General features: G+C 65.5%; 39 protein-coding genes and 2 pseudogenes. 19 read left to right on the top strand and 22 right to left on the bottom strand.

What is annotated here, in order from left to right; all coding sequences use genetic code 11:
• Positions 1–785: LytR/AlgR family response regulator transcription factor (locus tag P3W85_RS38705; protein ID WP_276268683.1), on the top strand; the 785-nt coding region annotated here is incomplete at its 5' end.
• Between the two features lie 43 nt (positions 786–828).
• On the opposite strand, the gene P3W85_RS38700 is transcribed toward P3W85_RS38705, so the two are convergent.
• Entirely contained in the window at positions 829–2,538 is a 1,710-nt protein-coding gene (locus tag P3W85_RS38700) for a SulP family inorganic anion transporter (protein ID WP_035818423.1), read from the bottom strand.
• Between the two features lie 218 nt (positions 2,539–2,756).
• On the opposite strand from P3W85_RS38700, the gene P3W85_RS38695 reads away from it, so the two are divergent.
• Positions 2,757–4,841 (top strand): putative bifunctional diguanylate cyclase/phosphodiesterase, encoded by a 2,085-nt coding sequence (locus tag P3W85_RS38695; RefSeq protein WP_017230982.1) that lies wholly within the window; start codon positions 2,757–2,759, stop codon positions 4,839–4,841.
• Between the two features lie 49 nt (positions 4,842–4,890).
• On the opposite strand, the gene P3W85_RS38690 is transcribed toward P3W85_RS38695, so the two are convergent.
• Positions 4,891–6,816, bottom strand: coding sequence for an FAD-dependent oxidoreductase (locus P3W85_RS38690; RefSeq protein WP_276268682.1), 1,926 nt, complete (start codon positions 6,814–6,816; stop codon positions 4,891–4,893).
• A gap of 1 nt (position 6,817) precedes the next feature.
• Complete coding sequence (locus tag P3W85_RS38685; protein WP_276268681.1) at positions 6,818–7,612, bottom strand: shikimate dehydrogenase family protein; 795 nt, start codon at positions 7,610–7,612, stop codon at positions 6,818–6,820.
• Between the two features lie 239 nt (positions 7,613–7,851).
• Here P3W85_RS38685 and P3W85_RS38680 point away from each other — a divergent pair, with 239 nt between their 5' ends.
• The 4 genes from P3W85_RS38680 (at position 7,852) to P3W85_RS38665 (ending at position 12,070) form a co-directional block, all read left to right on the top strand.
• Positions 7,852–8,679, top strand: coding sequence for an IclR family transcriptional regulator (locus tag P3W85_RS38680; RefSeq protein WP_276268680.1), 828 nt, complete (start codon positions 7,852–7,854; stop codon positions 8,677–8,679).
• Positions 8,680–8,701: 22 nt separating this feature from the next.
• The gene (locus P3W85_RS38675) at positions 8,702–10,429 is read left to right on the top strand and encodes an FAD-dependent oxidoreductase (RefSeq protein ID WP_276268679.1); all 1,728 of its coding nucleotides are present in this window, start codon (positions 8,702–8,704) and stop codon (positions 10,427–10,429) included.
• A gap of 52 nt (positions 10,430–10,481) precedes the next feature.
• Positions 10,482–11,108, top strand: coding sequence for an NIPSNAP family protein (locus tag P3W85_RS38670; RefSeq protein WP_276268678.1), 627 nt, complete (start codon positions 10,482–10,484; stop codon positions 11,106–11,108).
• A gap of 137 nt (positions 11,109–11,245) precedes the next feature.
• Positions 11,246–12,070 (top strand): IclR family transcriptional regulator, encoded by an 825-nt coding sequence (locus P3W85_RS38665; RefSeq protein WP_017225484.1) that lies wholly within the window; start codon positions 11,246–11,248, stop codon positions 12,068–12,070.
• 71 nt (positions 12,071–12,141) lie between these two features.
• On the opposite strand, the gene P3W85_RS38660 is transcribed toward P3W85_RS38665, so the two are convergent.
• From P3W85_RS38660 to P3W85_RS38625, 8 genes are all read right to left on the bottom strand, one after another.
• The gene (locus P3W85_RS38660; protein WP_276268677.1) at positions 12,142–12,966 is read right to left on the bottom strand and encodes an SDR family NAD(P)-dependent oxidoreductase; all 825 of its coding nucleotides are present in this window, start codon (positions 12,964–12,966) and stop codon (positions 12,142–12,144) included.
• A gap of 23 nt (positions 12,967–12,989) precedes the next feature.
• Entirely contained in the window at positions 12,990–13,907 is a 918-nt protein-coding gene (locus P3W85_RS38655; protein ID WP_276268676.1) for an NAD-dependent epimerase/dehydratase family protein, read from the bottom strand.
• 29 nt (positions 13,908–13,936) lie between these two features.
• The gene (locus tag P3W85_RS38650; RefSeq protein ID WP_276268675.1) at positions 13,937–15,136 is read right to left on the bottom strand and encodes an ABC transporter substrate-binding protein; all 1,200 of its coding nucleotides are present in this window, start codon (positions 15,134–15,136) and stop codon (positions 13,937–13,939) included.
• 92 nt (positions 15,137–15,228) lie between these two features.
• Complete coding sequence (locus tag P3W85_RS38645) at positions 15,229–15,933, bottom strand: ABC transporter ATP-binding protein (protein ID WP_276268674.1); 705 nt, start codon at positions 15,931–15,933, stop codon at positions 15,229–15,231.
• Entirely contained in the window at positions 15,930–16,649 is a 720-nt protein-coding gene (locus P3W85_RS38640) for an ABC transporter ATP-binding protein (protein ID WP_017225752.1), read from the bottom strand. Before P3W85_RS38640 ends, P3W85_RS38645 begins: the two co-directional genes overlap by 4 nt.
• A 12-nt stretch (positions 16,650–16,661) precedes the next feature.
• Positions 16,662–17,651, bottom strand: coding sequence for a branched-chain amino acid ABC transporter permease (locus P3W85_RS38635; RefSeq protein WP_276268673.1), 990 nt, complete (start codon positions 17,649–17,651; stop codon positions 16,662–16,664).
• 12 nt (positions 17,652–17,663) lie between these two features.
• A complete protein-coding gene (locus P3W85_RS38630; RefSeq protein ID WP_276268672.1) occupies positions 17,664–18,515 on the bottom strand; it encodes a branched-chain amino acid ABC transporter permease in 852 nt (283 codons plus the stop codon).
• Positions 18,516–18,534: 19 nt separating this feature from the next.
• On the bottom strand, positions 18,535–19,365 hold the full coding sequence (locus P3W85_RS38625) for an SDR family NAD(P)-dependent oxidoreductase (RefSeq protein ID WP_276268671.1): 831 nt from the start codon (positions 19,363–19,365) through the stop codon (positions 18,535–18,537).
• 426 nt (positions 19,366–19,791) lie between these two features.
• Here P3W85_RS38625 and P3W85_RS38620 point away from each other — a divergent pair, with 426 nt between their 5' ends.
• From P3W85_RS38620 to P3W85_RS38605, 4 genes are all read left to right on the top strand, one after another.
• A complete protein-coding gene (locus P3W85_RS38620) occupies positions 19,792–20,841 on the top strand; it encodes a Gfo/Idh/MocA family protein (protein WP_276268670.1) in 1,050 nt (349 codons plus the stop codon).
• A gap of 94 nt (positions 20,842–20,935) precedes the next feature.
• Positions 20,936–21,763 (top strand): sugar phosphate isomerase/epimerase family protein, encoded by an 828-nt coding sequence (locus P3W85_RS38615; RefSeq protein ID WP_276268669.1) that lies wholly within the window; start codon positions 20,936–20,938, stop codon positions 21,761–21,763.
• Between the two features lie 76 nt (positions 21,764–21,839).
• A complete protein-coding gene (locus tag P3W85_RS38610; protein WP_017231147.1) occupies positions 21,840–23,003 on the top strand; it encodes an acyl-CoA dehydrogenase family protein in 1,164 nt (387 codons plus the stop codon).
• A 10-nt stretch (positions 23,004–23,013) separates the two neighbouring features.
• On the top strand, positions 23,014–24,603 hold the full coding sequence (locus P3W85_RS38605; protein WP_276268668.1) for an acyl CoA:acetate/3-ketoacid CoA transferase: 1,590 nt from the start codon (positions 23,014–23,016) through the stop codon (positions 24,601–24,603).
• A gap of 10 nt (positions 24,604–24,613) precedes the next feature.
• Here the strand turns inward: P3W85_RS38605 and P3W85_RS38600 are convergent, their stop codons facing one another.
• Genes P3W85_RS38600 through P3W85_RS38590 form a run of 3 tightly spaced genes read right to left on the bottom strand, consistent with a single transcriptional unit; the run spans position 24,614 to position 27,558 of the window.
• The gene (locus tag P3W85_RS38600) at positions 24,614–24,988 is read right to left on the bottom strand and encodes an NIPSNAP family protein (protein WP_430869701.1); all 375 of its coding nucleotides are present in this window, start codon (positions 24,986–24,988) and stop codon (positions 24,614–24,616) included.
• 2 nt (positions 24,989–24,990) lie between these two features.
• Entirely contained in the window at positions 24,991–26,706 is a 1,716-nt protein-coding gene (locus P3W85_RS38595; RefSeq protein ID WP_276268667.1) for an FAD-dependent oxidoreductase, read from the bottom strand.
• Between the two features lie 21 nt (positions 26,707–26,727).
• Positions 26,728–27,558, bottom strand: a complete 831-nt coding sequence (locus tag P3W85_RS38590; protein WP_017231151.1) for an SDR family NAD(P)-dependent oxidoreductase — start codon at positions 27,556–27,558, stop codon at positions 26,728–26,730.
• A 111-nt stretch (positions 27,559–27,669) separates the two neighbouring features.
• Between P3W85_RS38590 and P3W85_RS38585 the strand changes: the two genes are divergently transcribed.
• Positions 27,670–28,605: a helix-turn-helix domain-containing protein gene (locus tag P3W85_RS38585; protein ID WP_276268666.1), complete on the top strand. Its 936-nt coding sequence runs from the start codon at positions 27,670–27,672 to the stop codon at positions 28,603–28,605.
• 496 nt (positions 28,606–29,101) lie between these two features.
• On the opposite strand, the gene P3W85_RS38580 is transcribed toward P3W85_RS38585, so the two are convergent.
• The 3 genes from P3W85_RS38580 to P3W85_RS38570 are packed head-to-tail and all read right to left on the bottom strand — an operon-like array spanning position 29,102 to position 31,437.
• Positions 29,102–29,848 carry an SDR family oxidoreductase gene (locus tag P3W85_RS38580; RefSeq protein ID WP_276268665.1) on the bottom strand — a complete coding sequence of 249 codons (747 nt, stop codon included), beginning with the start codon at positions 29,846–29,848 and terminating at the stop codon, positions 29,102–29,104.
• 29 nt (positions 29,849–29,877) lie between these two features.
• Entirely contained in the window at positions 29,878–30,276 is a 399-nt protein-coding gene (locus tag P3W85_RS38575; protein WP_276268664.1) for a nuclear transport factor 2 family protein, read from the bottom strand.
• Positions 30,277–30,315: 39 nt separating this feature from the next.
• On the bottom strand, positions 30,316–31,437 hold the full coding sequence (locus tag P3W85_RS38570; protein WP_276268663.1) for an alkene reductase: 1,122 nt from the start codon (positions 31,435–31,437) through the stop codon (positions 30,316–30,318).
• 157 nt (positions 31,438–31,594) lie between these two features.
• Here P3W85_RS38570 and P3W85_RS38565 point away from each other — a divergent pair, with 157 nt between their 5' ends.
• Positions 31,595–32,209: a TetR/AcrR family transcriptional regulator gene (locus P3W85_RS38565; protein WP_276268662.1), complete on the top strand. Its 615-nt coding sequence runs from the start codon at positions 31,595–31,597 to the stop codon at positions 32,207–32,209.
• Between the two features lie 169 nt (positions 32,210–32,378).
• Here the strand turns inward: P3W85_RS38565 and P3W85_RS38560 are convergent.
• Positions 32,379–32,845 (bottom strand): annotated as a pseudogene (locus tag P3W85_RS38560) (IclR family transcriptional regulator); the annotation flags it as partial.
• A gap of 117 nt (positions 32,846–32,962) precedes the next feature.
• Here P3W85_RS38560 and P3W85_RS38555 point away from each other — a divergent pair.
• From P3W85_RS38555 to P3W85_RS38525, 7 genes are all read left to right on the top strand, one after another.
• Complete coding sequence (locus P3W85_RS38555; protein WP_276268661.1) at positions 32,963–33,646, top strand: RraA family protein; 684 nt, start codon at positions 32,963–32,965, stop codon at positions 33,644–33,646.
• Between the two features lie 5 nt (positions 33,647–33,651).
• Positions 33,652–34,596: an NAD(P)-dependent oxidoreductase gene (locus tag P3W85_RS38550; protein ID WP_276268686.1), complete on the top strand. Its 945-nt coding sequence runs from the start codon at positions 33,652–33,654 to the stop codon at positions 34,594–34,596.
• Between the two features lie 165 nt (positions 34,597–34,761).
• Positions 34,762–35,745, top strand: a complete 984-nt coding sequence (locus P3W85_RS38545) for a Bug family tripartite tricarboxylate transporter substrate binding protein (RefSeq protein ID WP_430869700.1) — start codon at positions 34,762–34,764, stop codon at positions 35,743–35,745.
• A 181-nt stretch (positions 35,746–35,926) separates the two neighbouring features.
• Positions 35,927–36,856, top strand: a complete 930-nt coding sequence (locus P3W85_RS38540) for an SMP-30/gluconolactonase/LRE family protein (protein ID WP_035818858.1) — start codon at positions 35,927–35,929, stop codon at positions 36,854–36,856.
• Positions 36,857–37,028: 172 nt separating this feature from the next.
• Positions 37,029–37,868: an amidohydrolase family protein gene (locus P3W85_RS38535; RefSeq protein ID WP_346430326.1), complete on the top strand. Its 840-nt coding sequence runs from the start codon at positions 37,029–37,031 to the stop codon at positions 37,866–37,868.
• Between the two features lie 40 nt (positions 37,869–37,908).
• Positions 37,909–38,886 (top strand): Bug family tripartite tricarboxylate transporter substrate binding protein, encoded by a 978-nt coding sequence (locus P3W85_RS38530; protein ID WP_276268660.1) that lies wholly within the window; start codon positions 37,909–37,911, stop codon positions 38,884–38,886.
• A gap of 2 nt (positions 38,887–38,888) precedes the next feature.
• Positions 38,889–39,092 carry a hypothetical protein gene (locus tag P3W85_RS38525; protein WP_276268688.1) on the top strand — a complete coding sequence of 68 codons (204 nt, stop codon included), beginning with the start codon at positions 38,889–38,891 and terminating at the stop codon, positions 39,090–39,092.
• On the opposite strand, the pseudogene P3W85_RS38520 reads toward P3W85_RS38525, so the two are convergent.
• The 4 genes and pseudogenes from P3W85_RS38520 to P3W85_RS38505 form a co-directional block, all read right to left on the bottom strand.
• Positions 39,079–39,294 (bottom strand): annotated as a pseudogene (locus P3W85_RS38520) (ISKra4-like element ISBusp5 family transposase); the annotation flags it as partial. The gene P3W85_RS38525 and the pseudogene P3W85_RS38520 overlap by 14 nt on opposite strands.
• Positions 39,293–40,477: an adenylate/guanylate cyclase domain-containing protein gene (locus P3W85_RS38515; RefSeq protein WP_017231165.1), complete on the bottom strand. Its 1,185-nt coding sequence runs from the start codon at positions 40,475–40,477 to the stop codon at positions 39,293–39,295. The gene P3W85_RS38515 and the pseudogene P3W85_RS38520, both read right to left, overlap by 2 nt.
• Positions 40,478–40,495: 18 nt before the next feature.
• The gene (locus P3W85_RS38510; protein WP_035818871.1) at positions 40,496–42,091 is read right to left on the bottom strand and encodes a PAS domain-containing hybrid sensor histidine kinase/response regulator; all 1,596 of its coding nucleotides are present in this window, start codon (positions 42,089–42,091) and stop codon (positions 40,496–40,498) included.
• A 680-nt stretch (positions 42,092–42,771) separates the two neighbouring features.
• On the bottom strand, positions 42,772–43,765 hold a 994-nt coding region (locus P3W85_RS38505; RefSeq protein WP_276268659.1), incomplete at its 5' end, for an MBL fold metallo-hydrolase.

Raw genomic sequence — 43,765 nt, 5'->3', positions numbered from 1 at the left:
AACCCCTGCTTGCCGCGGATCTGCAGGCCGAACTGGCGCGGCTATGGCCGGCGCTTGGCATCGTCGCCAGCGTGGGAGACGGCGAAGCCGCGGTCAGGCAAAGCCTGGCGCTGCAACCGGACATCCTGTTCCTGGATATCCGCATGCCGGGCATGAGCGGACTCGAAGCCGCGCAGGCGCTGGCGGAAGACTGGCCCGACCCGGGCGCGCCGTTCCCGCTCATCGTATTCGTGACCGCGTACGACAAATACGCGCTGCACGCATTCGATCACGCGGCGGCCGACTACATCCTCAAGCCCGTGCAGCCCGGCCGGCTCGCGAAGACCTGCACGCGCCTGCAGGCGGCCTTGAAGCAGCGCGCCTCCCCGGACACGCCAGGCCCATCGTGGGAAACGGCACTGGACCAGCTGCGCATGCTCCTTGGCCCCGGCGTGCACGGCGCCGCCGGCAAACCCGCCATCCCGCTGCAGGTGATCCAGGCGAGCGCCGGCAACACCATCACCATGGTGCCGATCGCCGACGTCCTGTATTTCGAGGCCGCCGACAAGTATGTGCGCGTCGTCACCGCCGGACACGAGCACCTGATCCGCACATCGCTGCGCGAGCTTCGGCAACGGCTCGATCTGCAATGCTTCTGGCAGATCCATCGCGGCACGGTGGTGCGCAACACCGCCATCGCCAGCGCCGTGCGCGACGAATCGGGCAGGCTCACGCTCACCTTGCGGGAGCGCCCCGAGAAACTGAGCGTGAGCCGCCTCTACGCCGACCGGTTCAAGGGGATGTAGACACTGCCAGGCTGCCAAGCGGCGAGGCGGGCCGGCAACCGGCCTACACTGCGTTCGTCCCGGCCGTGGCAAGGCCGGCATCCACCGCCGCCAGTGCATCGTGCAGGGTCTCGAATATGCACTGCTCGCCGATGGCTTCCACGATCCCGTGGCGTTCCATATCGGCGCGCAGGTAGTGGTTGACCCGCGCAAAGATCACGTTGACGCCGCGCTGCGTCAGGCTGTCGCAAAGATCGCGCACTGACCGCGCCGCCGAATAGTCGAGATCCGTGATGGCCCCCGCGTCGACCACGAACCAGCGCACGGTCGTCGGCGCATGGTCGATCAGCGCCTTGACCTCGTCGACGAAGTAATGATCGTTAGCGAAGAACAGGTCCGCACCGAAACGATAGACGATCATCTCCGGCGTGGTCTCCATGCCCGGCCTGGCCGCGACGGGCAGCCACCGCCCTTCGGGCCCCGGCGCCAGCACCATGGTGTGCGGACGATAGCTGTGCCGCACATGCCGCATCAGCGACAGGGCGACCGCGAGCAGGATGCCATGTTCGACACCGATCGCCACCACGGCCGCGGCCGTCACCAGCGCCAGCGTGAATTCGCCGGGACTCTCCCGCCCGATGGCAAGCAGCCCCTTCACCTTGATCAGGCCGACTGCGATGGTAAAGACGATGCCGGCAAGCACGCAGTGGGGAAGATACTGCAGCGCCTGGCTCAGGAACAGCAGCACCACGACCACCACGCCAGCGAAGACCACCTGCGCGAACTGGCTGCGCGCCCCGGCCTGATCGGCCATGGCAGTCTGCGTCGGACTGCCGTTGACGACGAAGGTGCCGGTGAGCGCGGCGGCGGCATTGGCCGCCGCCAGCCCCAGGATGTCGGCGTCTTCGTCGACGCGCTCGCGATAGCGCTCCGCGAAGCTGCGGCTTGCGGCGGCGCTCTGCGCGATGATCATCACGAAGCAGGAGGCGGCCACCGGCACGAGCTCCAGCGTCTGCCGCCAGCTCACCGCCGGCAGGTACGGATGCGGCAGCCCCCCGGCGATCGGGCCGATCACGGCGATGCCATGGCCGGCAAAGTCATAGGCATGGCTGGCGGCGATGGCGCCCACCACGGCGAACAATGGCACCGGCAGCCGTGGCAGGTAGCGTTTGGCGCCCAGGATACAGACCACCACGAGCATCGAGATGCCCAGGGTGGGAAGATGGGCCTGCGGCAGTTGACCCACGATCAGCGCAACCTGCTCGGTGGTGCGGGAGGAATGCACGGGTATGCCCAGCATATCGCCAAGCATGGCGATACCCACCTGCACCCCGACGCCCGCGAGGAAGCCGACCAGTACCGTGCGGGAAAGGAAATCGGCGAGAAAACCGAGCCTGAACACCCGCGCCAGCAACAGCATCGCCGCGGTAAGCAGGGCCACCATGCCGGCCAGCGCCACGTACTCCGCGCTCGCGACCGGCGCCATGGTGGACAGGCGGCTGGCAAAGATCGTGGCGGTCGCCGAGTCGGCGGCGACCACCAGATGCCGGGACGCCCCGAACAACGCGAACGCCACCAGCGGCAGAAACACCGTGTAGAGACCGGTGACCGCGGGCATGCCGGCAATGCGCGCATAACCCAGAACCTGCGGGATATTCATCGACGCCAGCGTAAGCCCCGCCAGGGCGTCGCGCAACGCCGCCGCCCGGTTCAGGGGCAGGACGCCCTTCAGCAAGGTGAAGCGCATCGCCTGCTCCCCTTGAAGATCCCGCATGCACCGGTGCCGGCACAAGCCTGCCGGCGAGGCCGCATCTGCACAAGCCCGCGGCTCCCAGGACGCACACCTCGCTCCATATCGAAACATCCTCTAAAGTTGACTGCGCAATATGTCGTTATCGAAGCCGAACTGGCGCTGTCTCTGCAACGCGGCCGCGCGGGCGCAGAGCAGGAAATGCCCAGGCAGATCAGATCCTCACCGAGAAGGGAACACCCATGCTGGCTGGCAGCTACAACAGTTTGCTCGTGCTGTTTTCGCTGCTTGTAGCGATTCTGGCATCCTATACCGCGCTGGACATGGCGGCCCGTATCTCCACCGCGCGGGGCCGGGCCGCGCATTGGTGGCTGGCTGGCGGCGCGTGCGCCATGGGCACGGGTATCTGGTCGATGCACTTCCTCGGCATGCTGGCGTTCAACCTGCCGATCCCGATGGGTTACGACCCCGGCATTACCCTGCTCTCGCTGCTGATCGCCATCGCCTTTTCGGCGTTCGCCCTGTGGCTGGTGTGCCAAAAGACGCTGCCGTGGCCGCGCCTGGCGGGTGGCGCGCTGCTCACCGGCAGCGGCGTGGCCGGCATGCACTATACGGGCATGGCCGCGATGCGCATGGCGCCGGGGATCCGGTATATCGCGTCCCTGTTCGTCCTGTCCATCGCCATCGCCATCCTGGCCTCCGGCACGGCGCTGTGGATGGCCTTCACCCTGCGCCGCCAGTCCCTCTGGGTCCGGCCCTTGCGGGCGGGCGCCGCCGTGGTGATGGGCTTTGCCATCGTCGGGATGCACTACACCGGCATGGCCGCGGCGGAATTCCCGCTCGGCAGCGTTTGCGGTGCCGTGCGCGGCGGGATGGATGCCGGCTGGCTGGCGGTCGTGATCGTCGTGGCCACGCTGGCGGTGCTGGCCATCGCGCTGATCATCTCCGTGCTCGACTCGCGCCTGGAAGCCCGTACCGCGATCCTGGCGGAATCGCTGGCCGAAGCCAACCAGGAACTGACCTACCTGGCGCTGCACGACAACCTCACCAAGCTGCCCAACCGCGTGCTGCTGGAGGACCGGCTCGACCAGGCGATCCAGGCCGCCGCGCGCGAACATGGCCGCTTCGCCCTGATGTTCATGGACCTGGACGGTTTCAAGGCGGTCAACGATGCGTACGGCCACCCCATCGGCGACCGGCTGCTGGTCGAAGTCGCGCAGCGCATCGGGGCCAGCGTGCGTTCGCAGGACACCATCGCCCGGCTGGGCGGAGATGAATTCGTGCTGCTGGCAAGCGTTGCCGAACCGGCGGATGCGGCGACCCTGGCCGAGAAGGTTTTGTCCGCCGTGCGGGAGCCCTTCCTGGTCGCCGGCCGCGAACTGCGTGTGTCCACCAGCATCGGCATCGCCATCTATCCCGGCGACGGCGAACTCCAGCACGACCTGATGGCGAACGCCGACGCCGCGATGTACCACGCGAAAGCACTGGGGCGCAACACCATCTGCTTCTTCGAAGGCTCCATGAATGCCAACGTGCACGAACAGCTCCAGCTGCTGCAGGACCTGCGCCTGGCCATCGAGCGCCGCGAACTGGTCCTGCAGTACCAACCCAAGCTCACCGCGCCCAACGGGCCGGTGATCGGCGTGGAGGCACTGGTGCGCTGGGCGCATCCCGCGCACGGGCTGATCGCGCCGGATCAGTTCATTCCAATGGCGGAGAAAACCGGCCTGATCGTGCCGATCGGCGAGTGGGTGCTGGACGAAGCCTGCCGGCAGATGCGGGAGTGGCGCGATGCGGGCCACCCGGAGTGGAGCATCGCGGTCAACCTGTCGCCGCTGCAGTTCCGGCATGCCAGCCTGATCGAGACGGTGCGCGAAACCCTGGCACGCCACGTACTGGAACCGCGCTGCCTGACCCTCGAAGTCACGGAATCGACGGCCATGCGCGATGCCGATGCCAGCCTGCAAATCCTGCAGCAGCTCCACGGCATGGGCGTGCGGATCTCCATCGACGATTTCGGCACGGGGTACTCCAGCCTGCTCTACCTCAAGCGGCTGCCGGCCAGCGAACTTAAGATCGACCGCGGGTTTATCAGGGAGCTGGCGCGCGACAGCGAAGACGCGGCCATTGTCTCGGCCATCGTGGCGCTGGGCCGGACATTGAACCTGAGCATTGTCGCGGAAGGCGTGGAAACGGCGACGCAGCAGGAATTCCTGACCCGCCTCGGCTGCGATTCCCTGCAAGGCTTCCTGCTCGGACGCCCGATGTCGGCGGATCATCTGATCGCGTCGCTATCGCAGGGCAACGTCCCGCAGCCGCCGGCATGAGCGGTGGGGACCGGCGCATGGCCACGCATCCGGCGCACTGATCGGTGCACTATTCGGCGTTATGGCTGGCGAGATATTTGACCAGGCCATCGATGCCGCCACGCGCGATGATATCGGCGAACTGCCGCCGGTACACCTCGATCAGCCACGCGCCGCTCATATTGATGTCGTAGATGGCCCAGCCCCCGGGGCCGCGCCGCAGCCGGTAGTCGATATGTATCTCGTCTCCCTTGTTCACCATGCTGGTCTCGACCACCATGTCCTTGCCGCTGGCGCGCGCCGGCTTGTACCGGAATTTCAGTGTCTGATCACGCACTTGCGATAAAGACAAGGCGTAGCTGCGCACCAGCAGGGTCTGGAACTGCTCGAAGAGCTGGTTCTGCTGCTCGGGCGACGCGTTGCGCCAGGCGCTGCCGACCGCCAGCAGCGTGGTGTGGTGGAAATCCGTATAGGGCAGGAATTGCCGCCGCACCACCGCCGTGATCTTGTCGAGATCGCCGTTGCGCGTATCGGGGCTGGACTGGATGGTGACAAGCGTGCCCTCGACGGCGGCACGGATCATGCGGTCCGGCGAGGCGCGGTCCACGCCGGCTGCCGCGTCGTCGTTAAACGCCGCAACGGTCTGCTGTAGAACCTCCGGCTGCATCCCGAGCCGGGTGGCCAGTTCGGCAAGGGACGCCGCTTGCGTCAGGTAGCCGTCCTTGAGGAAACGGCCCAGGCCTTTGCCGCCCGGGCGGATCATGCCAAGCCCGTAGCGCTTGAGCGCGGGCGCGTCGCAGACCAGCCACGCGGGTACGCTCGGGCTGCTTGCGTTTGCCTCCTGCATGGCGATGCCGAACAGGTGATAGGACGTCGACTCGTTGAGAAAGCGTCGGCCTTGCTGGTTGACCGTGATCATGCCCGGCTTGCCGCGATCCATGATGAAGTGCGGAAACACCGCCGTGCTGCCGTCAGCGCGCCGGCGCACCGAAACGGGCGCCCAGAAGGCATGGCTGAGGTTACCCTCGCCATAGCGTGCCCCGGCGGCCAGGGCGAGGTCCTGCGCCGCGCCGGTATGGCCAGGTGCGCCGGGGCACCATTGCGCGTCGGCGCCGGGCAACAGGGCGGCCCGTTTTTCCGGGTGCCGGTTGAAGCCGCCGCTGGCGAGCACCACGCCGCCCATCGCATGAATGGTCCGCTGGACGCCGTCCTGCGTCAGCACCACGCCATGGACGCCCCGGGCGTCCTGCCGCAGGGCCGTCACGTCGGTATCGGTGACGATGGATACGCCGCGCTCGGCAAGGGAGTGGAGCAGACGGGCGACCAGGGCATTGCCCATCACCAGGCGAGTGCCGCGCGAGTGACCCAGACGGTCCGCCAGGTGGCGCAGGATGATGCGCGCGGAATATTTGAAGGATCGCCAGGAGCGACTCAGGTTTAGCAGATGCTGGATATCGTCCCGGTCCACCATCATGCCGCCCAGTACCGTGAACTCCGGAATCGGCGGCCGGACCAGCTTGAACAGCGGCCCGAGCTTGCGGCCGTCGAACGGGATGGGCTCGATCGCGCGGCCGCGGTGCACCGAGCCCTCCAGTTCGGACAGGTAGTCCGGGTGGAACTGGCGCACCTGGTATTGCACATGGGTGTGCCTTTCCAGCAGCGAGACCGCATGGTGGCCGTTTTCAAGAAAGGCCGTGCGCAATACCCGGGACGATCGCCCACCGACCGCGCGGTCGAGGAAGCCCGATGCTTTTTCAACGGTGTCGTCGGGCGCTACCGCCAGCCCTTTCTCCGTCATCGGTATCCACGTGGTGCCGGCCGAGTAGGCGGTCGTGCCGCCCAGGTACGCCGTGCGCTCGACCAGCAGCACGCGCGCGCCATCGATGGCCGCGAACAAGGCGGCGGACATGCCGGCGCCGCCGGCGCCGATGACCACCACGTCAAAGCTTTCGTTTTCCACCAGTGCGGACAGTCGGGTGTGGATTGGCGCGGTCATCTCAGGTACCCACGAGGAAGTCGACCATCAGGTCACGCACACGGCCGAACATGTCGGCGCCGGTCATCGTGGCGCAGCCTTTGGCGCGTGCCGCGGCGATCAGCGGGGTCACCGCCGGCACCGTGATCACGCAGCCAACGAATGTGCTTGCCTCGAGCCTGTCGAGCGCGACCGGGCTGGGGTCGCTGTCTTTCATGCCTGCCGGCGTGGCATTGAGCGCGATATCGAAGCCAGCCGGGTCGGTGCTGCCGTGCTCGATGGTCGCCAGGTCCATGCCTGCCAGCCGGTCGATCAGCGTTGACCGGCGCACCTCGTCTTCGTCGTGGATGGCGAGCTTGCTCACCCCAGCCGTCACCAGTGCGTGCGCGATGGCCGAGCCGGCGCCGCCGGCCCCAACCAGCAGCGCGGTCTTGCCGGCGGGTTCGCAACCGTTGTCGCGCATGGCCTGGACAAAGCCCTGCCCGTCGAACATGTCGCCGTGCCAGCTGCCGTCCGCATTGCGCCGCATCACGTTGACGGTGTGAAGAAACGTGGCGCGGTCCGATGCAGTGGCGCAAAGGTCGAAGCAAGCGAATTTATGCGGCACCGTGACGATCAGACCGTCCACGTTCTTTGCCAGCGATGTGCCTGCCAGCCACGCTGATAGATCGGCGGGGGCCACGTGCGCGGGCATCACCATCGCGTTGTGGCCCCGCTCCTGGTAAGCCTGCGTCACGCCCGCAGGCGATTTCACCTGAGCGATCGGGTCGCCGACGATGAAATGAACCCGTGTGGCGCCGTTCAGTGTCTCGGTCATGGTGCTGTCTCTTCCTGATGTCTGTTTGGTGGTCAAGCTTTGTGCTGGTCGAATCCTAGACAATAATGGAATGCAATTCAAGTATTGAACATAGTTCATGTGTGGACTATAGTTCGACTCAACGATTCAGCAGAGACAGAAATGAATAGAGCGACACTTCGGGATGCAAGCCGGCCACTGGAGACCAGGTGGCCCGGGCATCCGATGCGCGCCAACACGTGGGGCCGGAGCCTTTAACGATGAACGGTGTCCTTGAGCGCACACTAGGCATACTCGAACTGCTGGCCCGGCATGGCGATGGCCAGGAGTTGGCGGCGATTGCTGACCAGATCGGCATGCCGCGCAGCGCCGCGCACCGCCTCCTGGGCGACCTGATCCGCTGCGAATATGTCCGGCAGACCCGGGACAAAGGCGAGTACATCCTCACGACGAAGCTGGTTTCCATGGGCCTGACCTATTTGAGCGAGACCGGCATCATCGATATTGCCCAGCCGTTGCTGGACCGCCTGGCGGAGTCCACGGGCGAACTGGTGCGCCTCAGCGTGATCGACGGCAAGCGGCTGACCTGGGTGGCGCGTGCCCAAGGGGCACGCCAGGGCCTTCGCTATGACCCGGACATGGGAGAGGACGCCCGCCTGAGCTGCTCTGCCTCGGGACTGGCGTGGATGTCGACGATGGGTGACGACGAAGCACTCGCGCTGGCTGCGCAGCAAGGCCTGGGCATGCCGCCAGCATATGGTCCCAACGCACCGTCGTCGATGCAGGCCATGCTGGAGATGGTGCATGCTGCCAACGAGCGCGGATTCGCCGTGACCCAGGAAACCTTTACGCCAGGGCTTAACGCCATCGCCGCGCCCGTGCGGCTGGAAGGCCAGGCTCCCATGGGGGTCATCAGCATCGCGGGCCCGACAGTGCGCTTTACCGAGGCGCGCATGCAGGCCCTGGGGCCTGCGCTGGTGTCGAGCGCCGCGCAGCTGGCGGCAGCCAGTGGTGCCTCTGCCTTCTTCAACCAGCACCTGCGCAAGCCTGCCAGCCGCAATGGGCTCAAACCTATCTATGCGGACTGACCCGTCCTCGCTGTCCTCCACCATGACCCCTGCATCCGCTGCGCCTCTCCCTTCCCATTGCGATCTGCTGGTCATCGGCTCCGGTGCTGGCGGCTTGTCCGTCGCCGTGGTGGCGGCCAAGCTTGGCCTCAAGGTGCTGGTGGTCGAAAAGGAGCCGGTCTACGGCGGCACGACCGCCTGGTCTGGCGGCTGGATGTGGATTCCACGCAATCCCCTGGCTGTTGCCGCGAACATCATGGAGGACCTGGACCAGCCGCTGGCCTATCTGCGGCACGAGCTCGGCCCGCAGTTCGATGAAGGCCGCGCTCGCGCCTTTCTCGAGAACGGCCCACGCATGGTGGAATTCTTCCGCCGGCATACCGCGCTGGAGTTTATCGACGGCAATGCCGTGCCAGACTTTCACGGCAACACGCCCGGCGCCGCTATCGGTGGGCGCTCCGTTTGCGCGGCGCCCTTCGATGCCCGGCGGCTTGGCGGGCGGATCGAACAGCTCAAGCCCCCGCTGGCGGAAACCACGCTGTGGGGCATGGGCATCGCAGGAACGGAATTGCGGCATTTCCTCAATGCAAGCCGTTCCGCGAAATCATTCTGCTACGTCGCCGGGCGCGTCGTACGCTATTGGCGCGATCTGCTTGTGCACGGACGTGGCATGCGGCTGGTCAATGGCAACGCGCTGGTTGCCCGGCTGGCGGCATCGGCATTCGAAGCCGGCGTCGAGTTGCGCGTGTCGTGTCCCGCTCGCCGGCTGCTCAGGCAGGATGGCAGGGTGGTCGGCGCCGTGGTGAGCACGCCGCAGGGGGAGGCCGAGATTCGTGCCGTGCGCGGTGTCGTGCTGGCTTGTGGCGGCTTTCCCCATGACGTGAAGCGCAAGCGTGAGCTGTTGCCGCACGCGCCCACGGGCGAGGCGCACTGGTCGGCGGCATCGCGTGGCAACACGGGCGATGGACTCACGCTTGGCGAAAGCGCCGGGGGAACGATCGCAAGGGATCTTGAATCGGCCGCGGCATTGGCGCCGGTGTCGCTGGTGCCGCGCCGGGACGGCACGGTGGCGCATTTTCCCCACCTGATCGAGCGCGCCAAGCCGGGCCTGATCGCGGTGGTCCGCAATGGCCGGCGTTTCACCAACGAAGCCGACTCTTATCACGATTTCATGCGTGGCCTGTTCAAGGCCACGCCGGCGGGGCAGCCCGCAGAAGCCTGGCTGATTTGCGACCACCGCTTTATCCGCCGCTACGGCATGGGCGCCGTCAAGCCCGCGCCCATGCCGATGCGAGCCTCGCTACGCTCCGGCTATCTCAAGCGTGGACACAGCCTGGCAGCGCTCGCGCAGGCATGCGGAATCGATGCCGATGCACTGCAGCGCACCGTGCAACGCTACAACCGGCAAGCGCGCTCGGGAGCCGACCCGGACTTCGGCAAAGGCGAGACGCCCTACAACCGTGTGCAGGGCGACGCGAGCCTGGACGGGCTCAACCCCTGCATGGCGCCCATCGAGCACGGCCCTTTTTACGCCGTCCGGATCGTCGCCGGCAGCCTGGGCACCTTCGCCGGCCTGGTGACGAATGCCAGCGCGCAGGTCCTGGATGAGCGGCAGCAACCAATCCCCGGCCTGTATGCCGGCGGCAACGACATGTCCAGCATGATGGGCGGCAACTATCCGAGCGGCGGCATCACGCTGGGACCCGCCATGACATTCGGCTTCGTCGCCGCCTGCCACGCGGCCGGGCGGGATCCGGCATGCGTTGCCTGACCAGTCAGTTTTTCCCCGCAACCGAAACCTATCGTTTGGAGACCCGACACCCATGTACTACGAACTCGCCACCCTGACCCTGCCTTTTGGCACTGCCGCCCAGGCTGCTACGGCCGTCGAGGCTTTCACGGCCGCTCCCGACGCCGGCGGTGAACTGCTCGGCTGCTGGTTCACGGATATCGGTACCCTGAACCAGATGATCGTCCTGCGCGGCTTCGCCGAACTGTCCTTGCTTTCCGCGGAACGCGAGCGTACCCAGAAAAGCGACAACCCCTTCGGCTGCGGTACCGTGGCGCTGAGCCTGGAGCAGCATAGCTACAAGGGGTTCCCCTGGATGAAGCCCGTGCGTCCCAGCAGCCAATCCGGCATCGCCGGGCCGGTCTACGAGATCCGCACCTATGGCATCAAGCCGGGTGGCGTGCAGCCCACCATCGATCTGTGGGAGGAATACGTGCCGGCTCGCGAGAAGCTCTCTCCCTGCGTGACCGCGATGGTGGCCATCGACGGTCCGTTGAGATTCACCAACATCTGGGCTTACCCCACGCTCGATGCCCGCAGCAAGGTCCGGGCCGATGCCGTGGCCCAGGGCATCTGGCCGCCCAAGGGCGGCCCGGCGTGGCTTACCCCACAGATGAGCTCCACCATCGCGATGCCGACGGCGGTGTCGCCGCTCAAATAAGGATGGGCACCATGGTCCAGGGTCTAGGCATGGATTGGAATGAAATTCAACAATAGAATTTCATTGCTTTTTTGACTATGGTTCAAAGATCGCGCATGCTTTAGCTCCGACATCCTCATCACTGGAGCTTCTTTGACATGAATGGTGTTCTCGAACGCACTTTGGGCATTCTGGAACTGCTGGCCCGGCATAGCGAGGGACTGGAACTGGCGACCATCGCCGACCAGCTCGAGATTCCGCGGAGCGGGGCGCACCGGTTGCTGAGCGATCTGATGCGCTGCGACTACGTGCGCCAGACGCGGGACAAGGGCGAGTACATGCTGACCACCAAGCTCGTGTCGATGGGGCTGACTTACCTGAGCAAGACCGGGATCGTGGACATCGCCCAGCCCCTGCTGGATCGCCTGGCAGAGATCTCGGGCGAACTGGTGCGCCTGAGCGTGATCGATGGCAACCGGCTCACCTGGGTGGCGCGCGCGCAAGGTGCCCGCCAGGGCCTGCGCTACGATCCTGACATGGGCGAGGACGCCCGCCTGAGCTGCTCCGCCTCCGGGCTGGCCTGGCTGTCGACCATGAGCGACGACGCGGCCCTGGCGCTGGTCGCGCAGCAAGGGCTGGGTATGCCCGCGGACTACGGTCCCGGCGCGCCGGATTCGATGCAGGCGATGCTGGAAGCCGTACACGCCGCGCGCGAGCGCGGCTTTTCGGTGACACGGGAGACCTTCACCGCGGGGCTGAACGCCATGGCCGCGCCGGTGCAGCTGGCTGGCCAGGCGCCGCTGGGCGTCGTCACCATTGCCGGCCCGACCGTGCGCTTTGCCGAGGCGCGCATGCTGTCGCTGGGGCCTGACCTGCTCTCCATGGCGGCGCAGCTGGCGGCTGCCAGCGGTGCATCGGCCTTCTTCAGCAAACGGGCGTCGAAGCCCGAAGGCCACGGTCTCAAGCCTATCTACGCGGCCTGACCGGCGACGCGGTTTCCATCGCGCCGCCCGTTCTCAGGTGCCGGGATAACCCGGTCCCCGCCATGGCTGGCTCAAAGCGCTTCCATCACGGCTGGTTTTCCCGGCCGGCCCGGAATCATCGATAGCATGTGATCCGAGATGCCGCCGTCCACCACGAGGTTGTGTCCCGTCACGTAGGATGCGCCAGCACTCGCCAGGTAGGCCACTGCGGCGCCGACGTCCTCCGGCCTGCCGACGCGGCCCAGTGGTACCAGCGCCTCGCGTTGCCGGAGCGTGGCGTCGTCCTGGTACACCGCTTCGGTCAACGGGGTGCGAACCATGCCAGGGCAGACGGTATTGACGCGAATGCCGTCGGCCGCCCATTCCTGCGCAAGGTGGCGGCATAGCATGATGAGCGCCGCCTTGGCTGCCGAATAGGCTCCGTAGCCCGGGTGCGGGGTCAGACCCGACATCGACGCCACCGCCGTGATGCTGCCGCGCGTGCGCGCCAGCTGCTCGCGCGCCGCCTGGGCCAGCAGCCAGGCCGAACGGGTGTTGAGGTTAAAGGTGAGGTCCCACTGGGCTACCGGCAGGTCGGCCAGGCGCCCGGGCCCGGACGCCCCCGCGTTGCACACCAGGGCCGTCAGGTCGCCGCCCTGGGCATGGGCCTGGGTCACCAGGGACGCACATTGCGCGGGATCGGTGATGTCGCCGGAGACGCCGCTGGCCGCGGCGCCGGCGGTGCGTATTTCCTCCACCAGGCGCTCCAGGCGCTCGCCGGGCCGCGAGGCGGCGGCGCTGAGGTGAATGGGCGCGCCATCGCGGCGGGCCTGCTCGATCAGCGCAAAGCAGATGGCACGGCCGATGCCGCCGGTAGCGCCGGTGACGAGGGCGTGTCTCGGAGATGCAGTGTTCATGATGTGGATCGCGTCGTCCTGTGTCAGGTTGATGGATGGTCGGGACGGTCTTGCTTCCGGTAGTGGTCGAGCGTGGCCGCAATGCCTTGCGCCAAGCCCGTTCGCAGGCGCACCGGCAGCAGCGCATCCAGCCCGTCCTCGGTGATGCCGGGCGCGATGGTGAGCGGCGGCCCTTCTGCCTTCAGTTGTGCGCCGGGCATCTGGCGCCGGATCTCGGCCATGACTTCGTCCATCGTGGTCGTTTGGCCCACCAGGTTGTACACGCTGGCGCCCTGCGCCGGTACGAGCAGGGCCTGCTCGAACGCCTGCGCCACATCGTCCACGTAGATCAGGCCGGAGGCACCGGTATAGCCGATGGTGCACGCCTCGCCGCGCGCGGCCGCGCGGCAGGCGATACTGGGGCCGGCACTGACGCCGGTTTCCCGCCCGGGCCCGTATACCACGAAGGGCCGAAACCCGATGCTGGCAATATGGCGTTCGTGCCAGTAGGCGCGCGCCGCGCCCTCCACCGCGAGCTTGAAGGCGCCGTAGTGGGTGGCGGGCTGCGGATGCCGCGCGTCAAGCGGACCATAGACACCCGCCGAGCTCGCATAGACCACCTGGCCGATGCCATGCGCGTGCGCGCCCTCGAAGACGTTGAGCGAACCCATCAGGTTGATTTGCGCGCCGCGCACCGGGTCGGCGCTGCAATTGGGCGTGAGCACGCCGGCCAGGTGGATCACGCCGTCACAGCCCTGCATGGCCAGGCGCACGGCGTTAGCATCGCGGATATCGCCAACCTGCCATTCCAGCCCGTGCGCAACGGGCCCCGCGATGTCCGCCACCGTGCCGCGGTTGGCATGGATGTCGAATACCCGCACGTCCGTGCCGCGGGCTGTCAGGCGGCGGATGATCCAGGCGCCGAGGAAGCCGCTGCCCCCGGTGATCAGTACACGCTTCATCGATGATTCTCCAAGGCCAGGACGGGATCTCACATCTTGCAAAGCGGCGATGCGGCAGGGGTCAGCGACGGCTCGAAGCGCTTCTCGATCACGGGGCGCAGCACGCCATCCATGGTCCTGGCGCGTGCCACGAAGTTGGGCAGCACGAGCTGGTTGTCCTGCGCCCGCATGGTGACGCTGCCATAGACGGTATCGATCTGCGCGCCGCGCAAGGCCCGGCTCACCTCGGCGGGTTTCGTGCTGCCCGCCTTGCGCACGCCCGCGAAGATCACCTGCGCGCCGTTGTAGGCCTGGCCCTCGTTGTCGGTGGGCAGGCGGTTGAACCTGCTCTTCCATGCCGCGGTGAACGCCTTGTTGCGCGGCGTGTCAATATCCGGCGTGTAGGTGGTGGTGCCGAGGGTGTCCTTCAGCGCGTCGCCGGAGGCCTGGATCATGAAGTTCTGGATCAGCGCATGGCCGATCAGCTTCTTGGCCGGGATTAGCCCGAATTCCTGCGCCTGCTTGACGAAGGCAATGGCATCGCGGCCTACCTCAGCCACCCAGATCGCTTCCACGCTGGCGGCCTTGAGCTGGGCGATATAGGGCGAGAAATCCTTGGTGCCCATCGGCACGTAGAGCGACAGCGGCACGCTCTTGCCCGCCGCCTCGGCGGCCTTCTTGAAGGATTCGCCCGAGTCGCGGCCCCACACATAGTCGGCGGCCAGGATAGCGAAGGACTTCTCCTTGAGGTCCCTGGTCCATTGGCCGATCATGGCGATGTCCATCGCGTCCGAATGGTTGGTGCGGAAGCTGCGCGCCTTGCAGGTATCGCCGGTGAGCTTGTCGGACTTGCTGGCCACGCTGAAGTAGGCGGCGTCCCAGCGCTCCAGGTTGGGGGCGATCGCCAGGGAGATGGAAGAGGGAATCGCACCGATCAGCAGGTTGTAGCCGTCGCGCGCGAGCTTCTCCGCCACGCGGCGCCCGGCGTCCGGCGTGCCTTCGTCGTCGGCGATCTGCACCTCGACCTTGCGGCCGTCCACGCCACCGGCGGCGTTGGCTTCATCGATCGCGAACTGCACCGCGCGCAGCACTTCCTCGCCTTGCTGGGCGAAGACGCCGGACCTGGACGTGACCAGGCCGACCTTGACCGGGTCCTTGCCTTGGGCCAGGGCGGCCAGGGGTAGCGCCGCTAGGACGGCCAGGACCGAAAGCGAGGTCAGCGTGCGCTGCAGGGGTTTCATCTTGAACATGCTTTTGTCTCCTGATTTTCTGGGCCGGAAGCGGTCCGGCGGCCGTTGAACATGGAGGCCCGGGCTTTGGCTTGCCTTGGCGTGCTTCGGCCTCAGACCATGACGTGGGCTTCGAGGCGTTCCAGCCCGGTCCTGGAGTTTTCCACCGCGCCTTCGGCCACGACCGCGCCCTTTGCCATGGCGCAGTACCGCTGCGCCACGCGCACCACCAGGCTCATGTTCTGCTCGATCAGCAGCAGCGCGGTGCCCTGGTCGGCGACCCTGGTGAAGATGCTGGCGAGCTGGTCGACGATGACCGGCGCCAGGCCTTCGGTGGGTTCGTCGAGCAGGATCAGAGAGGGGTTTGCCATCAGCGCGCGGCCGACCGCCAGCATCTGTTGCTGCCCGCCCGAGAGCGCTGTGCCCGGCGTGTGCGCCCGCTCCTGCAGGATGGGGAAGAGCTGGTAGATTTCCGGCACCGTCCATGGGCCTTTGCGGCCCGTGGCGGCGCCCAGGTGCAGGTTTTCCTCGACGGTCAGGTTGGCCACGATGCGCCGGCCCTGCGGCACCACCACCACGCCGTGCTGGGCGGGCGCGTAGGGGCGCGGCCGCGCCAGGCGGTGCGTGCCCAGGTGGATCTGCCCGCCGCGCAGCGAGGCCAGCCCCAGGATGGTGTTGACCACCGTGGTCTTGCCCACGCCGTTGCGGCCGACCAGCGCCACGCGCTCGCCGGCGGCAACGGTGAGGTTGAGGTCGTGCAGGATATGCGCCGTACCATAGAAGGCGTTGACGTTTTCCAGGTTGAGCAGGGCGGTCATGCGGCGCTCCCGAGGTAGGCTTCGCGCACGCGCGGATTGGCGCGCACGGCGGCCGGTTCTCCGTCGGCGATCACGCGGCCCAGTTCGAACACGGTCACGGCATCGGAGATGCCGAACACCACGTCCATGTCGTGCTCGACCAGCAGCACCGAGACTTCCCAGCGCGTGGTCAGCGCCTTGAGGTGCTTGGCCAGGTCCAGCGATTCCTTGACCGACAGGCCCGCCATGGGCTCGTCCAGCAGCAGCACGCTGGGGCGGCCAACCAGCGCCAGCGCCAGGTCCAGCCGGCGCTGCTCGCCATAGCCCAGGTCTTCCGCCGTGACGGCTGCCAGCGGCAGCAGGTCGAGCTCCCTGAGCACGGCATCGGCGTCGGCGCCGGAATCCGCCACGCCCATCTTGTGCGAGGCCAGCTCCACCTGCCTGCGCACCGGCATCTGGCCGAAGATGCTGGTGCGCTGGAAACTGCGCGACAAACCGGTCATGCGGCGCTGGGTCGGGCCGAGCGCGGTCACGTCCTGCCCGTTGAGGTACACCTTGCCGCGCGTGAGGCGGCGGCGCCCGGTGATGGCGTCGATCACCGTGGACTTGCCGGCGCCGTTGGGGCCGATCAGGCCGCGGATCTGGCCGCGGCGAAGCGTGAGGGACACGCCGTCCACCGCCTTGACGCCGCCATAGTGGATGGCCACGTCTTCCGCCTGCAATACGAAATCGTTCATCGAAGTCTCCTCTCAGCTGGTGCGAACGGCGGCCCGGGCCGGCTTGGCGCCGATGCGCTTGTTGCGCATGGACAGTCCCTTGAGGGCGCCCGCGATGCCGGCGGGCGAGAACACGATCACGGTGATCAGTGCGATGCCGAAAATGGCCATCCAGTGGTTGGCGTAGGCGCCCAGGATGTCCTTGGCCAGGAAGTACACGATGGCACCCAGCGCCGGCCCCCACAGGGCCTTGTAGCCGCCCACCACTGCCATCATCAGCGCCACGCCCGACAGGCTCCAATGCAGGTTCTCGGGCGAGACGAAGCCGGTGTTCAGCGCCGACAGCACACCGGCCAGGCCGGTCACGGTGGCCGACAGCGCATAGAGGCCGGCGCGTGGTATCAGGGTGTTGATGCCGATGAAGCGGGCACGCTCCTCGTTGTCGCGCACGGCCTCGGTGATGCTGCCGAAGCGGCCGCGCAGCATCAGCGCGAGCAGCAGCATGACCACCACCAGGGTGACCCAGCACACCAGGAACATGGTGGCCGGCCGGAGCAATTGCGACTGCGGCACGCCGAACAGCGTGGCCGGCCATTCGATGCTCATGCCGTCGGCGCCGCCGGTGAGGCCGCGCGAGCGCGAGGCCATCAGGAAGAACATCTGCCCGATAGCCAGCGTCAGCATGCCGAAGGCCACGCCCGGCACGCGCACGATCACCAGGCCCATGACGAACGCCATCAAGGCCATGCCGGCCAGGGTGGCCACGATGGCGGCCTCTGCCGGCATCACCTGGAGCTGCAGGAGCAGGCCCAGGGCGTAGCCGCTGAAGCCGAAGTACAGGGCATGGCCGAAACTGGCCATGCCGTTTTGCTTCAGCAGCAGGCCCACGCCGCTGGCAAATACCGCGTAGATGACGGCTTGCGTCAGCAGGGACAGGATCGTGCCCGAGCTGACCAGGGCCGCGACGGCCGCCCCTGCCGCGAGCGCTGCCACAGCGCCAAGACTCATGTTTCTAGTGGACATGGTGTTATCTCCTCAGGTTCGGCTGCCGGCGAAGCCGGCCGGCTTCCAGATCAGCACGGCAACCATCAGCAGGAACGGCAGCAGCATTGCCGTATCGGGCAGGTAGACCGCGCCCAGCGCCTGGATCATGCCCAGTACCATCGCCGCCACGAACGCACCGGCAAGCGATCCGAGCCCGCCGACGACCACGACCACGAACGAGTCGATGATCACGTCGCTGCTCATCGATGGCGACAGTGACAGGAACGGCGCGGCCACCACGCCGGCCAGCCCGGCCAGGGCGGTGCCGAGCCCGACCACGCCGGCGCTCAGCAAATCGGTGTTGACGCCCTGCATGGCGGTGGTGGTGGGGTCGGTGCTGGCGGCGCGCACGAACAGGCCGGCGCGGGAATAGCGCAGCCACAGGCTCAGGCCCAGCGCGACCAGCAGGCCAGCGCCGATCACCGCGAGGCGGTAAGCGGGCACCGGCGTCCCAAACAGGTCGACCGACGCGCTCAACGCGGCCGGGGCGGGCACGGACAGATTGCTCTTGCCCCACACGGTCTGCACGAAATCCTCGATCACCAGCAGCAGGCCGAAGGTGACCAGCACGACGGAGAGCGGGTCGCGGTCCTGCAGGAGCCGAAAGCCGTAGCGGTCCAGCAGCACGCCCAGCACCGCCATCACAAGAGGCACGGCTAACAGGGCCACCCAGAAGCTGGTCTGCAGGGCGATCGAATAGCCCAGGTAGGCCCCCAGCATATAGAGCGAGCCGTGCGCGAAGTTCACCACGCGGCGCAGGCCGTAGATGAGCGCCAGTCCCGAGCACATCACGACCAGCAACGCCCCGTAGACCAGGCCATTGAATAGGTTGATTGTCAGCATCTTTCGTTTCCTCCTGGGCTCAGAGAGCCGGCAAGGCGTTGTCCGGCGCGCCGAACGCGGTCCAGCCACCATCCACGGGCAGCACGATCCCGGTGATGTAGCTGGCGGCGGGCGACGCCAGGAAGGCGATGGCCTCGGCGATCTCGGTGGGTTCGGCCATGCGGCCCATCGGCGTGCGGTGCGCGATTGCCTGGCCGTCGATCGCGCCCTGGCGTGCCAGTCCGGCCACCAGGTCGGTGCGCACATAGCCCGGCGCCACGGCATTGACGCGGATGCCCTCGCGCGCCCATTCGCTGGCCAGGGCGCGCGTCATGCCCAGCACGCCGGCCTTGGCCGCGCAGTAGGCATTGCGGCCGGGGATGCCGCCCAGGCTGGCGATCGAGCCCAGGTTGACAATGGCGCCGCGGTTGCCGCGCGGGTCGCGCGCCTGCTCGCGCATCGTCCGCAGCACGGCCTGGCTCATCAGGAAGCAGCCCCGCACATGCACGGCCAGTACGCGCTCGAACGCATCGAGTGTCTGCTCCAGGGTGGGCCGGGCCTGGTCGCCGATCCCGGCGTTGTTGACGAGCGCGTCGATCCGGCCCATCCGAGCCACTGCCGCGCCGATGGCGCCATCCACGCTGGACTCTTGCGTCACATCGCAGGCCAGCCCCAGGTGGGCCGCGCCGAGTTCGGCCGCCCGGCCGGCCACGGCGTCGGCGCGCAGATCCAGCAGCACGATGCGCCAGCCATCCGCGGCCAGCCGCTGCGCCGTTGACCAGCCGATGCCGTCGGCCGCGCCGGTGACGATCGCCACCGGTCGGGTCTCGTCCGCCTGGGTTCGCTTGTCTTGATCGAAAGTGGGTTCCATGGCTCAGGCCGCTGCGTGGGTTGCGAGGGCCAACTCCCGGCTAAAACCGGCATGGATGTGGGGCGCGGCGGCGCGTGCGGCGCCCTGGGTACGTGCCAATGGCAGTTGCATGCTTGTCTCCTGGTTGTTCTGTCCCCGAGCGGTTGAGCCCGGCTCGGGGTTTGCTGGATTGTGTTTTGCCGGGCGGTCCGGCGCGCCCACGATTCCGGCCTGGAACAGGACAATTCATGCACGACCGGATCAGGTTTTCCCTAGGGTTGGCATGCGTTCTGTGCAGCGAGAATCTGTAGCGTCTTCGAATTTGTTGGAATACTAGTCAAAAAAGGAATAGCATTCAACTATTGAATTTTATTCTGTTTGAACTGCCGTTTAGCAAACGACGGGCCGACGACGAACAACGAGACGAACCACGAGCGCAGATAGCCCATGAACAAGACCCCTATCGCACTGATTGGCGCCGGCGCAATCGGCCGCACCCACATCGACCGCATCGGGCGCAGCGGTACCCTGCGGCTGGCGGCCATCGCCGACCCGACCGACGCGGGCCGCGCATTGGCGCAGAGCCTGGGCGTGCCCTGGTATGCCGACCACCTCGGCATGCTCGAGGGCGTCAAGCCGCGCGGCGCCGTGGTCGCCACGCCCAACGGGACCCATGTCGCGGTGGCCGCGGACTGCCTGGAGCACGGAGTTGCCGCCCTGGTCGAGAAGCCGGTGGCCGACACCGTGGCCGAGGCGCAGAGGCTGGTCGACGCCCAGGCGCGCACTGGCGTGCCGGTGCTGGTCGGCCACCATCGCCGGCACAACCCCATCAGCCGCCGCGCCCGCGAGATCCTCCAGTCCGGGCGGCTCGGCCGGCTGGTGGCGGCCAGCGCCATGGCGACATTTCTCAAGCCCGACGCGTATTTCGAGGCGGCCTGGCGGCGGCAGGCGGGCGGCGGGCCAATCCTGATCAACCTGATTCACGACATCGACCTGCTGCGTTTCCTCATGGGCGAGATCGAGTCGGTGCAGGCCGCCAGCAGCAATGCCGTGCGCGGCTTTGCCGTGGAGGACACCAGCGCCGCCGTGCTGCGCTTTGCCAGCGGAGCGCTGGGTACGGTGCTGCTGTCGGACGCGGCGGCGTCGCCCTGGTGCTGGGATTTCTGCTCCGGCGAACAGGAGGCATATCCGCGCCAGCAGGTGCAGTCGCACTTCATCGCGGGCACGCACGGTTCGCTTTCGCTGCCCGACCTGCAGTTATGGAACTACCGTGGCGAGCGCAGCTGGCATGCCGAGCTGACGCTGGAGCAGTCCGCCGTGCACCAGGCCGATCCGTATAGCCAGCAGCTGCAGCACTTCAAGGCCGTGATCGAGGGCAGCGAAGCGCCGCTGTGCAGCGCGCTCGACGGCCTGCGCACGCTGCAGGCCACGCTGGCCGTGCACGAGGCCGCGGTCAGTGCGCAAAGCGTGCGCCTCGAGGCCGGCAGTAGCCAATAGGCTGGCCCGCCTGATCTGTCTGAACACCCACGGAACCCATGCAGAACCCCCAATCCACGGTTTCACCGCTGGACTGAGTGCCAGGAGAACGACCATGTCCCATAGCTATTCGCTTGCTTATCTCACTTCGAACACGCTCACGCCCCCGCAGGCAATCCAGCTCGCGGCCGAGTTGGGCTACCGCTTCGTCGGCCTGCGGCTGGCGCCCAATGCCCCGGGCGCGCCCCAGCAAGCCCTGATCGGGCGGCCCGACATACTGCGCGAAACGCTGGCGGCGCAGCGGGACACCGGCGTCGGCGTGTTCGACCTGGAAATCATCCGCATCGGCGAGGGCTTCGATCCGCGCGCCAGCCTGCCGCTGCTGGACGCCGGCGCGGCGCTGAAGGCGAAGGCAGTACTGGTGGCCGGGGACGACGCCGACACCGCGCGTCTGGCGGACAGCTATGCGCGCCTGTGCGAGCTGATGCTGCCCTATGGCATGACCGCCGACCTGGAGTTCATGCCCTGGACCACCGTGCCCGATGCGCGCACCGCGCTGGGCATCGTCGATGCCGCCGGGCGCCCGGCCAATGCGGGGATCTTGGTGGATGCGCTCCATGTGGCGCGCTCGGGCACCAGCTTCGACGACCTGCGCGCGCTGCCGCGCGAACTGTTGCACTACGCGCAGATCTGCGACGCGCCGACCAGCGCGCAGCTCGGCCGCGCGTTCACGGTGGAGGAGATGATCCACACCGCCCGTTGCGAGCGCCTGCTGCCCGGCGAGGGCGGCATTGACCTCAGGGGCCTGTTCGCAGCCTTGCCGGCCGATTTGCCGGTGAGCGTGGAAGTGCCGAACGAGACCCGCCTGCCGCAAGCTGGCCAGCCCGATTGGGCGCGCCAGGCACTCGCCGCCAGCCGCGCGGTGCTCGAGCTGGGCGCTTGACGCACCGCCGCAACCTCACGCATGGGGCGACGCCCCGTCGCGGCCAAAACGACAACTGGAATGACGGAGAGAGACCATGGATTTTTCCCTGAACGAAGAACAGAAGATGATGATCGACACCGTGCGTCGTTTCATCGCCGAGGAACTCAGGCCGCTGGAAGCCGAGATCGAGGAGAACGGCTTTCTGGACCCGGCCAAGGCGCGCGCCGTCCACGAGAAATCGAAATCCCTGGGCCTGTATGCGCTCAATATCGCCCCCGAGCTGGGCGGCGGCGGACTGTCTGCCGTCGATCGCATGCTGTGCGAAGAGCAGTTCGGCCACACCACCGATATCCTGATCCGCCGCGCCTTCGGCAACGTGTATGAACCGCTGCTCGTCTGCAAGGGCGAACAGATCGCGCGCTGGCTCACGCCCTCGGTGCGAGGCGAGCGCACCTGCGCCATCGCCATCACCGAGCCGGGAGCGGGATCGGACGCGCAGGGCATCAAGACCCACGCCAGGAAGGTGGAAGGGGGTGGCTGGGTGCTCAATGGCGCCAAGCACTTCATCAGCGATGGCGACTGGAGCGATTTCTTCCTGGTCTCGGCCAGGACCGGCGACAAGGAAATCTCCATGTTCATGGTCGACAAGGGCTTGCCCGGTTTCTCCGTGGGCAAGGACCAGAAGATGATGGGCCTGCGCGGCACGCCGCATGTGGAGCTGTTCTTCGACAACGTGCCGCTTGAGCCGGCGGCGCTGCTTGGCGAAGAGGGCCAGGGCTTCAAGCTGGCCATGGGCGCGCTCAATGTGGTCCGGCTGGCGCAGGTCGGCGCGCGCGCCGTCGGCAAGGCCAGCCATGTGCTGGAGCTGATGGTGGACTATGCCGGCCAGCGCCAGCAGTTCGGCAAGGCGATCGGTGAGTTCCAGATGGTCCAGCAGATGCTGGCCGACAGCGTGATCGAGATCAATGCCGCGCGCTGGATGGTCCTGCACACCGCCTGGATGCTCGATTCCGGGCTGGATGCGCGCGAGCAGATCGCCATGGTCAAGGTGCATGCCGCGGAAACCCTGGGCCGCGTGGTGGACCGCGCCGTGCAGGTGTTTGGCGGCATGGGCTTCTGCAAGGAGCTGCCGATCGAGCGCTACTACCGCGATGCCCGCATCTACCGCATCTTCGACGGCACCAGCGAGATCCACCGCACCGTGATCGCCAGGAGCGTGCTGAGAAAGGGCGCGGCGCTGTTCGACGTGAACCGCTGAGGAGCCCGTCATGAGCAGCAGCAAATTCATGACGGCGGCGCAGGCCGCCGGGCTGATCCGCGACGGCGACACGGTCGGGTTGATGGGCGGCGGCGGCGGCCTGATGGAGGCGACCTGCCTGTTCGAGGCCGTGCAGGCACGCTTTCAGGAAACGGAGCATCCGCGCCACCTGACCGTGATCCACGCCCTGGGCATCGGCGACAAGAAGACCAAGGGCATGAACTGCTTCGCGCACGAAGGCCTGGTCCGGCGCGTGATCGGCGGGCACTGGGTATGGTCGCCATCGATGCAGCGGCTGGCCGAGGAGGAAAAGATCGAGGCCTATATCCTGCCCGGCGGCGTGTCCAGCCAGCTGATGCGCGAGATCGGGGCGGGGCGGCCCGGCCTGTTCACGCATGTGGGCCTAGGCACGGTCTGCGACCCGCGCCAGGGCGGGGGCAGGATGAACCGCAGCGCGAAGGAGGAATTGAGCGAAGTGGTGCGGATGGACGGGCGGGAATACCTGCGCTACAAGCCATTCCCGATCCATGTCGCGCTGGTGCGCGCGAGCGCGGCCGACGAGGACGGCAATATCAGCTTCGAGCACGAGGCTGCCAATCTGGATGCGCAGTCGCTGGCGCTCGCGGCGCGCAACAGCGGCGGCAAGGTGATCGTGCAGGTCGGAGAGCGGCTGCCAAGAGGGGCCCTGACGGCGCGCGAGGTTCGCATTCCGGCCGCGTGGGTCGATGCCGTGGTGGTCGATCCCGGACAGCGCACCAGCTACCACATTCCGTTCGATGCGGCCTTCAGCGGGGAGCTGACCGGCGCGGCCCGCGCGGCCAGCGAGGCCGAGGACCATGCGGCCGAACGCGCCGCCGCGCACGAGGCCTTCAGCGAGCGCCAGGCCATCGCCCGCCGCGCCGCGGTGGAACTGTTCAATACGGGCAAGGCCCGCCCGGTAGTCAATTACGGCGTGGGCGTACCCGACGCCGTGGCCAAGCTGATCGCCGCGCGCAACGAGCAGCACCGCGTCTACCAGACCATCGAGCATGGCACCTACGGCGGCACCTTGATGGATGGCGTGCTGTTCGGCTACGCGCGCAACGCCAGCGCCATGCTGGACGCGGCCACGCAGTTCGATTTCTACGCGGGCGGCGGGCTGGACATCGCCTTCCTTGGTTTCGGCGAACTGGACCGGCAGGGCAACGTGAACGTGTCGCGCCTGGGCGGCCTGACGGTAGGCCCCGGCGGCTTTATCGATATCGCCCAGAATGCGCGCAAGGTGGTGTTCTGCGGCACGCTGGCCGCCAAAGGCGTCAAGCTGGCCACCGGCGATGGCAGGATGCGCGTGCTGGAGCAGGGCAGGGTGAAGAAGCTGGTGGCGCAGGTGGAACAGATCACCTACAGCGGCCCCCAGGGGCTGGTGCGCGGGCAGGAGGTGCTGTACCTGACCGAGCGCGCCAGCTTCCGCCTGACGCCGCAAGGCGTGGAGCTGTTTGAAATCGCGCCCGGCATCGACCTGCAGCGCGACGTGCTGGACCAGATGGACTTCGTGCCGCGCGTGGCCGCCGAGGTGGCGGTCATGCCGGCGCGGCATTTCACGGCCGGCATGCAAGCCTGAGGGCTGCCCGTCAGGGTTGGGCGGTGGACGTGAAACGGCCCAGGCTGGGCATGTCCACCGCCCGCACGAGGCGGGTTTCCTGCGCGGTGATCAGATGCCCGGACGCCGACAGGTATGCCGGGAAGTCCGGGTGCGTGTCGCGTGCCTTGCAGCGGCGCTCGTAGTCGGCCAGGTCCTGGTAGGCCCACAGGTGCACGAACTGGTTCAGCGGGCCGACATGACTCACGTAGAAGCCCGCCGGGCTGCCCAGCGTCTCCAGCAGGATGGGCATCGCGAGGCGGTCGAAGACCTCCAGGAACGCTGGCATCCTGCGCAGCGCGATGGTGTAGGTGCGGTGGTCGATCAGCGGCTTGTCCAGGTAGCTCATGTTCACGCTCATGCTCATGGTTATGCCCTTGCTCCGGCCTGGTCGGCGATATTGGCGATATGGTTGCCCGTGATGAACCCGAAGGTCATGTTCGGCCCGTGGGTGATGCCTGCGCCGGGGTAGTTGCCGCCCATGATGCTGGCGCGGTCGTTGCCCACCGCGTACAGCCCGGCGATCGGGGTGCCGTCGCGCTTGAGGACTTCCCCGGCCACGCTGGTCCGGATGCCGTCGAAGGTGCCGAGGTCACCCACCACCACCTTGACAGCGTAGAAGGGACCTTTCCCGAGCGGCGCCACGCAGGGGTTGGGCTTGTTCTCGGGATCGGCAAGGTAGCGGTTGAACGCGCTGCGGCCGCGCCCGAAGGCCGGGTCTTCTCCCCTCGCCGCGCCCACGTTGTACTCGCGCACGGTCTCTTCCAGGCCTGCCGGTTCGATGCCGGCCTGCCGGGCCAGGTCTGCCAGCGTGCGGCCTTCGATCAGGTAGCCGTTGCGCAGGAGCTTGCCAAAGGGCATCGGCGCCGGCTTGACGAAGCCAAGGCCGTACTTGGCCAGGGCGGCCTTGTCGCAGACCAGCCACATGGCCGTCTCCTGCTGTCCTTCGCAGGCGCGGATCATGGCCGCGCCTACGTCGTGGTAGGAGTTGGACTCGTTGGTGAAGCGCCTGCCGTTGCGCAGTACGCCAATGATGCCGGGCTTGTAGCGGTCCAGCAGATGCGGGAACACGCCGAACTCGCCGTTGCCGTATGGCACGCGCGAAACCGGCATCCACGCGGCGCTGTCGCGGTAGCGGATGTCGGCGTTGCCGCCGGCGGCCTCCGCCATGGCCACGCCGTCGCCCGTGTTGCCGGCCGGCGTGGGCGAAAGATGCTCGCCCCCGCGCGCAACATGCGGGTAAGCCATGGCGATGCGCTTCACGTCATGCGGGAAACCGCCGCAGGCCAGCACCACGCCATGCCGCGCGCGCAGGCGCAGTTCGCCGCCTTCGCCCTCGGCACGCACGCCGACGGCCTTGCCGCCTGCCATCAGGATCTCTTTCGCCGCTGTGCCGGTCAGGATGGGCACGCCCAGGTCCAGCGCAGACTTCGCCAGCCGCGCCGCCAGCGCATTGCCGCTGGTCACGTTGATGCCGCGGCGGTAGAGCATGAGTTCCTTCATGTGGGTCGCCAGCCGCCTGGCCACATAGAAGAACGAGGTCAGCGATTTGGTGGCGCGGAAGAAGTGCTTGAGGTCGGCATTCGACGAGTTGAACATCATGCCGATGAAGGTGATGGTCTTGAGCGGCGGCTTGAGGCGTTGCATGTCCTTTCCCAGGCCGCGTATGTCATACGGCGCGGCCAGGATCGAGCGGCCCACGTCCACGCCACCTGGCGCATCGGGATGATAGTCGGGATAGAGCGTGGGGACGAATTTCATCTCCGTCTCGCGCTCGAAGAACGCCACCATCTCCGGGCCGTTCTCGAGGAACGCCTGGACGGCGGCCTCTTCGTAGAACGAGCCGGTCTCCTGCATCATGTAGGTACGCACGGCGTCAAGCGTGTCGGCCGGATTCTGCCGGCGGCCATGCGGGCTCATCGGAATCCACAGCACGCCACCGGACAGCGCGGTGGTGCCGCCGAACACGGATTCCTTTTCCAGCACTACCACATCGAGACCGCGCTTTTTCGCGGTGATGGCGGTGGCCAGTCCGGCGGCGCCGGAACCGATGACGATCAGGTCATATTCAGTACGATGGGACATGGGATTCTCCTGTGCCGGGCTTCAGGCCTGGGCTGTCTGGTTGAAGCCGGGACGCGGGACCATGTCCATCAGCATGCTGGACATGCCGCCATCCACGGAGAGCTCGGCGCCATTGACATAGGCAGAGCGCGGGCTCGCCAGGAACGCGGCCACATCGGCGATATCCTGCGGCTCGCCGATGCGCCGGCTGGCGGTGACGGCCGCGCGGCTGGCTTCGAAGCCCGGCGCCTGGTAGAACGCGGCCGATAGCGCGGTGCGGATCATGCCGGGACAAATCGCGTTGCTGCGAATGCCATGCGGCCCCCATTCGGCCGCCATCTGACGCGACAGCAGCAGCACGCCCGCCTTGCTGGCGCTATAAGCGCCGCTGCCTGTCTGGGGAAACCGGCCTGAGATCGATGCCACGTTCACGATGCTGCCGCATGCGGCTTCGCGCATGGCTTGGGAAAATGCGCGCGCGCACAGCAGATAGCCGGTCAGGTTGACGGACAGCACCTGGTTCCAGTCTTCGAGACTCACGTCCGCCAGATTCCCGGAGCGCAGTACGCCGGCGTTATTGATCAGCGCATGGCAGGGGCCAAGTTCCGCCTGTACTTTCGCGGCGGCGGCGCGCACGCTGGTTTCGCTCGTCATATCGCAGCGCGCGAAGAGCGCGGTGGCACCCAGTGCGCGCAGATCGCGCGCCACGGCATCGCCGCGGTCCGCATCGAGATCCAGCACCGCGACGCGGGCGCCGGCCTGCGCCAGGCCGTGGGCGATGGCCTCGCCAATGCCGCTGGCGCCACCGCTGACCACGCAGACCCGGCCTTCGAGGCCAAGCCAGTGCGCGCTGGCTGTGTTACGGGGTGTCATGTTGTCTCCTCTAGTCAGTGAGCGGAATTGTTGGCCGGCGACCGTGCCGCAAGATTGACGATTCCAGCCAAGAGCCGGACAATTCGTGCAAATGCGCAAAGGGCTTACGTCATGGCTAGGGTTATCCCGAATTATTCGCTCTACGGTGACCAGGCTCTTCCTGGCTGGCAGCTCACGTTCGATTTCGAGTGGATCCCGCAGCGCTCACGCCCATACAACTGGGACATTCGCCCGCATACGCACGACGCGTTCCTGCAGATCCTGTGTTTGCGCAACGGCTCGGCCGAGGTGCTGCTCGAGCAGGGGCGGGTACAGGCGCAAGCGCCCTGCGTGCTGCTGATTCCAGCACAAACCGTGCATGGTTTTCGGTTTTCTACCGATGTGGATGGCCCGGTGGTGACCGCCGCGCAGCGTCTGCTGGAGTCGATGGCGACCGTGGTCATGCCAGAGCTGCTGCAGACCATCCGCACGCCGGCGGTGATTTCGTTGGCCGGGATGGAGCGCGAGCTGGAGTCCCTGATGCCGCTGTTCCTGGCGTTGGAGCGCGAGTCGCGCGGCCAGGCTATCGGCCGGGTGGCCGCCGGCGTGTCGTTGCTGACCGCGTTGCTGGTGCAGATTGCCCGCCTGCGGCACATCGAGCAATCCGCGCCCATGAGCGCGAACTCGCGCAAGGCGGCCAAGATCGAAAAATTCCGCGCTCTGGTCGATGAGCATTTCAGGCAGCATCTGCCGATGCAGGCCTATGCGTCGCAACTGGGCATCACGCCTGGCCAGCTCACCCGCTTGTGCCGCGAGGTCCTTGGCATGTCGAGCCTGGACGTGATCAATGCACGGCTGATCCATGAAGCGCAGCGCGACCTGGTCTACACCCGCAACAGCATCAAGCAACTGGGCCACACGCTGGGTTTTGCCGACGAGGCATATTTCGGCCGCTTCTTCCGCAAGCACACCGGCCTCGCGCCGCGCGAATTCCGGGCGCGGGCGCTGGAGGCCATGCTGAGTCCTGACGCCGCCGGGATGCAGAAATTCACGCCGCCGACGCTATAGGGAGAACGTGCCAGGTACCGCCCACTCGAGGGGCGGTGAGTCTTCCGGCCGGCGCCAGCGCCGGTCGTACATTCGCATGCTGGCCTGCAGTGCATGCGGTTGGTCGGCAAGCACCAAGCGCACACTTCCCGGCGAGTATCCTCTGGCAACAAGAATGCAATTAATCGCCATGATTCCTATTCCCCCGTTAAAGCGGGGCTTGGCAGGCCAATCCGGATACTCCTCGCATGTGACCACAAGGGGGCCGTGGTTCAACTTTACAGGCACGCAGAGCCTGCTCCCGGCCACGACCTGCTCCAACAGGGATGTCAGCGTGCTCCCCTTCGCACAAGCGAGGCAGCTAACGAGGCTCCCCGTCGCCTGCCCACCTCACTGAGTTAGCGAAATCCAGCCGTTCCGATGAAGGCATCGATGGATCGGAGTCTGTCCATGCCGCACGCATGCATGCACGTTGGCTTGTCGGGGATTGCCCGGCTGCCGCCAGGCAACCCTGTAATCAGCCTGCGGCCAGCGTGTCATTGAACTCGTTGACCCACGCATGCTCGTTCGGCCCTGGATTGGCACGCATGGCCACCGCGGGACCGACCAGTATTTCGTTGGCGTCGGCACCCAGTTGTTCGATCGTGCCGGCGATGAATGCGTCGAGCGGCATCGCGCGCGGTTCCTCGGTGCTGTTCAGCAACTCCGTGCGGACCCAGGGCGGCACGATCTCGATGACCGAGACCTTGCTGCCGCGAAGCAGATAGCGCTGCGAAAGCGTGTACGAATGCAAGGCCGCCTTGGTCGCGCTGTACACCGCTGAAGTCGCCATGGGTACGAAGCCGAGCACCGAGCTGACGTTGGCCACGACGGCACCGTCTTTCGTCTTCAGATGCTCGATCAACGCCGAGGTCATCCGAATCGTCCCGAGCAGGTTCGTTGCGACGGTTGAGCTCAGCAAGTCATCATCGACCGGGCCGGCAGCATCATCGAGCAGCATGATGCCGGCGTTGTTGATCAGCACGTTCAGGCTGGAATGGTCGGCGATCAGTTGTTCAGCGACCTTCTTGATATCCGTTGGATCGGCAATATCGAGCGATACCGCGTGCATGCCGGGGTTCGCGTCGATGGTCGCCTGCAGACGCTCCGGGCGCCGGCCCGAGATAATGACCTGGTTGCCGAGCTTGTGGAGTGCTTCGGCGAGACCGCGGCCGATGCCAGAGCCGCCGCCGGTGACGAACACGGTGTTACCTGTGAGTTTCATGATGCCTCCTTGGGCGATGACGGTTGGACTCAGCGCGCGAAACTGTTGCCGAACATGGGCAGGCCACTCTTCGATTCGGCTTCCGTAGCCTCGTCTTGCAGCACGTCCCAATGCTCGGCGAGCACACCGTCCTCAATGCGCAGAATGTCCGCGGCGATCCATGCGGCAGGACGCCCGTGGCCGGAAAAGCGGCCATGGATGATCACGTAGTCGCCATCCGCAACGATCACGCCCGGCTCGTAGCGCAAGCTCGGCGGCACGGCCTTGATGAGGTTGAACAGGCCGTCACGGCCCGGTTCGATATGCGCGCTGTGCTGGATATAGCCGGGCGACCAGAATCGCTCGGCGGCAGCGTAGTCGCGTTTGTTGAAGAGCGTGTCGAATGCCTCGAGCACGAGGGCCTTGTTGGCGGCTTCGGCGGTGGTCATGCTGGTTCTCCTGAGGTGCTGTATGGGCTTGGTGGCGCGTCATGCCCGCACGGCCTGGATGGCGGGATAGTCGACATAGCCCTCGGCCGTCGGTCCGTAGACCTTCGTCCAGTCGATGCCGGCAAGCGGCGCGTCGGCGGCGAAGCGCTTCGGCAGATCCGGATTGGCAATGAACGGGCGGCCGAAGGCGACCATGTCGACCAGTCCGGCCCCGATCAGCTCGTTGCCCCGTTCACGGTCGATATCGACATTGGCGATGATGTTGCCGCGATAAAGGTTGCGGAAATGGCGGAACATTCCGTCTCCGGCCAGCAAGGCCAGCGGCGTTGTCGACACGTCGGCCATGGCTCCCATCAGCAGCAGATGGGAAAGCCCGAATTCGTCAAGCCGGCCAATCACGTATTCGGAGGCGGCAAGCGTCTCGTCAGTGGAGACGAACGCTCCTGTTTCGGATGTTGCCGGCCCCGTCTTGATCCCGGTTCGGTGCGCCCCGGCGACCTCGGCCACCGTTTCCACGACCTCGAACAGGAAACGGGCCCGGTTCTCCGTCGAGCCACCGTACTCATCCGCGCGCAGATTGGTGCGGGCGTTGAGGAACTGGTTGAACAGGTAGTGATAGCCGCCCTGGATCTGCACGCCGTCAAAGCCCGCCGCGATCGCGTTGCGCGCTGCCCGGCCGAAATCGGCGACCGTGCGGCGGATGTCGTCCTTGTCCATGGGCCGCGGGACGACGGTGTCCTTCTTGCCGGTCGCCGTCACGCTCTGCTGCCCAGGGTTGACTGCTGACGCCGAAAGCGGTGCCTTGCCCGGGTGGAAATCCGGGTGCCCCAGCGAACCGGTATGCCAGAGCTGCGCAACGATCCGGCCTCCCGCGCGGTGCACGGCGTCGGTCACCACACGCCAGCCACGCACCTGCGCATCGCTCCAGAGTCCGGGCACGTCGGCCCAGCCGACTGCCTCGGGGCTGACAAAAATGCCTTCGCTGACGATCAGTCCCGCCGAGGCGCGCTGGGCGTAGTAGTCGGCATGCAGGGCGGTCGGAGCAAGATCGGGATTGGTCGCACGCATGCGAGTCAGTGGCGCCATGACGACACGATTAGGCAACTCCAGGTCCCCGAGCCGGATCGGGTTGAGCAAAGGCTGGTGACTTTCGATGTGCATAAAGGTATCTACGAGGTGAAATCACGGAAACACAATGGTGATTGACATTGAGTTTTGTCGACAGAATCCAAAATGTCAAGGTCAATCACCATTGTCTTTTCACGAGAGACGCTATACTTGAGATGACAACAGCACAAAGGCAAAGGAGTACTAAGCGATGGGCGTTTCGAAGCAGCAGGCGGTGGAGAACCGCAAGACCATCGTTGCGGCGTCGGAGAGGCTGTTCCGCGAGCACGGAATCGATGGTGTCGGCCTAAGCGCGCTGATGAAGGCGGCAGGCTTTACCCAGGGTGGCTTCTACAACCACTTCGAATCGAAAGAGGCGCTGGCGGCCGAAGTCGTGGCGACGGCGATGGGCAAGGCCAATCACGACCTGAAGGAAGCCATCGCCGCGCCAATTGCGCCGGGCGGCAACCGTTTGCGGCGACAGATCGACTATTACCTGTCAGGAACGCATTGCAGTGATATCGAGCATGGTTGTGCCGTTGCCGGCCTCACCGCGGACGTGCGCCGGCTGGGCCATGAGGCGCAGGTGCACTTTGCGAAGGGTCTGCAGGAAATGATCGACACCTTGACGAAGCTTGTCGCGGAACAGCGCGCGGGGAGCGGAGACGGCGACGAAACGCGCCGGGAGGCCATCGCGTTCTATAACGAGATGGTCGGCGCGGTCATCCTGTCCCGAGCGGTGGCCAGCGCAGATCCCCAACTCGGGGAGGAAATCCTGCGCGCGAGCCAGCAGATGCTTATCAAGGATTTCGCGCTACCAACCTGAGAACGAGCGCAGCGCTCGGCTACTCACCGGACTTGGCTTTGAGCGCGAAGGTATCGCCCGGGCGTATCTAAAGCTTGATGGCGCGTGGGCAGACCACGTACTGACATCCTTGATCAATCCGGCTGACTGGTAATCCTGATGGTCAGCAAGAGTCGCCGGACAATCAAGATGGGTTTATCGGTTCCAGCGGCAGCGCCGAGCCGATGCGCACATGATGCCGGATGGCTTGCGGCCCCTCCACGCGCGCCAAGCACATGCGCTGCCGGCCCTCGCGCACGTAGAACGATGCGCTTTCCCCGGTCTTGACCGTCAGCTCCCGCAGCACCGGCGCCACCACTTCGGACACGTTGAAGGTGGCCTGGTAGCACGCGCCCAGCCAGCCGGCGGCGCGCCCGAGCCGCCAGCTGCCGTCCTCTTTCCTCCTTCCTCCTTCTGAACCGGGTAGTCGTCGGTTGCCAGCGTGCGCGCGAGACGCAGCATTGTGGTCTTGTGAAAGCCGGTGCGGCGGCTTGGCTCGGCCAGTGTGCGTTGTGCGTCGCTGACACCGAAGGCTTCCAGGACGCGCAGCGCCCGCCGTGCCGCGATAGCGCCGCCGCCAGCCGCCTCGCCGGCGATGGGGGAATTGGAGGAGTTCATGGCGCGGAATGAGTTTCGCACAGTGAAACCGTATTGTACTCAGTGCAACGACCATCCAGAATCCGTTCCAACAAATAACGAGATCTGTTGCCATCCCCGAATCCAAGGAGCCATGCCATGAGCCTGCCCAACATCGTCAAATCCTTCGACCGCGTACCCGCCGACATCGTCGCCCAGGCAGCGAAATTCCAGCCCGCGATCCTGGCCGACGTGGCTGGCCGCCGCGGCGCGCTGCACGGCCGCATCAGGGCGTTGCGCCCGCACATGAAGCTGGCCGGCACCGCCTTCACCGTGGAAGTGCGCCCCGGCGACAACCTGATGATCCATGCCGCGATGGCGCTGGCCCAGCCCGGCGACGTGCTGGTGATCGACGGCAAGGGTGACCAGAGCAGCGCGCTGATGGGCACCATCATGATGAATGCATGCCGCCAGCGCGGCATCGCCGGCGTGGTGATCGACGGCGCGGTGCGTGACAGCCTGGAAATCGACGAAATGGACTACCCGGTGTTTTCGGTGGGCACCAACCCCAATGGCCCAACCAAGGAAGTGGGCGGGCGCATCGGCCACCCGGTCTCGGTGGGCGGCGTCACGGTCAACCCTGGCGATTTCATCTGCGGCGACGCCGATGGCCTGGTCGTGGTCGAGCGTGAAAAGATCGCCTCGCTGCTGCCGCTGGCCGAGCACAAGGAAGCGGCCGAAGCCCGCCGCATCGCCCAGATCAAGAAAGGCGAGACCAGCGCCCCGTGGTTGCTGGCCTCGCTCGTCACGGCCGGCGTGCTGAAAGCGGGAGAGGCACTGTGAGTACCGTGCTCAACAAGCCAGTCATTCTCGTCACGGGGGCCGACCTCGCACCACAGGCCTTGGCATTGCTCGGCGATTACGAAGTCGTCTACGCCGGCAAGACACCGCTGGCAGCCGACCTGGTGGCGCTGGCGCAGCGCCACGACCCGGTCGGCATCATCGTGCGCTACGGCGCCGTGACGCCGGAGATCATGGATGCCGCGCCGGCCCTGAAGGTCATCTCCAAGCACGGCAGCGGCACCGACACCATCGACAAGCCCGCCGCCGCCGCGCGCGGCATCGAGGTCACGGCTGCGGTTGGCGCCAATGCGGCCGCGGTGGCGGAACAAGCGATGGCCCTGCTGCTGGGCTGCGCCAAATCCGTCGCGCAACTCAACGAGCGCATGCATGCCGGCCACTGGGACAAGGCCACGCACAAGAGCGTTGAGCTGGCAGGCGCCACCATCGGGCTGATTGGCCTGGGCGCGATTGGCCGGCGCTTCGCCAGGATGTGTGATGCCATGGGCATGCGCGTGATCGGCTTCGATCCGTTTGCCGGGGATCTGCCGGACTATATCGAGCCGGTGGACCTGGAAACGATCTGGAGGGTGGCCGACGCGATCTCGCTGCATTGCCCGCTGACCAGCGAGAACAGGGCGATGGTCAACGCGCAAACGCTGGCTCGCTGCAAGCCGGGCGTGATACTGGTCAACACCGCGCGCGGCGGGCTGATCGACGAAGCGGCATTGTTGGCCGCGGTTGGCTCCGGCCATGTCGCCATGGCGGGCCTGGACAGCTTTGTTGTGGAACCGATGACGGTGCCCCACATCTTCCACGGCCAGCCCGGCTTTCTGCTCAGCCCGCACATTGGAGGCGTGACGAGCGCCGCGTACGTGAACATGGGCGTGGCAGCGGTTCGGAATACGCTGGATGTGCTCGCCCGTGCTGAGGCGCTGGCCAAAGCGGGCTAACGCGCTACGAAGCTGCCTGATGCGCAGGACGGCGCTGACGGTGGCGCGCAAAAGCCCCGGAAGGGCCTGAGGGGTCCCTCAAGGGGAGAAGGATGCAAAGCATCGTAGACGACGCGTAGCGCACACGAACGCGCGATTGACTCAAAAAATAGCAGGAGACAAGCAATGAATACCAGATCAACCCTCGCCTTGGCCCTTTGCCGCGGCGCGCTGGGTGCGATGGCGTGGATCGCCATATCCGTTCATGCACAGACCTGGCCCGCCAAGCCGGTGCGAATCATCGTTCCCTATCCGCCGGGCGGCGCCGTGGACGCCGTTACCCGCAAGATGGCCCAGCGCCTCACTGAGCAGACCGGCCAGAGCTTCGTGGTGGAAAACAAGGCGGGCGCCACCGGCACCATCGGCACTACGCAAGTAGCTCGCGCCCCGGCCGATGGTTATACGCTGCTTGCCAACGACACGACGTTCTCGCTGCTGCCCCATATCTTCAAGAAGCTGCCGTTCGACCATGCCAAGGACCTGAGACCGGTGGCAGCCTTCGTGTTTGCCCCGATGGCCGTGGTAGTCAAAGCGGACAGCAAGTTCAAGAGCATGAGCGATCTGGTGGCGGCCGCTCGCACAGGCGACGGCAAGGTGAGCTATGGCTCGGGCGGCTCCGGCACGACGCCGCATTTCGCCAGCGAGGCACTGGGCGTGGCGACGGGCGCTCATTTCATGCACGTGCCGTTCAAGGGCGCGGGCGAAGCCACGCTGGCGCTGCTTGGCGGCACCATCGACTACCAGATCGCTTCCACGCCCGGGGTCATTGGGCAGGTCAAGGGCGGCAGCCTGCGTTTGCTGGCGGTGAGCGGCGACAAACGCCTGTCCGCGTTGCCCAATGTGCCTACGTTTGCCGAGGCGGGCGTCAAGGGCTATGGCGTGGTCAACTTCACCGGCCTCTGGGCGCCCGCAGGCACGCCGGGGGCGGTGACGGATCGCCTGCAAAAGGAGGTGGCCAAGGCGATGGCGTCGCAGGACATGAAGACCTTTGCCGAGGGCATTGCAGCGGAGCCTGGCTATTGGGACGCCGTGATGTTCTCCCGGCAGCTCTCCGAACGCACGGCGTTCTGGGGCAAGATCGCGGCCAACACCGCGTTTGAAAAGCAATGAGCGCCGGCAAGTACGGGCGAGGCAACTCGCACAGGCGAGCCGCGCCGGATCACACCGCAAGCGCAGCCGTCATGCGGCGGGCCCGCAGGCACGGCATTGACGCGGTCCCGACCGCCTGCGCCCTGGCCACCGGCAAATGCTGCACAATTTTTATCCATGCACTGCGCACAGAAGAATTGCCATGTTCCTGCTGAATACCCCGGAGATCCGAGAGTTTGACGTTTTTTCCCCAATGCCGGAGCGCTATCGCCAACCGAGGCGAACGGCCTGGGCGGATGCCAACCAGGGCGGACGCGAGATCGATTCTTTCCTGGAAGGACCGGTATTCGACGGGGAGGGCAACCTCTATGTCAGCGATATTCCCAATGGCCGCGTCTTCCGCATCGACCAGGGGGGAGATTGGGACGTGGTAGCGCAGTGGGAAGGCGAGCCCAATGGCATGAAGTTCCTCAACGCGCGCGAGCTGCTGGTAACGGATTACCGCAATGGCCTGATGCTCGTCGACGTGCGCGTCGGCAGCGCAAAACCATACCTGGACCGCCGCAACACAGAGAACTTCAAGGGCGTCAACGACCTCACGTTGGATTCGCGGGGGAACATTTATTTCACCGACCAGGGACAGACCGGACTGCACGATCCCACCGGGCGTGTCTATCGCCTCACCGCAGCGGGGCGGCTGGAACTCCTGCTCTCCAATGTGCCCAGCCCGAACGGCATCGTACTGTCACCCGATGAGAAATTCCTGTTCGTTGCGGTGACGCGGGGAAATTGCGTCTGGCGCATGCCCATCCTCGCCGATGGCGGCGTGTCCAAGACCGGGCAGTTCTTTACCTCCTACGGACCGAGCGGCCCGGACGGGCTGGCAATGGATGCATCGGGCCGGCTGCTGGTAGCGAACCCTGGACTGGCCTACGTGTGGGTGCTCAACCACCTCGCCGAGCCGGTACAGGTGCTGCGCGGCCCCGCAGGTCATTCATTGACCAATCTTGCCTTCGGCGGCGCCGAAGGCAAGACGTTGTTCGCGACTGACTCCACGGCGGGAGACATCCTGCGCATGGACATGGATGTGGCGGGCATGCCGCTGTGGCGTCGAGACGGAGAAACGACGTGACGCAACACTGGAAGCACAGCCCGGAGGGCCCCTATTGGGGGCGGCGTGGATCTGTATCCCTGGAGCATGCGATGGCGTATGGCGGCGACCTGCCGGAAGGCGCGGCATCCGAGTTGGCGAAATTGTCCGGACACCGCGGCGTTTCACGCGGTCCTGGTACGGAGAGTAACCGATGAGAATCCTTGGACAACGCCCGATTGCGAACGCCTGCGATTGCCACATGCACGTCTACGACAGCCGTTATCCGGTTGCAGGGACTGCAACGCTCCGACCACCAGATGCCCTCGTGTCGGACTACCGAGCTGTACAACGAGCGATGGGAACCACTCGTGCCGTAGTGGTCACCCCGTCGACCTATGGCACGGACAACAGGCCTACATTGGCCGCCCTCCGAGCGTTGGGCAAGGAGGCACGCGGCGTCGCTGTGGTGGACACCTCCATCACCGAGAGTGAGCTTGAGAGCCTGCATGCGTCTGGTATTCGGGGCATCCGGTTCAACCTCACGATGCCCGGGCCTGTAGACGCGGAGATGCTTGCGCCGCTTGCCGCGCGTGTCGCGCCTCTGGGTTGGCATATCCAACTCAATGCACCTGCCGCGTGGTTGCCTCACATGCAACCCCTGCTGAAGGCCTTGCCCGCTCGCATCGTATTTGACCACTACGGGCACTTGCCATTCGGCGGGCCCGAGTTTGAACCCGCGTTCGAGGTAATTGCAGGCCTGTTGGATGACAACAGGGCCTGGGTGAAGCTGTCTGGCCCTTACATTGAGTCGCGGGAGGGCGCGCCTGCTTATGGCGACGTCGCTTCGCTTGCGCGTCGCTATCTCGAACGCGCCCCCGGCCAGATGGTATGGGGATCGGACTGGCCGCACCCAACGATCGTTGCCACCGGCCGCTCGTCACCGGACGACGGCGACCTTCTGGCGCTCTTCCGGCAATGGTGTGGCGACGATGCATTGGCCAAGGCAGTTCTCACCGACAACCCGCGAAGACTCTACGGCTTTGGCCTCTAGTGCCGATGCCAGATAACAGAAACCCATGGAGACCGTCCCAATGAAATTCAGGCATTTTCTTGTCGCCCTCTGCTTTCCCCTGCTGGCATGCACCACGCCGACTGTCTCGGCGCAGCCTGGCTGGCCTGATCGGGTGATCACCTATGTCGTACCGTATCCTGCCGGCGGCACCACCGATATCCTTGCGCGCCTGATCGCACAGAAGCTCGGCCAGGCCCTGCACACCACCGTGGTGGTGGAGAACCGGCCTGGCGCCACTGGCGCTATCGGCTCGGCCTTCGTGGCGCGTGCACCGGCGGACGGTTACACATTGCTGGGCGCGTCCACTGCGTCGCACGCAATCAATCCTGCGCTCAATCCGAAGCTGCCCTATGACGCCATCAAGTCCTTCGAGCCGGTGGTGATGATCGGTACCATTCCCAGCGTGCTGATCGTCGGTCCCAACAGCCCATACCGCACTGTGCAGGCACTCTTGGCTGCCGCCAAGGCCAAGCCCGGCGCCGTCACCTTTGCCTCCGGCGGCAGCGGCACCATCCTGCAGATGTCCGGCGAGTTGCTCAAGGTGGAGCGCAAGGTCAGCATCACCCACGTGCCCTACAAGGGCGACGTGCCCGCCATCCAGGACGTGATGGCCGGCCACGTGGACTTCATGTTCGCGCCCACCGCCCCCATCCTGCCGCAGGTGCAGGCCGGCAAGCTCCGCGCGCTCGGCGTGGCCACCAAGACGCGCTTGGCCAGCCTGCCGGCGGTGCCGACAATGGCTGAGGCGGGTGTGCCCGGCTTCGAGGCAGAGCAGTGGCAGGCAGTGTTCGCCCCGGCCGGCACGCCGACGACCATCGTGCAACGCCTGAATACCGAGATCAACCGTATCCTGAAGGACCCGGAAGTGGTGGCCCACCTGGACAAGCTGGGCGTCAAAGTGGTCGGTGGCACCTCGCAGCAGCTGGCGGACTACCAAAAGGCCGATATCGCGAAATGGTCTCGCGTGGGCAAGGCCGTGGGGGTGGCGCTGGAGTAAGCATGGTGCACGCAATTCCTTCCCAAGCGCTCGCTGTCTACCGGTCGGTGGCCGGCATCCTGGTGCGCAAGGATTTCGCCCAGCGCCTGCAGCAGCTGGGCGGCCGGGCGGGCGCGCTGGGGCCAGCAGCCTTTGATACCTTCATGCGCGGCGAGCGCGAACAGTGGGGGAAGGTGGTGAAGGCCTCTGGCGCAACGGCAGAGTAGCATTGGGATCGTCGTACCCGCTGTCCTTCAAGAACCTGGTCATTTCCTCCTGCAATCGCTTGGTGCGCGGCACGGCAGAAGCCCGTGGTTGCCTGCCAGGCTGGCCTGATGCCGCAACGACGACAGCTAGCGACGATGATCCTTTGGCTGCTTCCGTGCGATTGATCTTGCCGGCTCCCTTGCCATTGCTTCGAGCCCGCCTAGGGGGCCTGGCCGCTTCTGCCAATCAGGAACCATGTGTGCAGCTCACCGAGACCTTTGGCCACAATGGTACCGCGCTCCTCGAGCACGAACGGTTCCCTGAGCCGCTGCCGGGTAGCTTCCGTCACCTGTACGCGATCGGCCACGCCTTGGGATTCCATCCGGCTTGCGACATTGACGGCGTCGCCCCACAGGTCATAGATGAACTTGCGCCTGCCGATAACACCGGCGACTACCGCACCGCTGTTGATGCCAATACGCAACTGCAAACTGTGGCCGCTGCGTTCATTGAAGCGGGCCAGCGACTCAATCATGTCCAATGCCATATGCGCGGCACGCACGGCATGATCGGCCACAGGGACAGGCAGGCCGGCGGCCGCCATGTAAGCGTCGCCGATTGTCTTGATCTTCTCGAGCCCGCGGCTGTCGGCGATATTATCGAAGTCGGCAAATATCTCATTTAGTATTGCCACCAGGCTCTCCGGGCTCATGCCGGCAGAAAAACGGGTGAACTGAACGATATCCGCGAACAACACCGATACTTCCAGGAAGTTGTCGGCGATGATTGCTGGAGGGCTGCCGGCGATGAGGTCGGAGCGCGCCTTCAAGCGCTCAGCAATGGGGGACGGCAGCAGGTTGAGCAACAGTCGTTCCGACACCTTTTGCTCGTGAACGAGCTTCTCATAAAGACGCTTGAGCTCGTCACTCTGGCGAATGATCGTCTCTCGGCTGGCTTCCACTTCGCGCACCTTCTGCTCGAGGGCTTTGCCGTACCGCAACGACTCCCTGTGCAACAGACGCACTTCCAGCATGTTGCGCACCCGCATCAGTACTTCGGCCAGATCAAAGGGCTTGCTGACGAAGTCCTTCGCACCGGCTTGCAGGGCACGCAACTTGTGATCGGGTTGGGCGGTGATCACGATGACGGGAAGGTAGCTGTCTGCCTCGACTTCCTTCAGGCCTTCCATGACCTGGAATCCGTCCATGCCTGGCATCTGGAGATCGAGCAGGATCAGATCGTAGCGATTCTTGCTGTGAAGCTCGCAAACCGCACGCGGATCCATTGTTGACGCGACGCAAATGTAGCCGGCCCCACGCAGCATCTGCACGAGCAACAGGACATTGGCCTCCAGATCGTCGACGACCAGGATTCTTGCCGCAAGAATGTCGGATGGGCTGATCATACGGAGCGCTCTGCTTCGTTAACGCTGAACAGTCCCTTTTCCAGTCAGTTCCAACACTGCGCTCAGTGCCTCCATGAATTCATTGAGCTTGATCGGCTTGGTCAGGTAACGAAAGAATCCCGCTTTGATGCCCTTCTCGATGTCGCGTGGCATCGCATTTGCGCTGAGGGCGATGACCGGAATGTGCGCCGTCCTCGGGTTTTCGCGCAGGAGTCTCAGCGCCTCGACGCCGTTGATGTCGGGCAGATGGATATCCATCACGATCACTTCTGGCAACGAAACGCGCGCGAGCTCGACGCCGAGAGCCCCGGTCACGGCGGTCAGCAGGCGCATATCGGCCCGGCGAGCGATGAGTTGCTCCAACAGCTTCAGGTTGGCGGGGTTGTCTTCGACATACAACAGGGTATGCACTGAAGAGCGGTTTTCTAATTGCGCGTTGGCCGGTACAGCTGGCTCGACGCTCTCACCTGTCATTTCCGGAGGGCGTGCAGCGACCAGTTCGACCCAGAATACGCTGCCCACGCCAGCCGTACTTTCGGCGCCGATGGTTCCCCCCATCAGCTCCGCCAGTCGCTTGGCCACCACGAGACCGATGCCTGTGCCCTCCTCGGGGCCGGCTTCCTGCCCGAGCCGGTTGAATGGCTGAAATAGTTGCGCCAGCCGTTCCGGTGCCAACCCTGCGCCGGTATCGCGCACGCTGATGTGAATGCGGTCCCCGCCGGTTACGCTGCATTGCACCTCGACCGTTCCTTGGTCACGGTTGTATTTGATCGCGTTGGACAGAAGGTTGAGCAGGATCTGCTTAAGCCTGGTGCGATCAGCGCGGACAAAGCACGGGACATCAAGCAACGGGAAGCGCATGCGGATCCCTCGTTTCAAGGCCTGCTGCTCGACCATGGAGTGGCATTCTCGCAAGGCTTCAGCCAAGGATACCGGCTCTGGCGACAGCGCCGCCTGCCCGGCTTCGATCTTCGCGAGATCAAGGACCTCATTGATCAGTTCCAGCAAATGCCAGCCGGCTTTCAGAATCTGGTCGATGCTGGCCTGCTGCGAGGGCGTCGGCGGCGGAGCATCCGAGGCCATCAACTGCGCAAAGCCAAGGATCGCGTTCAAGGGGCTACGCAACTCATGGCTCATGCTGGAAAGGAAGTCTGATTTGGCGAGGTTAGCGCGTTCAGCCGCGGCCTGCGCCTGCTTTTGGTCCTCGATGTCAGTGCAGGTCGCAAACCACTTTACGATATTTCCATCGAGGTCTTTAAATGGCGCTCCGCGGGCAAGGTGGCATCGATAGGCGCCATCGGCGGCTCTTTTCAAGCGAAATTCAAGTTCATATTCGCATCCATTCGCAACGGCGCTCCTCCAGCGGTCGCTTGTGCCTTGCATATCATCCGGATGTATGACCGTCCGCCACGCACCGATTTGAGTTTGCTCGAGAGTAAGTCCTGTATAGGTGGACCATCGCTGGTTGCAGTAGTCGATCCAGCCATCAGGTTTGGCGGTCAGTACGATATGAGGGATGCCGTCGGCGAGCAATCTAAAGTGCTGTTCGCTCTCCCGAATGCGGGAGGCTGAGGAAGACAGCCTTGCCGATCGGTGCATGGGTTGCTTGCGCATGATCTGCCACCCGGAGCCGCCTGGACCATCCTCATACCAGGATGGAGAGACTGCCCAGGACGGGGCTCAAATCAGATTGAACGAGGGACTCTTGAGGAGGATATGCTTTGCCGTCGCCTTTGGTGAGCAATTTTGCTAGCCGCACAGTGATGTCTGAAAATCGGCACATTTCACAACGTCTTTGATCAAATGGAAGGAAGGCGCGCTTCATCCACCGTCGCGGGGTTGGATGCGGGCATTCAACCTTGGTGATCGCATCCCGGCCCCTCGAACCATGATTCAGTGGCGCCAGCGCCAAAACGCAATTAATCGCCTGGATTTCAAACACCACAACAAGCGTGCGCTAGCACGGTGGGGATGGCCCACCGGCTCCGAACCAGTCTTCCTTGCCTGGTGCATCGAACGATCCACCCCCTGCTCAAGGCAGGCCTCGGCCATTTGTGGCTCGCAAGGCCTGCTACGATATCCTCGAGCGGATCCAGAAGCGTCTGACCATTTCGCGACGCTGGGCCTCCCTTCGAAGGGAGGAAGCGCAAAAGAGCGGGGCGAAGGGCAGTTCCATGTCCTGTAGTCTCCAGGCAGGCGTGCACCCGGTCGGCGGCGGCCGGATGCAACTGCAGGCGGCATGCCACTCTAGCCATGGACGCGCAGGTGGGAGTGGCCAAACGCGGGGGCATCCTTCAAGCCTGAAAGAGGTGCCTCTGCCCCACTGCAGAAGGCACGACTTTCTCCTCCCCGAATGCGTCGACGAGCCTGTGGACAGCACGCCAGCCAGTGCAATGGCCAGGCACAAAGCATTTCAGATTGAACTGCTCCAGATCACCAATGGTCTGCGGGATCAATGTCTCGCTGGCTGAACCACTCAGATGGAAGCCTCCCATGACGCCCCATAGCGGTACTGGCGCTAGCTCCTCCTGAGCGCGATGCAGCACGTTGACGACCCCAGCGTGGGAACAGGCGGTAAAAACAATCGCCCCAAGGCCCGCCACGTTTACCGCCATCCATCGCTCATCTCTTATTAATGGATCCGGTAGCCAGGCGCCGTCGTTCGCCTGCGCAAAATGTCCAGGCAGTCCGTTCTCGTAGGACGTTCGTCGCGGAATCTCGCCACTGAGATGGAAATGCCCATCAAGCAATGTGCGTGCGTCATCGCTTGAGACAATCTCGGCTCCGGCCGCTGAGAGTTGCTCTTTAGATGGCACGTCGTCGAACGGGAGGAACTCTCCATCTCCTCCCGGCTTATGCACAGCTCGCGGTACGAACATGCCATCATTCACGTGTACCGGGACCTTGTGGCCACCATTTGCATCGGTGATCAACTGGAGCGCTGTCAACATTCCCCCGACATGGTCCCAGTGACCATGAGAGAAGACCGCTGCGTCAATATCTCCGAAGCGCAGACCAAGCCTGTCGCCGTTCCGTTTGATCGCGTAGCCTTCCGGGCCGCTATCAAACAGGACCGTATGCGTTTTGCCGTTAAGCGTGGTCTTGATCACCAGGGAAAGACCCCATTGGGCACAACATAGGCACCGCCCAGCCAATTGGGATGCACCGGCTCCCACAATGTTCGAAACCTCTCCAGTTACACGTCTTGGAACCGAGGAAAGTAGATCACTTACATTGTCGAGAAGAACAAGAACCTCACAGCTGTCAACCGCCTTGAGTAACACGATA

This window comes from Cupriavidus basilensis, from assembly GCF_029335485.1.
Taxonomy (GTDB): domain Bacteria; phylum Pseudomonadota; class Gammaproteobacteria; order Burkholderiales; family Burkholderiaceae; genus Cupriavidus; species Cupriavidus basilensis_E.
The sequence above is the reverse complement of the archived record's forward strand: the minus strand, read 5'-3'. Positions and strand labels throughout refer to the sequence as shown.

Excerpts from the sequence above, each read along its gene's own strand:
- P3W85_RS38515 (WP_017231165.1), bottom strand. The coding sequence starts at position 40,477 with ATGATCAGCCCATCCGACATTCTTGCGGCAAGAATCCTGGTCGTCGAC.
- P3W85_RS38525 (WP_276268688.1), top strand. The coding sequence starts at position 38,889 with ATGGTGCACGCAATTCCTTCCCAAGCGCTCGCTGTCTACCGGTCGGTG.
- P3W85_RS38695 (WP_017230982.1), top strand. The coding sequence starts at position 2,757 with ATGCTGGCTGGCAGCTACAACAGTTTGCTCGTGCTGTTTTCGCTGCTT.
- P3W85_RS38615 (WP_276268669.1), top strand. The coding sequence starts at position 20,936 with ATGTCCCATAGCTATTCGCTTGCTTATCTCACTTCGAACACGCTCACG.
- P3W85_RS38650 (WP_276268675.1), bottom strand. The coding sequence starts at position 15,136 with ATGTTCAAGATGAAACCCCTGCAGCGCACGCTGACCTCGCTTTCGGTC.
- P3W85_RS38660 (WP_276268677.1), bottom strand. The coding sequence starts at position 12,966 with ATGAACACTGCATCTCCGAGACACGCCCTCGTCACCGGCGCTACCGGC.
- P3W85_RS38655 (WP_276268676.1), bottom strand. The coding sequence starts at position 13,907 with ATGAAGCGTGTACTGATCACCGGGGGCAGCGGCTTCCTCGGCGCCTGG.
- P3W85_RS38580 (WP_276268665.1), bottom strand. The coding sequence starts at position 29,848 with ATGAAACTCACAGGTAACACCGTGTTCGTCACCGGCGGCGGCTCTGGC.
- P3W85_RS38585 (WP_276268666.1), top strand. The coding sequence starts at position 27,670 with ATGGCTAGGGTTATCCCGAATTATTCGCTCTACGGTGACCAGGCTCTT.
- P3W85_RS38575 (WP_276268664.1), bottom strand. The coding sequence starts at position 30,276 with ATGACCACCGCCGAAGCCGCCAACAAGGCCCTCGTGCTCGAGGCATTC.
- P3W85_RS38665 (WP_017225484.1), top strand. The coding sequence starts at position 11,246 with ATGAATGGTGTTCTCGAACGCACTTTGGGCATTCTGGAACTGCTGGCC.
- P3W85_RS38590 (WP_017231151.1), bottom strand. The coding sequence starts at position 27,558 with ATGACACCCCGTAACACAGCCAGCGCGCACTGGCTTGGCCTCGAAGGC.
- P3W85_RS38570 (WP_276268663.1), bottom strand. The coding sequence starts at position 31,437 with ATGCACATCGAAAGTCACCAGCCTTTGCTCAACCCGATCCGGCTCGGG.
- P3W85_RS38630 (WP_276268672.1), bottom strand. The coding sequence starts at position 18,515 with ATGCTGACAATCAACCTATTCAATGGCCTGGTCTACGGGGCGTTGCTG.
- P3W85_RS38535 (WP_346430326.1), top strand. The coding sequence starts at position 37,029 with ATGAGAATCCTTGGACAACGCCCGATTGCGAACGCCTGCGATTGCCAC.
- P3W85_RS38625 (WP_276268671.1), bottom strand. The coding sequence starts at position 19,365 with ATGGAACCCACTTTCGATCAAGACAAGCGAACCCAGGCGGACGAGACC.
- P3W85_RS38690 (WP_276268682.1), bottom strand. The coding sequence starts at position 6,816 with ATGACCGCGCCAATCCACACCCGACTGTCCGCACTGGTGGAAAACGAA.
- P3W85_RS38555 (WP_276268661.1), top strand. The coding sequence starts at position 32,963 with ATGAGCCTGCCCAACATCGTCAAATCCTTCGACCGCGTACCCGCCGAC.
- P3W85_RS38700 (WP_035818423.1), bottom strand. The coding sequence starts at position 2,538 with ATGCGGGATCTTCAAGGGGAGCAGGCGATGCGCTTCACCTTGCTGAAG.
- P3W85_RS38540 (WP_035818858.1), top strand. The coding sequence starts at position 35,927 with ATGTTCCTGCTGAATACCCCGGAGATCCGAGAGTTTGACGTTTTTTCC.
- P3W85_RS38510 (WP_035818871.1), bottom strand. The coding sequence starts at position 42,091 with ATGCGCAAGCAACCCATGCACCGATCGGCAAGGCTGTCTTCCTCAGCC.
- P3W85_RS38645 (WP_276268674.1), bottom strand. The coding sequence starts at position 15,933 with ATGACCGCCCTGCTCAACCTGGAAAACGTCAACGCCTTCTATGGTACG.
- P3W85_RS38640 (WP_017225752.1), bottom strand. The coding sequence starts at position 16,649 with ATGAACGATTTCGTATTGCAGGCGGAAGACGTGGCCATCCACTATGGC.
- P3W85_RS38635 (WP_276268673.1), bottom strand. The coding sequence starts at position 17,651 with ATGTCCACTAGAAACATGAGTCTTGGCGCTGTGGCAGCGCTCGCGGCA.
- P3W85_RS38675 (WP_276268679.1), top strand. The coding sequence starts at position 8,702 with ATGACCCCTGCATCCGCTGCGCCTCTCCCTTCCCATTGCGATCTGCTG.
- P3W85_RS38610 (WP_017231147.1), top strand. The coding sequence starts at position 21,840 with ATGGATTTTTCCCTGAACGAAGAACAGAAGATGATGATCGACACCGTG.
- P3W85_RS38595 (WP_276268667.1), bottom strand. The coding sequence starts at position 26,706 with ATGTCCCATCGTACTGAATATGACCTGATCGTCATCGGTTCCGGCGCC.
- P3W85_RS38600 (WP_430869701.1), bottom strand. The coding sequence starts at position 24,988 with ATGAGCATGAGCGTGAACATGAGCTACCTGGACAAGCCGCTGATCGAC.
- P3W85_RS38605 (WP_276268668.1), top strand. The coding sequence starts at position 23,014 with ATGAGCAGCAGCAAATTCATGACGGCGGCGCAGGCCGCCGGGCTGATC.
- P3W85_RS38685 (WP_276268681.1), bottom strand. The coding sequence starts at position 7,612 with ATGACCGAGACACTGAACGGCGCCACACGGGTTCATTTCATCGTCGGC.
- P3W85_RS38545 (WP_430869700.1), top strand. The coding sequence starts at position 34,762 with ATGAATACCAGATCAACCCTCGCCTTGGCCCTTTGCCGCGGCGCGCTG.
- P3W85_RS38565 (WP_276268662.1), top strand. The coding sequence starts at position 31,595 with ATGGGCGTTTCGAAGCAGCAGGCGGTGGAGAACCGCAAGACCATCGTT.
- P3W85_RS38680 (WP_276268680.1), top strand. The coding sequence starts at position 7,852 with ATGAACGGTGTCCTTGAGCGCACACTAGGCATACTCGAACTGCTGGCC.
- P3W85_RS38620 (WP_276268670.1), top strand. The coding sequence starts at position 19,792 with ATGAACAAGACCCCTATCGCACTGATTGGCGCCGGCGCAATCGGCCGC.
- P3W85_RS38670 (WP_276268678.1), top strand. The coding sequence starts at position 10,482 with ATGTACTACGAACTCGCCACCCTGACCCTGCCTTTTGGCACTGCCGCC.
- P3W85_RS38530 (WP_276268660.1), top strand. The coding sequence starts at position 37,909 with ATGAAATTCAGGCATTTTCTTGTCGCCCTCTGCTTTCCCCTGCTGGCA.